49 protein-coding genes and 1 pseudogene (1 of these 50 cut by a window edge) are annotated in these 56,506 nt (G+C 72.0%); 18 read left to right on the forward strand and 32 right to left on the reverse strand.

Going from position 1 to position 56,506, the window contains the following annotated elements; genetic code table 11:
* A partial coding sequence (locus FRCN3DRAFT_RS48880; protein WP_007515631.1) for a type I polyketide synthase occupies positions 1-6,782 on the reverse strand: 6,782 nt, incomplete at its 3' end.
* 972 nt (positions 6,783-7,754) lie between these two features.
* On the opposite strand from FRCN3DRAFT_RS48880, the gene FRCN3DRAFT_RS0241085 reads away from it, so the two are divergent.
* Positions 7,755-10,496 (forward strand): helix-turn-helix transcriptional regulator, encoded by a 2,742-nt coding sequence (locus tag FRCN3DRAFT_RS0241085; RefSeq protein WP_007515630.1) that lies wholly within the window; start codon positions 7,755-7,757, stop codon positions 10,494-10,496.
* 111 nt (positions 10,497-10,607) lie between these two features.
* Here FRCN3DRAFT_RS0241085 and FRCN3DRAFT_RS0241090 read toward each other — a convergent pair whose 3' ends face one another.
* Positions 10,608-11,252, reverse strand: coding sequence for an NADPH-dependent F420 reductase (locus FRCN3DRAFT_RS0241090; protein ID WP_007515629.1), 645 nt, complete (start codon positions 11,250-11,252; stop codon positions 10,608-10,610).
* Positions 11,253-11,474: 222 nt separating this feature from the next.
* Here FRCN3DRAFT_RS0241090 and ccrA point away from each other — a divergent pair, with 222 nt between their 5' ends.
* The 3 genes from ccrA to FRCN3DRAFT_RS0241105 all read left to right on the forward strand — a co-directional run bounded on the left by ccrA (position 11,475) and on the right by FRCN3DRAFT_RS0241105 (position 15,059).
* On the forward strand, positions 11,475-12,833 hold the full coding sequence (ccrA, locus tag FRCN3DRAFT_RS0241095; protein ID WP_007515628.1) for a crotonyl-CoA carboxylase/reductase: 1,359 nt from the start codon (positions 11,475-11,477) through the stop codon (positions 12,831-12,833).
* A 135-nt stretch (positions 12,834-12,968) separates the two neighbouring features.
* Entirely contained in the window at positions 12,969-14,444 is a 1,476-nt protein-coding gene (locus FRCN3DRAFT_RS0241100; RefSeq protein WP_007515627.1) for an acyl-CoA carboxylase subunit beta, read from the forward strand.
* 126 nt (positions 14,445-14,570) lie between these two features.
* Positions 14,571-15,059 (forward strand): GNAT family N-acetyltransferase, encoded by a 489-nt coding sequence (locus FRCN3DRAFT_RS0241105; protein ID WP_007515626.1) that lies wholly within the window; start codon positions 14,571-14,573, stop codon positions 15,057-15,059.
* A 79-nt stretch (positions 15,060-15,138) separates the two neighbouring features.
* On the opposite strand, the gene FRCN3DRAFT_RS0241110 is transcribed toward FRCN3DRAFT_RS0241105, so the two are convergent.
* Complete coding sequence (locus FRCN3DRAFT_RS0241110) at positions 15,139-15,897, reverse strand: SDR family NAD(P)-dependent oxidoreductase (RefSeq protein ID WP_007515625.1); 759 nt, start codon at positions 15,895-15,897, stop codon at positions 15,139-15,141.
* A 280-nt stretch (positions 15,898-16,177) separates the two neighbouring features.
* Between FRCN3DRAFT_RS0241110 and FRCN3DRAFT_RS48885 the strand changes: the two genes are divergently transcribed.
* Complete coding sequence (locus FRCN3DRAFT_RS48885) at positions 16,178-17,071, forward strand: helix-turn-helix transcriptional regulator (RefSeq protein WP_007515624.1); 894 nt, start codon at positions 16,178-16,180, stop codon at positions 17,069-17,071.
* A gap of 21 nt (positions 17,072-17,092) precedes the next feature.
* Here the strand turns inward: FRCN3DRAFT_RS48885 and FRCN3DRAFT_RS0241125 are convergent, their stop codons facing one another.
* A complete protein-coding gene (locus tag FRCN3DRAFT_RS0241125; protein WP_007515622.1) occupies positions 17,093-18,397 on the reverse strand; it encodes an MFS transporter in 1,305 nt (434 codons plus the stop codon).
* Positions 18,398-18,438: 41 nt separating this feature from the next.
* Complete coding sequence (locus tag FRCN3DRAFT_RS0241130; RefSeq protein WP_007515621.1) at positions 18,439-19,233, reverse strand: alpha/beta fold hydrolase; 795 nt, start codon at positions 19,231-19,233, stop codon at positions 18,439-18,441.
* A gap of 156 nt (positions 19,234-19,389) precedes the next feature.
* Between FRCN3DRAFT_RS0241130 and FRCN3DRAFT_RS0241135 the strand changes: the two genes are divergently transcribed.
* A complete protein-coding gene (locus FRCN3DRAFT_RS0241135; RefSeq protein ID WP_007515620.1) occupies positions 19,390-19,605 on the forward strand; it encodes a 2TM domain-containing protein in 216 nt (71 codons plus the stop codon).
* A 43-nt stretch (positions 19,606-19,648) separates the two neighbouring features.
* On the opposite strand, the gene FRCN3DRAFT_RS0241140 is transcribed toward FRCN3DRAFT_RS0241135, so the two are convergent.
* The 4 genes and pseudogenes from FRCN3DRAFT_RS0241140 to FRCN3DRAFT_RS0241155 form a co-directional block, all read right to left on the reverse strand.
* A complete protein-coding gene (locus FRCN3DRAFT_RS0241140; protein ID WP_007515619.1) occupies positions 19,649-20,359 on the reverse strand; it encodes a response regulator transcription factor in 711 nt (236 codons plus the stop codon).
* Between the two features lie 35 nt (positions 20,360-20,394).
* Positions 20,395-20,706 (reverse strand): annotated as a pseudogene (locus FRCN3DRAFT_RS57520) (sensor histidine kinase); the annotation flags it as partial.
* A 16-nt stretch (positions 20,707-20,722) separates the two neighbouring features.
* Positions 20,723-21,739, reverse strand: a complete 1,017-nt coding sequence (locus tag FRCN3DRAFT_RS0241150; RefSeq protein WP_007515617.1) for a 1-acyl-sn-glycerol-3-phosphate acyltransferase — start codon at positions 21,737-21,739, stop codon at positions 20,723-20,725.
* Positions 21,736-22,662 carry a patatin-like phospholipase family protein gene (locus tag FRCN3DRAFT_RS0241155; RefSeq protein WP_007515616.1) on the reverse strand — a complete coding sequence of 309 codons (927 nt, stop codon included), beginning with the start codon at positions 22,660-22,662 and terminating at the stop codon, positions 21,736-21,738. The genes FRCN3DRAFT_RS0241150 and FRCN3DRAFT_RS0241155 overlap by 4 nt, the downstream gene beginning before the upstream one ends.
* A gap of 267 nt (positions 22,663-22,929) precedes the next feature.
* On the opposite strand from FRCN3DRAFT_RS0241155, the gene FRCN3DRAFT_RS0241160 reads away from it, so the two are divergent.
* A complete protein-coding gene (locus tag FRCN3DRAFT_RS0241160; RefSeq protein ID WP_007515615.1) occupies positions 22,930-23,535 on the forward strand; it encodes an FMN-binding negative transcriptional regulator in 606 nt (201 codons plus the stop codon).
* A 70-nt stretch (positions 23,536-23,605) separates the two neighbouring features.
* On the opposite strand, the gene FRCN3DRAFT_RS0241165 is transcribed toward FRCN3DRAFT_RS0241160, so the two are convergent.
* A complete protein-coding gene (locus FRCN3DRAFT_RS0241165; protein WP_007515614.1) occupies positions 23,606-23,974 on the reverse strand; it encodes an FKBP-type peptidyl-prolyl cis-trans isomerase in 369 nt (122 codons plus the stop codon).
* Positions 23,975-24,185: 211 nt separating this feature from the next.
* Positions 24,186-24,845 carry an HAD family hydrolase gene (locus FRCN3DRAFT_RS0241170; protein ID WP_007515613.1) on the reverse strand — a complete coding sequence of 220 codons (660 nt, stop codon included), beginning with the start codon at positions 24,843-24,845 and terminating at the stop codon, positions 24,186-24,188.
* A gap of 442 nt (positions 24,846-25,287) precedes the next feature.
* Between FRCN3DRAFT_RS0241170 and FRCN3DRAFT_RS50435 the strand changes: the two genes are divergently transcribed.
* Positions 25,288-25,944, forward strand: coding sequence for a MerR family transcriptional regulator (locus tag FRCN3DRAFT_RS50435; protein WP_007515612.1), 657 nt, complete (start codon positions 25,288-25,290; stop codon positions 25,942-25,944).
* Positions 25,945-26,127: 183 nt separating this feature from the next.
* Here the strand turns inward: FRCN3DRAFT_RS50435 and FRCN3DRAFT_RS0241180 are convergent, their stop codons facing one another.
* From FRCN3DRAFT_RS0241180 to FRCN3DRAFT_RS0241215, 8 genes are all read right to left on the reverse strand, one after another.
* Positions 26,128-26,955, reverse strand: a complete 828-nt coding sequence (locus tag FRCN3DRAFT_RS0241180) for a hypothetical protein (protein ID WP_007515610.1) — start codon at positions 26,953-26,955, stop codon at positions 26,128-26,130.
* Positions 26,956-27,028: 73 nt separating this feature from the next.
* Entirely contained in the window at positions 27,029-27,403 is a 375-nt protein-coding gene (locus tag FRCN3DRAFT_RS54650) for a hypothetical protein (protein WP_131803435.1), read from the reverse strand.
* Between the two features lie 49 nt (positions 27,404-27,452).
* Positions 27,453-28,115 carry an SDR family NAD(P)-dependent oxidoreductase gene (locus tag FRCN3DRAFT_RS0241190; RefSeq protein WP_007515608.1) on the reverse strand — a complete coding sequence of 221 codons (663 nt, stop codon included), beginning with the start codon at positions 28,113-28,115 and terminating at the stop codon, positions 27,453-27,455.
* Positions 28,116-28,199: 84 nt separating this feature from the next.
* A complete protein-coding gene (locus tag FRCN3DRAFT_RS58045; RefSeq protein ID WP_007515607.1) occupies positions 28,200-28,511 on the reverse strand; it encodes a hypothetical protein in 312 nt (103 codons plus the stop codon).
* A gap of 262 nt (positions 28,512-28,773) precedes the next feature.
* Complete coding sequence (locus tag FRCN3DRAFT_RS0241200) at positions 28,774-30,921, reverse strand: DHA2 family efflux MFS transporter permease subunit (RefSeq protein WP_007515606.1); 2,148 nt, start codon at positions 30,919-30,921, stop codon at positions 28,774-28,776.
* 38 nt (positions 30,922-30,959) lie between these two features.
* The gene (locus FRCN3DRAFT_RS0241205; RefSeq protein WP_007515605.1) at positions 30,960-31,151 is read right to left on the reverse strand and encodes an SDR family NAD(P)-dependent oxidoreductase; all 192 of its coding nucleotides are present in this window, start codon (positions 31,149-31,151) and stop codon (positions 30,960-30,962) included.
* Positions 31,152-31,233: 82 nt separating this feature from the next.
* Positions 31,234-31,386, reverse strand: coding sequence for a hypothetical protein (locus FRCN3DRAFT_RS54655; RefSeq protein ID WP_007515604.1), 153 nt, complete (start codon positions 31,384-31,386; stop codon positions 31,234-31,236).
* Positions 31,379-32,050, reverse strand: a complete 672-nt coding sequence (locus FRCN3DRAFT_RS0241215) for a DsbA family oxidoreductase (protein ID WP_007515603.1) — start codon at positions 32,048-32,050, stop codon at positions 31,379-31,381. Before FRCN3DRAFT_RS0241215 ends, FRCN3DRAFT_RS54655 begins: the two co-directional genes overlap by 8 nt.
* An 84-nt stretch (positions 32,051-32,134) precedes the next feature.
* Here FRCN3DRAFT_RS0241215 and FRCN3DRAFT_RS56965 point away from each other — a divergent pair, with 84 nt between their 5' ends.
* Both FRCN3DRAFT_RS56965 and FRCN3DRAFT_RS0241225 read left to right on the forward strand, forming a co-directional pair.
* Positions 32,135-32,722, forward strand: a complete 588-nt coding sequence (locus FRCN3DRAFT_RS56965) for a TetR/AcrR family transcriptional regulator (RefSeq protein ID WP_007515602.1) — start codon at positions 32,135-32,137, stop codon at positions 32,720-32,722.
* Complete coding sequence (locus FRCN3DRAFT_RS0241225) at positions 32,634-33,335, forward strand: NAD(P)-dependent oxidoreductase (protein ID WP_083401375.1); 702 nt, start codon at positions 32,634-32,636, stop codon at positions 33,333-33,335. Before FRCN3DRAFT_RS56965 ends, FRCN3DRAFT_RS0241225 begins: the two co-directional genes overlap by 89 nt.
* A gap of 247 nt (positions 33,336-33,582) precedes the next feature.
* Here the strand turns inward: FRCN3DRAFT_RS0241225 and FRCN3DRAFT_RS53760 are convergent, their stop codons facing one another.
* Positions 33,583-33,768, reverse strand: coding sequence for a transposase (locus FRCN3DRAFT_RS53760; protein WP_007515600.1), 186 nt, complete (start codon positions 33,766-33,768; stop codon positions 33,583-33,585).
* Positions 33,769-33,838: 70 nt separating this feature from the next.
* Here FRCN3DRAFT_RS53760 and FRCN3DRAFT_RS0241230 point away from each other — a divergent pair, with 70 nt between their 5' ends.
* Together FRCN3DRAFT_RS0241230 and FRCN3DRAFT_RS0241235 are read left to right on the forward strand one after the other, a co-directional pair.
* Positions 33,839-34,084: a hypothetical protein gene (locus FRCN3DRAFT_RS0241230; RefSeq protein ID WP_007515599.1), complete on the forward strand. Its 246-nt coding sequence runs from the start codon at positions 33,839-33,841 to the stop codon at positions 34,082-34,084.
* A 126-nt stretch (positions 34,085-34,210) separates the two neighbouring features.
* Entirely contained in the window at positions 34,211-35,113 is a 903-nt protein-coding gene (locus FRCN3DRAFT_RS0241235; RefSeq protein WP_007515598.1) for an aminoglycoside phosphotransferase family protein, read from the forward strand.
* A gap of 33 nt (positions 35,114-35,146) precedes the next feature.
* On the opposite strand, the gene FRCN3DRAFT_RS0241240 is transcribed toward FRCN3DRAFT_RS0241235, so the two are convergent.
* Entirely contained in the window at positions 35,147-35,365 is a 219-nt protein-coding gene (locus tag FRCN3DRAFT_RS0241240; RefSeq protein ID WP_007515596.1) for a hypothetical protein, read from the reverse strand.
* Between the two features lie 342 nt (positions 35,366-35,707).
* Between FRCN3DRAFT_RS0241240 and FRCN3DRAFT_RS48900 the strand changes: the two genes are divergently transcribed.
* The 4 genes from FRCN3DRAFT_RS48900 (at position 35,708) to FRCN3DRAFT_RS0241260 (ending at position 40,157) form a co-directional block, all read left to right on the forward strand.
* Entirely contained in the window at positions 35,708-36,538 is an 831-nt protein-coding gene (locus FRCN3DRAFT_RS48900) for an enoyl-CoA hydratase family protein (protein ID WP_007515595.1), read from the forward strand.
* Complete coding sequence (locus tag FRCN3DRAFT_RS0241250) at positions 36,538-37,677, forward strand: acyl-CoA dehydrogenase family protein (RefSeq protein ID WP_007515593.1); 1,140 nt, start codon at positions 36,538-36,540, stop codon at positions 37,675-37,677. Before FRCN3DRAFT_RS48900 ends, FRCN3DRAFT_RS0241250 begins: the two co-directional genes overlap by 1 nt.
* A 94-nt stretch (positions 37,678-37,771) precedes the next feature.
* Positions 37,772-38,929 (forward strand): acyl-CoA dehydrogenase family protein, encoded by a 1,158-nt coding sequence (locus FRCN3DRAFT_RS0241255; protein ID WP_007515592.1) that lies wholly within the window; start codon positions 37,772-37,774, stop codon positions 38,927-38,929.
* Positions 38,930-39,053: 124 nt separating this feature from the next.
* The gene (locus FRCN3DRAFT_RS0241260; RefSeq protein ID WP_007515591.1) at positions 39,054-40,157 is read left to right on the forward strand and encodes an enoyl-CoA hydratase; all 1,104 of its coding nucleotides are present in this window, start codon (positions 39,054-39,056) and stop codon (positions 40,155-40,157) included.
* A gap of 36 nt (positions 40,158-40,193) precedes the next feature.
* Here the strand turns inward: FRCN3DRAFT_RS0241260 and FRCN3DRAFT_RS0241265 are convergent, their stop codons facing one another.
* The 9 genes from FRCN3DRAFT_RS0241265 to FRCN3DRAFT_RS0241305 all read right to left on the reverse strand — a co-directional run bounded on the left by FRCN3DRAFT_RS0241265 (position 40,194) and on the right by FRCN3DRAFT_RS0241305 (position 50,719).
* Positions 40,194-41,024, reverse strand: a complete 831-nt coding sequence (locus tag FRCN3DRAFT_RS0241265) for a hypothetical protein (protein ID WP_232794415.1) — start codon at positions 41,022-41,024, stop codon at positions 40,194-40,196.
* Positions 41,025-41,171: 147 nt separating this feature from the next.
* The gene (locus FRCN3DRAFT_RS48905; protein ID WP_051467522.1) at positions 41,172-41,675 is read right to left on the reverse strand and encodes an AAA family ATPase; all 504 of its coding nucleotides are present in this window, start codon (positions 41,673-41,675) and stop codon (positions 41,172-41,174) included.
* 127 nt (positions 41,676-41,802) lie between these two features.
* Positions 41,803-42,714: an ABC transporter permease gene (locus FRCN3DRAFT_RS0241275; RefSeq protein ID WP_007515588.1), complete on the reverse strand. Its 912-nt coding sequence runs from the start codon at positions 42,712-42,714 to the stop codon at positions 41,803-41,805.
* A 112-nt stretch (positions 42,715-42,826) separates the two neighbouring features.
* Complete coding sequence (locus FRCN3DRAFT_RS48910) at positions 42,827-44,080, reverse strand: ABC transporter permease (RefSeq protein WP_007515587.1); 1,254 nt, start codon at positions 44,078-44,080, stop codon at positions 42,827-42,829.
* Positions 44,077-45,948 (reverse strand): ABC transporter ATP-binding protein, encoded by a 1,872-nt coding sequence (locus tag FRCN3DRAFT_RS0241285; RefSeq protein WP_007515586.1) that lies wholly within the window; start codon positions 45,946-45,948, stop codon positions 44,077-44,079. The genes FRCN3DRAFT_RS48910 and FRCN3DRAFT_RS0241285 overlap by 4 nt, the downstream gene beginning before the upstream one ends.
* Before the next feature lie 112 nt (positions 45,949-46,060).
* A complete protein-coding gene (locus tag FRCN3DRAFT_RS0241290) occupies positions 46,061-47,146 on the reverse strand; it encodes a BMP family ABC transporter substrate-binding protein (protein ID WP_007515585.1) in 1,086 nt (361 codons plus the stop codon).
* Between the two features lie 254 nt (positions 47,147-47,400).
* Entirely contained in the window at positions 47,401-48,102 is a 702-nt protein-coding gene (locus tag FRCN3DRAFT_RS48915; protein ID WP_007515584.1) for a flavin reductase family protein, read from the reverse strand.
* Positions 48,103-48,156: 54 nt separating this feature from the next.
* Positions 48,157-49,242, reverse strand: a complete 1,086-nt coding sequence (locus tag FRCN3DRAFT_RS0241300) for a TauD/TfdA family dioxygenase (protein ID WP_007515583.1) — start codon at positions 49,240-49,242, stop codon at positions 48,157-48,159.
* Positions 49,243-49,285: 43 nt separating this feature from the next.
* Positions 49,286-50,719: an amidohydrolase family protein gene (locus FRCN3DRAFT_RS0241305; RefSeq protein WP_007515581.1), complete on the reverse strand. Its 1,434-nt coding sequence runs from the start codon at positions 50,717-50,719 to the stop codon at positions 49,286-49,288.
* A 280-nt stretch (positions 50,720-50,999) separates the two neighbouring features.
* Between FRCN3DRAFT_RS0241305 and FRCN3DRAFT_RS0241310 the strand changes: the two genes are divergently transcribed.
* Positions 51,000-54,089, forward strand: coding sequence for an AfsR/SARP family transcriptional regulator (locus FRCN3DRAFT_RS0241310; protein WP_007515580.1), 3,090 nt, complete (start codon positions 51,000-51,002; stop codon positions 54,087-54,089).
* A 52-nt stretch (positions 54,090-54,141) separates the two neighbouring features.
* On the forward strand, positions 54,142-55,302 hold the full coding sequence (locus FRCN3DRAFT_RS0241315) for an FAD-dependent monooxygenase (protein ID WP_027141400.1): 1,161 nt from the start codon (positions 54,142-54,144) through the stop codon (positions 55,300-55,302).
* A 75-nt stretch (positions 55,303-55,377) separates the two neighbouring features.
* Here the strand turns inward: FRCN3DRAFT_RS0241315 and FRCN3DRAFT_RS55715 are convergent, their stop codons facing one another.
* Together FRCN3DRAFT_RS55715 and FRCN3DRAFT_RS0241325 are read right to left on the reverse strand one after the other, a co-directional pair.
* The gene (locus tag FRCN3DRAFT_RS55715) at positions 55,378-55,518 is read right to left on the reverse strand and encodes a hypothetical protein (protein ID WP_198536224.1); all 141 of its coding nucleotides are present in this window, start codon (positions 55,516-55,518) and stop codon (positions 55,378-55,380) included.
* Between the two features lie 28 nt (positions 55,519-55,546).
* Positions 55,547-56,506, reverse strand: partial view of a hypothetical protein gene (locus tag FRCN3DRAFT_RS0241325; protein ID WP_007515577.1) — the 3' portion only. It continues 393 nt past the right edge of the window; 960 of the gene's 1,353 nt are visible here — the last part of the coding sequence; its start codon lies beyond the right edge, outside the window — the gene reads right to left on this strand; it ends in the stop codon at positions 55,547-55,549.

The following is a 56,506-nucleotide window of genomic DNA, read 5'->3' on the forward strand; positions in this document are numbered from 1 at the left end:
GGTTCCGGTGGGGTCGGTGAGGTGGATGGTGGCGGTGGTGGGGGTGGTGGGGGTGATGGTGGCGTGGGCGGTGGGGGTGGCGGTGGTGTGGGTTTGGGTGGTGGTGAAGGGTGAAGGGGGAGGTTGGGGGTGGTGGGGTTGGGGGTGTGGGTGGGGGTGGTGAGGGTGAGGGTGTGGAGGGCGGCGTCGAGGAGGGCGGGGTGGATGGTGTAGCGGTGGGTGTCGGGGAGGGTGTCGGGGAGGGTGAGGGTGGCGTAGAGGGTGGTGTCGTCGTGCCAGGCGGCGGTGAGGTTTTGGAAGGTGGGGCCGTAGTCGAGGCCTTGGGTGGTGAGGGTGTTGTAGTGGTGGGTGAGGTCGATGGGGTGGGTGTGGGGTGGTGGCCAGGGGGTGGGGTCGGGGTCGGGTGTGGGTTGGTGGTTTTGGGGTGGGGGGATGGTGCCGGTGGCGTGGTGGGTCCAGGGGTGGTCGGGGGTGGTGTGGTGGGGGCGGGTGTGGATGGTGAGGGTGCGGTGGCCGGTGGTGTCGGGGGGTGTGAGGGTGAGTTGGAGGTGGTGGGTGTCGGTGGGTGTGAGGGTGAGGGGGGTGTGGAGGGTGAGTTCGTCGACGGTGTTGGTGCCGGTGTGCAGGGCGGCGTGGAGGGCGAGTTCGAGCAGGCCGGTGCCGGGGAAGAGGGTGGTGCCGTGGATGGTGTGGTCGGCGAGCCAGGGCTGCGCCGCCAACGACACACTGCCGACGAACAGGATCTCGTCGCGATCGGCGATCGGCACGACGGCCCTGATCAGCGGATGATCCGTCGCGACGAGCCCGAGCCCGGTGACGTTCTCCGGCGCGGCCGGACGATGCCAGTAGTGCTTGTGCTGGAAGGGGTAGGTCGGTAGTTCGTAGGGGGGTAGGTCGGTGGTAGGGGTGGGCTGGGGGTAGAGGGCGGGCCAGTGTGGGCTGGTGCCGGTGGTGTGCAGGGCGGCGACCGCGCGCAGCAGGACGGCCGGCTCCGGGCCGCCGCGCCGCTGCGCCGCGACCAGCCGTGCCCCGGTCGCGCCGTCGGGGCCGTGGTCGGTAAGGGTGCGGCTGGCGAGGGTGGTCAGGGAGTTGTCGGGGCCGAGTTCGAGGTAGCTGCGTGTGCCCTGGTCGTGCAGGGTGGTGACGGCGTGGGTGAAGCGGACGGCGTCGCGGGCGTGGCGTGTCCAGTACTCGGGTGTGGTGAGGTCCTCGTCGGTGGCGGTCGTGCCGGTGAGGGTGGAGACGATCGGGATGCGTGGGGCCTGGTAGGTCAGGCCGGTGAGGACCGTGCGGAACTCGTCGAGCATCGGGTCCATCAGCGGGGAGTGGAACGCGTGGCTCACCCGCAGTCGCCGGGTCTTGATCCCCTGGCGTTCGAGAGCCTCGGCGGCGGCCTCGACGGCGGTGTGCTCGCCGGAGACGACCACGGAGTCCGGGGCGTTGACGGCGGCGATCGCCACCACGCCGCCGATCTCCGCCAGCACCGACGTGACCTGCGCTTCCGAGGCCTGGACCGAGGTCATGGCGCCGCCGTCGGGCAGTGTGTTCATCAGCCGACCCCGCGCGGCCACGAGCGCGGCCGCGTCCGGCAGTGACAGCACCTCCGCGGCGTATGCGGCGGTGATCTCGCCGACCGAGTGCCCGGCGAGGTGGTCCGGCTGGATCCCCCAGGCGGTGACCTGCCGGTACAGCGCGGACTCGAACGCGAACAGCGCCGCCTGCGTGAACACCGTCCGCCCCAACACCCCCGCGAACGCGCTGCTCTCCGCCGCGAACATCACCTCCCGCACCGAGGCCGCGCCGACCCGGGCGAGTTCCTCTCCCAGATGCGGGTCCAACGCCGCGCAGGCGTCGTCCAGGGCGTCACGGAAGACGGGGAACGCCTGGTAGAGGTCTCGACCCATCCCGGGACGCTGGCTGCCCTGCCCAGCGAACAGGAACGCCACTTCACCTGCCGGACCGGTGGCCTCGCCGGTGACGACCCGTGGATGTTCCCGCCCCTCGGCGAGGGCCGCCAGCCCCGCCAGCAGCTCCTCCCGGTCCGCCGCGAGCACCACGGCACGATGCGACATCACCGCCCGCGTCGTCGCCAACGCGAGCCCCACCCCCACCACACCCACCTCGGCACGCCCCCCGACGAACCGACCCAGCCGTCCCGCGACCGCCCGCAACGCCACCGCACTACGCGCCGACACCGGCACCAGCACCCCGACACCCACGCCCGCCCCCGTGTCGGCACCCACGTCGGCGGCGTCGGACCGCGGTGCCGGTCCGGTGCTCCCAGTGGTCTGCCGCGCCGGCTCGACGGGCCCACCGACACCGACGCCCGCGTCATTGCCGGTGTCGGCGTTCGTGCCGGGGCTGGCGGTTTCTGGGGCCTGTTCGAGCACGACGTGCGCGTTGGTGCCGCTGATCCCGAACGACGACACCCCCGCCCGACGCACCCGCCCCACCGCCGGCCACGCCCGCGCCGCCGACAGCAACCGCACCCCACCCGCCTCCCAGTCCACCAACGGCGACGGATCACCCGCATGCAACGACGCCGGCAACACCCCATGCCGCAACGCCATCACCATCTTGATCACCCCACCCACCCCCGCCGCCGCCTGCGCATGCCCCACATTCGACTTCAACGACCCCAACCACACCGGCTCACCACCCGACCGCCCCCGCCCATACGTCGCCATCAACGCGTCGACCTCAATCGGATCGCCAAGACGAGTACCCGTCCCATGCCCCTCGACGACATCCACATCAGCCGCCGTCAAACCCGCCGAATCAAGAGCACGACGAATCACACGTTCCTGCGACCGGCCGTTCGGCGCCGTCAGACCATTCGACGCACCATCCTGATTCACCGCACTACCCCGCACCACCGCCAAAACCCGACGCCCCTCCCGCACCGCATCCGAAAGCCGCTGCAACACCAGAACCCCCGCACCCTCCGCCCACCCCGTACCATCCGCACCCGCCGCAAACGACCGACACCGACCATCCCCCGACAACCCACCCTGCCGAGAAAACTCCACAAACGTCCCCGGCGACGACATCACCGTCACCCCACCCGCCAACGCCACCCCACACTCACCCCGCCGCAACGCCCCCACCGCCACATGCAACGCCACCAACGACGACGAACACGCCGTATCCACCGTCACCGCCGCCCCCTCCAGACCAAACACATACGCCACCCGCCCCGACAGAACACTGCTGGCTCCGCCGGTCATGTGCTGGCCCTCGAGGGGGTCGGGACCGCCGCCGGGGACGGTGTGGTCGTGGAACGCGAAAGCGCCGACGTAAACGCCCGTGTCACTGCCCCGCAGGGTGGTCGGGTCGATACCGGCGCGCTCGAACGCCTCCCAGCACACCTCCAACAAGACCCGCTGCTGCGGATCCATCGCCAACGCCTCACGCGGCGAAATCCCAAAGAACTCCGCGTCAAAACCCCCAGCACCCCCCAGAAAACCACCCCGCCGCGCAAACGACGACCCAGGAACATCCCCACCCCCACCAAAAAGACGCCCCAGATCCCACCCACGGTCACCCGGAAACTCCGACGTCCCGTCACGACCCTCCACAACCAGATCCCACAGATCCTCAGGAGAACCCACCCCACCCGGAAAACGGCACGCCATGCCCACGATGACGACGGGATCCTCCGCGTCGTCCTGGAAAGGGCGGCGCGCGGCCGGGGCGGGCAGCACGTCACCGCGCAGGTGGCGGATCAGGGCTTCGGGAGTGGGATGGTCGAAGACCAGGGTGGGGGCCAGGGTGACGTCGAGGGACCGGCCCAGCAGGTCGCGCAGTTCGACGGCGGCCAGCGAGTCGAAGCCGAGGTCCTTGAACGTGCGCTCCCGGTCGACGCGCTCAGGTGAGCCGTGGCCGAGAACGGCGGCCACCTGCGCGAGGACGAGTTCGGCCAGCGAGCGCTCGCGGTCGGCCTCGGGCAGCGCGGCGAGGCGATCCCGGGTCGTGCCGTCGGCGACCGGCCCGAGCGCGCCCGCGGTCGGTGCCGGTTCGGCCGCCTCCACCACCTCCGCGAGCGGCCCCGCGACCGCCCGGGCCGGTACCGACCGCGTACCCGTCCCGGCGGCCAACCAGTAGCTCTCCCGCTGGAAGGCATACGTGGGCAGCGAGACGCGGCGCCCACCCGCGCCTTCCAGGATCCGGTCCCAGGCGACGGGCACGCCGCGTACATGCAGACCGGCCACAGCCGCGGCGAGCGTGTCCTGCTCCGGGCGGCCGGCCCGGGCCGCGGGCAGGAGGGCCGCGTCGGCGGTGACGCAGTCCCGGCCCATGGTCGCGAGCACGGCGTCCGGTCCGACTTCGAGGTGGACCGTCACGCCCAGCGCTTCGAGCGCGCGCATGCCGTCGAGGAACCGGACACCCCGACGGGCGTGGCGCACCCAGTGGTCGGCGTCGAGCAGTTCCCCGGGCGCGACCGCGCGGCCGGTGAGGTTGGAGACGACCGGAAGCGTGGCCTGACGGTAGGTCAGGTTCTCGGCGACCCGGCGGAACTCTCCCAGCATGCTGTCCATGTGCGGCGAGTGGAAGGCATGGCTGACCCGCAGCCGCCGGGTCCTGCGCCCACGGGACCGCCAGGCGTCGGCGATGGTGCTGACGGCATCGGCGTCCCCGGCTATCACCGTGGCGGATGGACCGTTGAGCGCGGCGATCTCCACGCGGCCGGCGAAGTCGGCGAGCCGCGGGACGAGCTCGGCCTCCGAAGCCTGGATGGAGACCATCGCTCCGCCTTCCGGCAGGGCCTGCATCAGGCGACCGCGCGCGGCGACGAGGGTGGCGGCGTCGGCCAGGGAGAACACGCCGGCGGAATATGCGGCGCTCAGCTCGCCGATGGAGTGGCCGAGCAGAGCCGCAGGGACGATCCCCCAGTGCCGCAGGAGCCTGAACAGGGCGGTCTCGTACGCGAACAGCGCCGCCTGGGTGTAGACCGTCTGATCGAGCAGGGCGGCGGCGGGCGCGTCCGCGGGGCCGAGGACCAGGTCGCGGACCGAACGGTCGAGGTGCTTGTCCAGCTCGCGGCAGGCGGCGTCGAAGGCATCGGCGAACGCGGGCTGGGCGACGTGCAGAGCCGCGCCCATGCCGGGCCGCTGACTACCCTGACCGGTGAAGAGGAACGCGAGGCCGCGTTCGGCCGGCTCGGCGGCGGCGCGGACGACGCGGGGCGAGGGACGGCCGCCGGCGAGGTCGCCGAGGGCCGCGGCGAGGCCGTCGCGGCTGTCGGCCAGCAGTGCGGCCCGGTGTGTGAGATGGCTGCGCGTCAGGGCGGTGGTGCGCGCGAGGTCGGGCAGGGTGAGGTCGGCATGGGCCGCCAGGTGTTCGCGCAGCCGCTGGGCCTGGGTGCGCAGCGCGGCGTCCACATGTCCGGACAGCAGGACGGTTACCGGCCCGGGTTCGCTGCCGGTGCTGCCGGCGCCGTTGCCAGCGGCCGGCGCGGACAGCCCGGTGGCGTCGGACAGCACGAGGTGGCAGTTGGTGCCGGCCATTCCGAAGGAGCTGACGCCCGCGAACACCGGACCGTCGGCGTCGTCCGCGGTGAGGTCGACGCGGGTGACGGCGACCTCGAGGCCCAGGGCGTCGAGCGGGATCGCCGGGTTCGGACGCTCGTAGTTGAGGCTGGGTGGCAGGGTGCGCTCGCGCAGGCTTAGCGCGGCCTTGAGGAAGCCGGCGATGCCCGCGGCGCCTTCGAGGTGTCCGATGTTGGTCTTGACCGAGCCGACCAGGAGAGGAGACGCGGCGGGCCGGCCCCGGCCGACGACCGCGCCAAGCGCGGCGGCCTCGACGGGGTCGCCGGCGGGTGTTCCGGTGCCGTGCAGTTCGACGAAGCGCACGCGGGCCGGATCCACCCCCGCGTCGGCATAGGCCCTGCGCAGGACGTCACGCTGCGCGCTCTCGCTGGGCGCGGTGAGCGTGTCGCCGCCGCCGTCGTTGTTGACCGCTCCGCCGCGGACGAGGCAGTACACCGTGTCGCCGTCCGCGAGGGCCTGGCTGAGGGTCTTGAGCACGACGACGCCGCCGCCCTCCCCCCTTACGTAGCCGTCGGCGCGGGCGTCGAACGTGTGGGCGCGGCCGGTCGGCGAGAGAGCGCCGAAGCGCTCGGCCACGGTGAAGCCCTCGGGCAGCAGGTTGAGGCTGACTCCGCCCGCCAGGGCCAGGTCGGTCTCGCCGCGGCGCAGGCTCTCGCAGGCCAGGTGGACGGCGACCAGCGAGGACGACTGCGCGGTGTCGACGACGAGGCTGGGGCCCTGGAACCCGAGTGCGTACGAGACGCGGTTCGCGATGACGCCGCGGCTCAGGCCGGTGATGGTACGGCCGTTGACGGCCCCGGGTCCGAGCCGGTCGGCGAGCTTGGCGTAGTCATCCCAGATAGCGCCGAGGTAGACGCCGGTCCGGGTGCCCCGGCGGGTGGCGGGGACGATGCCGGCGTCTTCCAGGGCCTCCCAGGCGAGCTCGAGGGCGAGCCGCTGCTGAGGGTCCATGTCGACGGCCTCGCGCGGGGAGATGCCAAAGAACTCCGGATCGAAACGATCGACCCCGTCGACGAAGCCGGCGCGCGGCGGCCGCGCGCCCGCGGACCGCGCGCCGAACCCGGGCCGGCCCGGCGGCACGTCCGTGACCGCCTCGGCGCCGGCGCGCAGCAGTTCCCAGAACGCGGCCGGGTCGGGGGCGCCGGGCAGCCGGCAGGCCAGACCGACGACCGCGACGGGCTCCGCCGGGGCCAGCCGTCGCGCAGCGCTGTAGGAACGCGGTTCGTCGGTCATGGGGGCGCACCCTCGCCTTTCCATCCAGGCTTTTCTCAAGGCCGCTTCGCGCCCGGTCTTCCGGGCGGTCTTCGTTCTCCGCTCCGGCGGCGCCCGTCCCACCGCGAGCCCGACTCATCGGGTTTTCGAAACGGCGAGGACCTGTGTCCCGAAGTTTTACCGACCGCCCGAGACCAGCTGCGCCGGGCCGGCGGGACGCAAAGACGGCGACAGCGCGACGGACGGGCCGTGGCGCGATTTACCGATGAATTCGAACGAGCAAAACGCTACTTGCGGCCCGGGCGGCGGCCAACCCTTAGTCTCGCTCCCCTATCAGGGTTTCCCGTCTTTGCCAGCTAGGGGTGGCCTTATGGCCGACGTCGGCTCTCGGCGGGGCACGGCCACCGCGGCGGGCGTCGTTCGGACCGATACCCCTATGCGGCGCCAGAGAGTAGGGGTTGACCGATAGGGGTGTCTCGAAGGCGCGCTCGCGTTCCTGCCACACACGAATGCGTGACCGCGCGTCGGGTCGTAGAAAGCAACATCACAGTCGTCTTGCCGACACCGTGTATCTGGCGTCACGGCCGCCGTCCGGTGCGCGTGCCAGGACTCGTATGACATGCTGTCCATGACTAATGACATGCCGTCACGGCCGGACGAAGGCGTCCGGCCGCCACATTCGATCACGCTCACGCTTGGATGCGCCGTGCCGTTCCCGCCGCTCCTGGGGTGTTGGAAATGGGCGGAGGCCGGGGACGGCCGTCTGCCGGATTCGATTCCGGCCGCGCGCGGGTCGGGAGCCTCGACGATCGCGGCCATCAGGCACATGCGATCTCTCCGACCGCATCGCGGGCACCGCCCTCTGGCGGAATACGTAATACGCGCCACGTGGGCACGGGAAACAGCCGCGAAGAAGCAGAGGTTACCAGAGGAATCCAGCCGGCCGCCGAGCCGGAGAACCGTATAGCGAGGGTACGAACGGGGAGGCATTATATGCTACTCGTCGAACGCGCGGAAGAGCTACTCCTGCTAAGGCGCAGCCTCGATGAGGCACGGGGCGGCGCGGGGCAGGTCGTCTCCATCAGCGGCTCAGTCGGCTCGGGCAAGACCGAGCTCACCCGCCGGCTCGCCGACTGGGCCGCGGACCGCGGCGTACGGGTCGTGCAGACCTACGCGGCCCCGGCAGGGCGGGGAGCCAGTCCGGGAATCTTCGGCCAGCTCCTCGAGGCGTGCACGTCCGCGGCCGAGTTGCGGCACGCGGTGACCGCGGCCCCGGCCGCGGACACCCTGCCGCCCCAGCTGATGCTGCTTGTCTGCCACGATCTGCTGCGCTCGGCCGCCGAGGCTCCACTACTACTGATCGTCGACGACGTCCACCAGAGCGATCCGGAGTCCCTGCGAGGACTGCTCTACCTCGTCCGGCACTGCCGCACCGCGCCGGTCATGCTGGTGCTGATCACCGGCGAATGCCTGCAGCAGAGCCTCCCGCTCTTCCATGCGGAGCTGTCCCGCGAGCCGAACTACCGGCAGATCCAGCTGCCGCTGCTGTCGGTGGAGGGCGTCGCCGAAGTACTCGCCGAGCGGCTCGACGCCGACGCCGCGCACCGGCTCGCCCCGGCCGCCCACGCGGCCAGCGGCGGCAACCCCCTGGTGGTTCGGGCGCTGCTGACGGAGCACCTGCACATCCATCCGACCGACGGCCCGCGGTCCCTGGCGCCGGGCGACGGCTCCGCGACGGCGGTTCTCGCCTGCCTGCACCGCATCGGACGGGCCGGACTGGAGGTGGCCCGAGCCATCGCGCTGCTCGGCGAGCACGCCGTCCCCGAGCTGATCTCCCGGCTGATCTCCCGGCCCCGCAATCTGGTCGACCGGGCCCTCGCCAAACTGTCGGCGGCGGGCCTGCTCGGCCCCGACCGGCTGCTGTGCCACCCAGCGGCACGGTCGGTCGTGCTCAGCGACCCGAACTTCGACGACGCGGCCGAACTGCAATACGGCGCCGCCGAGTTGTTGCACGCCGAGGGCGAGGCCGCGCTGCGGGTCGCCGAGCACCTGATCGCCGCCGACCGGATCGGCAGAAGTTGGCATATCGCGGTCCTGCGCCAGGCGGCCGAGGACGCGCTGGCCGACGGCCGGGCCGACCTGGCCCTGCAGTGCCTGGACCTGGCGCTGCGGGAGTGCTCCGACGGCGAGGAGCGCGCACTGATCACCGCCGCCCGGGTCCGGGTCGAGTGGCGGATGAACCCGGCCCGGGCCATGTCCCACTTCGCCGGGCTGCTGGACGCCTTCGAACACGGGTGCCTTCCGGACCTGGAGGCCGTCATGCTGGGCCGCGCGCTGATGTGGCACGGGCGAGAAGAGGAGGCGGCCAGGATTCTGGACGCGATCCGCTCGCGCGCGCATGCGCCGGAGGTCGGTGAGGCGCTGCTCAGCACCGACCACTCGCTGCGCAGCACGCACCCCGGGTCCGCGGCGGTCCCGCGAGAAAGACCCGCGGCGGCCGGGCCGCCCGACCGGGATCCCGCGGCCAGACCGCTGCCCGACGCGGCGATGTGGCACTACCTGCGGGCCGGCGACCACGCGACCGCCGCGCGGTTCGCCGAGGACGTGCTGCGCGACGACAGGTCGCCGGACTACTGGCGCGGGCCGCATTGCAACGCGCTGTACGTGCTGATCTACGTACATGAGCTCGAACGCGCCGAGTACTGGGCCGCGCGAATCTACCGGGATGCCACGCCACAGGGCTACCGGACCTGGCAGGCCATGAAGTCCGCCGTACTCGCCGAGATCGCGCGCCGGCGCGGCGACCTGCCGGCGGCCGAGCGACTGGCCCGCGGCGCGCTGCAGCTCATGGGACCACGGGCCTGGGGGCCGCAGATCGATCTGCCGCTCTCGACCCTGATCTACGTGCTCACGGCGATGGGTAGGCACGGCGCCGCGGCCGAGTGGCTGGCATATCCGCGTCCCACTGGCGCGACGACGACCCGTTACGGCCTGCACTACCTGGACGCCCGCGCGCAGCATCATCTGGCGATGGGCCGCCATCTGCCGGCCCTGCAGGATTTCCTCGCCTGCGGGCAGCTGATGGCGAGCTGGGACATGGACATCGTCGGCATAGCGCCCTGGCGGCTGGGGGTCGCTGAGGCGCTGCTGCAGCTCGGCCGCACCGAGCGGGCGGCCCGGACGCTGGACGAGCTGGCGGAGCAGCCCGGCGCCGCGCACCCCCTGGTGCGCGGCGGCCTGCTCAGGCTGCGCGCGGCCACGGTGAAACCCCGTCAGGCGGTGGTGCTGCTACGCGAGGGCGCGGACATGCTCGAAAGCAGCGGGTCGCCCGCGGAGCTGCTGGCGGCGCTGCTCGACCTGCACCGGGTGCACGTGGAGCTGGGCGACTCGCACCTGGCGCATTTCACCGCCCGGCAGATCTGGCGGACGGCGGCGCAGTGCGGTGCCGAGGCCCGCGCCCGCCGGACGCTCGGCCCCGAGTTCGCCGCGCCGTGCCCGGACGACGGGACGCCGTCGGCGACGCCGGACACCACGTATACGGTGCTCAGTGACGCCGAGCTGCGGGTGGCGGCACTGGCCGTGCGCGGACACACCAACCGGGAGATCGCCAGCCGCCTGTACATCACGGTCAGCACGGTCGAGCAGCATCTCACCCGCGTATACCGCAAACTGCAGGTCGGTGGCCGGATCGACCTGCAGACCCGGCTGAACCCGAAGGTGCTGGGCACCGCGTGACGCGGGTTCCCGTGCCCCGGCGCCAGGCGCCGGGGCACGGGAACCCGCGTCGGCTTTCACCCTCCGGGTTGTTTGCACAGTGCTAGGTCGGTAATGCTGCGCGGATCCGGGTCAGGCCTTTGCGACCGACAGATTGAACTCTGCGGTCTGGAAGGTGTTGAACAGCCGGATGAACAGCAGCAGCGCGGCCTCGGTGGCGCGCGCGCCGACCACGTCACCGAGATCGATGATCTGATCCTCAGCCCAGCCAAAGGCCTTCAGCAGCTCGGCGACCTCGGCCTTGGCCGTCGCGTCGTCACCGTTGAGGAACACCGTGTGGTGACCCGGAATGCGGCCGGGGTCGACCATGACCTGTGCCGCCATGGTGTTCAGCGTCTTCACGATCCGGGCCCGCGGGAAGGCCTTCTGAAGCTGCTCGGCCACGCTGCCGCCGCCGGGGGTGGCGACCGCGACCACACCGTCCCTGGATTCGATGCCGTTCGAGACGTCCACCACGATCTTGCCGCGCAGGTTGTCGGCGCCGGCCGCGGTGAGCACGTCGAGGGAGGCGAGCCCCGGCGCGGTGTTCACCACGAGTTCGGCGACCGCGGCGGTCTGCGCGAGCGTGGAAATCTCGACGTCGTGCCGCGCGGCCCACTCCTTGGCCGGAGAGTTCTCGGGGTCGCGCGATCCCAGCGTGACCTCGTGCCCGAGTGAACGCAGTTTCGCGCCCACGACCTTTGCGACGTTGCCGGTGCCCAGGAGGCCGATGTTCATCGTATCGGTCTACTTCCGTGTATGTGCGGGCACTGTTGCCCGCGGAGTCTGGCCAGCGCCGGAATCGACCGCGATATTCCCGCCGGCCGCCAGGCGCCCCTAGTGACCCCTAGCCGGCCCAATGAAGGCCCCTGACGTGTGCCCCAAACGGTTCACCAGGCCCATACCGGCCGAATAATTCCGTATCAGACCACTCGTCCAGAATCACCGTGGAGGACTGCCGTGGAAGACATCCTCGACGCCCTTCTCGACACCGCGGCCTCCGATTCCTTCGCCCGGCTGAAGATCCCGAAAACCTACCGCGCGGTCATCGTCCGACGAGACGAGGCCGGCATGTTCGAGGGGGTACCGGCCGCGGAGCGGGATCCCCGCAAGTCGCTGCACGTCGACGACGTGCCCACACCCGAGCCAGGCCCTGGCGAGGCCTTGGTCGCGGTCATGGCCAGCTCCGTGAACTACAACTCGGTGTGGTCCGCGGTCTTCGAGCCCGTATCCACCTTCGCCTTCCTGAGGCGTTACGGCCGACGCTCCGAGCAGGCCCGGCGGCACGACCTGCCCTATCACGCGATCGGCTCCGACCTGGCTGGCGTCGTGCTGCGCACCGGTCCCGGAGTGCACGCCTGGAAGCCGGGCGACGAGGTGGTCGCGCACTGCCTGTCCGTCGAGTTGGAAAGCCCCGACGGGCACTCCGACACGCTGCTCGACCCCGAGCAGCGCATCTGGGGCTACGAGACCAACTTCGGGGGCCTGGCCGAACTGGCCCTGGTCAAGTCCAACCAGCTGATGCCCAAGCCGCGGCATCTGACCTGGGAGGAGGCGGCGAGCCTCGGACTGGTCAACTCCACCGCGTACCGGCAGCTGGTCTCCCGCAACGGCGCCCAGATGAAGCAGGGCGACGTCGTCCTTGTCTGGGGGGCCTCCGGCGGGATCGGCGCGTTCGCCACGCAGTACGCGCTGGCCGGCGGCGCAATTCCGGTGTGCGTGGTCTCCAGCCCGGACAAGGCGCGCATCTGCCGGGAGCTGGGCGCCGAGGCGGTGATCGACCGGCGGGCCGAGGGCTATGCCTTCTGGCGGCCGGATGGCGGGGGGCAGGATCCGGCCGAATGGCGGCGCTTCGGGGCCCGCATCCGGGAGCTGACCGGGGGCGAGGACCCGGACATCGTCTTCGAGCACCCGGGCCGGGAGACCTTCGGCGCCTCGGTCTACGTCGCGCGCCGCGGCGGGACCATCGTCACCTGCGCCTCCACCAGCGGCTACCTGCACGAATACGACAACCGGTACCTGTGGATGAGCGTCAAGCGGATCATCGGCTCGCACTTCGCCAACTACCGCGAGGCCTGGGAGGCCAACCGGCTCGTGCAGAAAGGCCGCATCCACCCTACGGTCCACCGCGCCTTCCCGCTGGAGGAGACCGGCCAGGCGGTATACGAGGTGCACCGCAACCAGCACCAGGGCAAGGTCGCCGTGCTCTGCCTCGCCCCCGACGAGGGGCTGGGAGTACGCGACGCCGAGCTGCGCGCCCGGCACCTGCCGGCCATCAACCGCTTCCGCAGGCGCGCCGACGGCACCGACCTGACGTGACGCGTCGGCCGCACGGCCGCACGCGACGACTCGACGACGGCGCCGGGAAACGGCTCATCGCCGGATCCGGCTGATGAACGCCGTTGGCTGCTGCGACGGAGGATCTGAGAAAATCATGGTTGGGACTCTGCACCGATGACGGAACTCACCGCGCGCGCCACCGTCACCGTGGCCGAACAGCGCCGAGCGCTGAACGACCCACGTGAAAGGCTGGCCCGTCTGCTCGATCCGGGAACACTGAACGTCACCTCCAATCTGCCCGGCAGCCGGGTCGCCGTCGCCCGCGGCCGCATCAATGGCGTCGCTGTCGTCGCCTACTGCACGGATGCCAGATCGCTGGGGGGCGCGATCGGTTCCCTGGGCGCACGCCAGATAGTGGACGCCATCAACGGCGCGGTCGCCGACCGTGCTCCCGTCGTCGGGCTCTGGCACTCCGGCGGAGCGAGCCTCGGCGACGGCGTAGACGCCCTGGATGGCATCGGGCAGATGTTCACCGCGATGATCGCGGCATCGGGCCGAGTACCGCAGGTGTCCGTGGTGCTGGGCCCGGCCGCCGGCGGGGCCGCCTACGGACCGGCGCTCACGGACGTGATCGTCATGGCGCCCGAGGGCAAGGTTTTCGTAACCGGGCCCGACGTCGTTCGCCAGGTGACGGGCGAGCAGATCGACATGGCGGGGCTGGGTGGATCGGACGCACACGGCCGGCGGTCCGGCGTCGTGCACGTGAACGCCCAGTCGGAGGCGGACGCGTATGCGCGGGCGCGGCGGATCACCACGCTGCTGGCAAGACCGGGCGCCTTCGACACCACCGCCGCGGACGGTGATGCGCGCGACGCTGGCTCCCTGCTGCCAGACCGTCCCCGTCGGGCCTATGACATCCGTCCGGTCGTGCGCGCCATCCTCGACGATCCAGCCCAACGCCGCGGCGCGACGGATGCGACCGGCGCGGCCGAGGACGACTACGAGGAACTCCAACCGCGGTGGGCACCCAATGTCGTCGTGGCACTCGGACGGATGACCGGGCGGACCGTGGGTGTCATCGCCAACAATCCGCTGCGCAAGGGCGGTTGCCTCGACTCCCTGGCCGCCGAGAAGGCCGCCCGCTTCGTCCGGATGTGCGACTCGTTCGGCATCCCGCTCGTCGTCCTCGTGGATGTCCCTGGATACCTGCCGGGCGTGAGCCAGGAGTGGGGCGGCGTCGTGCGGCGAGGCGCCAAGCTTCTCTATGCGTTCTCGGAGGCGGTCGTGCCACGGGTGACGGTGGTTCTGCGGAAATCCTATGGGGGCGCGTACATCGCGATGAACTCCCGCTCTCTGGGCGCGACCAGCGTCCTGGCCTGGCCCCAGGCGGAGGTCGCGGTCATGGGCGCCGAGGCCGCCGTGGGAATCCTGCACCGACGGACCCTTGCGGCGGCCGCGGCCGATGAACGAGACGCCCTGCGCGCCCAGCTCGTCGACGAGCACGTCCGCGAGGCCGGCGGGCTGCAGCGCGGTGTCTCGCTCGGTGTGATCGACAAAATCATCGACCCGGTCGACACGCGACGCGAGGTCGTTCGTGTCCTGGCGGCGGCACCTGGCCGCCAAGGCGCCCACGGGAACATTCCCTTGTGACAGGAGGCAATCAGGCCAAACCCGTCGCGGCGCCCGAGGTTCGGCGCGGACGGTCTGGCAGCCACCGCGCTGGCCCACGAAACGCGGTGGCAGCGGTGGACGGGATCTGCTTTGATCCTGCGCACCATGGGCAATTCGCCGGCCAGGACCATCGATCTGCTGCCGCTCACCAAGGACGAGGCCGCCGTGGTCGCCGCCGGGAAGCCGGGTGACGGCGAGCGGTGGGCCGAGGGTTTCCCACGTGAGGACGACTCAGAGCCGTGCGCCGGACTCGCCGGCAGTGCCGAGGAGCGGGGCCCGTTCGGGGTCTACCGCATCGTGCCGCTCGCGCACGGGCTGACGATCGGCACGGCCGGCTTCTACGGCCTCCCGGACGCCTCTGGCGAGGTGACCATCGGGTACGGCATGGTCGAACCGGAATGGGGCAAGGGCTACGGCACCGAGGCCGTGGCCGGGCTGATCGAGATCTGCCGCGCGCACGGCGGGGTGAGGGCGGTCAACGCCGACACCGATCTGGACAACATCGGCTCTCAGCGGGTGCTGGAGAAGAACGGCTTCCAGCGGGTCCGCGCGACGGAAGAACTCTGCTATTTCGTGCTGCGCCTGGGCGGGTAGAACCCAGGCCGTCGGCGTGGCCGACGAGATCGACGGAGTACGGACGCACGGCGCCTTCTCCTTCCGCGCGGACCCCGCCTCAGAGGCTCTGGCCGCCGGAGAGCTCGATACGCGCGCCGTTCGCCCAGCCGAAACCGTCGGCGAGGATCAGCGGCACGGCGGCGCCGATGTCGTCGGGCTTCCCGGCCCGGCCGAGCGGGATCGCGGCGGCGACGGTCGCGTTGACCCGCTCGTTGTCGCGGACCAGGCCGCCGCCGAAGTCGGTGGCGATGGCCCCGGGCACCAGCACGTTCACCCGGATCTGCCGCTCGCCCAGCTCGGCGGCCTGATACCGCGTCAGGACCTCGACCGCACCCTTCGCGGCGGCGTAGGCGGAGTTGCCCGGATAGGTGAACCGGGCCAGGCCGCTCGAGACGTTGAGGACGCGCCCCCCGTCGGCCAGGAGCGGCAGCAGCGTCTGGGTGAGGAAGAACGGGGCCTTCACGTGGACGCGAAAGATCTCGTCGAACTGGTCCGGAGTCGTCCCGTCGAACGGCGCGTGCAGCCCGATGCCGGCGTTGTTGACCAGATAGTCGAGATGGTCGGCACCGAGCCCCGCCAGGGTCGCGCGTACGTCCGCCGCGAACGCCGCGAAGCTCGTGCTGTCGCCGACGTCGAGCCGCAACGCCGCGGCCGGTGCGCCGTGGTCGGCGACCTGCGCGACCATCGCGTCGGCCTCCTCCTTGTTGCCACGGTAGGTGCCGATGACGCCGACTCCGGCGGCGGCCAGGTGCACGGCCATGCTCCGGCCAAGACCACGGCTGGCGCCCGTCACCAGCGCGATTTTCCTGTCCATCATGATTCCTCCCAGGCTGCGTTTCCCGTGGGTCTCACCGACGCTGGCCGTCCTCGACCACTGTCACTTCGCCCCTCGACCACTGTCACTTCGGCGCCGTGGCTCATGGGCGCTCAGCCTTTCCCCGGATCGCCAGTACGGGGATCGGGCGCGGCCGCGCCGGCATGATGAGGAGGGCGGCCCGGTGCGTGGCCGAGGTGGCCGCCCACCGCGAGGCCCGGAATCGCCTCGCGTCCTGAAGGCGGACACCGGGCCCGGCCCGCGGCGGGAGGAGCGAGCGGTCGTGGAACACGCGGAGCTGGGAGTCTTCCTCCGGCACCGTCGGGAGCAGTTGCGGCCGGCGGATGTCGGGCTCATCGCCGGCGGTCGGCGCCGGGCGGTCGGCCTTCGCCGCGACGAGGTCGCCCTCCTCGCCGACATGTCGACGGACTACTACGAGCGGATCGAGCAGGGCAGGGGGCCGCGGCCGTCCCCGGCGATGCTCGGCGCGATCGCCCGGGCGCTGCGCCTGACCCTGGACGAGCGCGACCACGTCTACCGGCTGGCCGGCCAGGCACCGCCGCCCCGGCACCGGTCGCTCGGCTACGCCGACGCCGGCCTGATGTGCGTACTGGATGCCCTCGCTCCGTCGGTGCCCGCGCTCATCTCGGACGACCTGTCGACCGTCGTCGCGCAGAACGCGCTCAACGTCGCGTTGCTCGGCCCGATCGCCCAGGCGGACGGCCGGCGACGCAACTTCCTCTGGCGCTGGTTCGCCGATGGCGACCTGCGGGCCCGCTATCTGCCCGACCAGCACGAGCGGCTGTCCCGCGAGTACGTCGCCGACCTGCGGGTCACCCTGGGACAGCGCCCCCAGGATGACGACATCCGGTCACTCGTCGAAGAGCTGTCCCGGGCCAGCGCCGAGTTCCGCGAGGTCTGGGAGCGCCAGGAGGTCGCCGTCCGTCAGGTCACCCGCAAGGTGCTCGTCCATCCCGAGGTGGGCCGGCTCGACCTGGAATGCGACATCGTACTCAGCCCACCATCCGGCCAGCGGCTGGTCCTCTTTCGCCCCCAGCCCGGCTCCGGGTCCGGCGCGCGGCTGGAAATGCTCGCGGTGCTGGGCACTCAGACGTTCACCGCGCACTCCAGCTCGACGGGGCTGTCGTCGACACCGTGGCCCACTCCGCGGACATGATCATGCGTGCGGTCGGCGGTCTCAGGGAGTGCCACCGGTCCCCAACCGGCCCTCGCGGAGTTGGCCGCCGGGCTGCTCGAGCGCGGTGCCGAGCCGGGGAACCGGGAACGGCTTCACCCGGGCGACGGTCGCGACGTACAGGAGGAGGCCGGCGGCGGTGAGCACGAAGCCGGCCCAGACCGTCGACAGAGTCCCCCACCCGGCGTCGAGGGCGACCGCGCCGCCGATCGCGCCGAGCGAGTTGGCCAGGTTGAGGGCTGCCAGGTTGAGCGCGCCCATCAGGGTCGGGGCGCGCGGCGCGAGACCGGTCAGCCGGACCTGGATGGTGGGGATCGCCGCCATCATGGTCGCGCCGACGCCGAACAGGCAGGGCAGCAGAATCGCCAGATTGCCGCCGGCCACGCCGATCAGCACCAGGAGCGCCAGCACACCGCCGTAGCCCCAGACCAGTCCGCGGTGCTCGTACCGGTCGGCGGCCCGGCCGCCCAGATAGTTGCCGACCGCCATGCCGAGGCCGAAGACGGCGAGCGCGATCGGGATGAGCGAGGCGTCCCGCCGCGCCGCGTCGGTGACGAACGGGCCGATGAACGTGTAGACGGCGAAGATGCTTGAAATGCCGAGCGCGGCGACGATGAACATCAACCAGACGTTGAGCTGGCGGAGGCTGCCCAACTCGTTCGTGATGGAGGTGCCGCGCAGGTCGTCGGTGTGTGGCAGCCAGGCCAGCAGGGCGACGCCGGCGAGCAGGCCGACGGCGACCACGGTCCAGTACATGGCGCGCCAGCCGGCGTTCTGACCGATGAAGGTGCCGAGTGGCGACCCGACGATGGTGGCGGCGGTGAGTCCTCCCATCACGGTGGCGAACGCCTTGCCACCCCTGCCCGGGCCGTACACATACGCGGCGACGACGGCACCGGCACCGAAATACGCACCCTGGACGCTGCCGGTGACGAACCGGAAGACGACGAGCGGCACGATGTCCGGCGCGACCGCGGAGAGCCCGTTGCCGACGAGGAAGAGCACGATCAGGCCGAGCAGCAGAGTGCGCCGGTTGACCCGGGCGGCGAGCAGGGTGATCGCCGGCGAGCCGATCACCACACCGAAGGCGTACGCAGTCACCGCGTATGTCGCGACCGGAATCGACACGTCCAGGTCGGCCGCGAACAACTGGATGATGCCGTTGCTGCCGAACTCGCCGGTGCCGATCGCGAAGGTGCCCAACGCCAGCGCGAACAGCGTCAGCCTCGGATGGCCGATGGGTGACCTGGCGGAGGCATGCCGATTTTCTTCGGCGGCGCACTGACCTTCGTATGCACGCTGATGCATCGTCCCCATCCTCCGTTCCGTGGCTGCGTCAGCCCGCGACGTCAGCCCGCGGCACGCTTGATGAGGTCGGCCGTCGCCCCGGGTTGCGCGATCATCGCGACGTGCGAGGCGTCGACCTCGACGGCGCGCGCGCCGGCTCGCTTCGCCATGAACCGCTGCGCCTCGGCGGGCAGCACGTTGTCCTTGCGGGCGACGAGATACCAGGAGGGAATGCTCTTCCAGGCCGGGGCGCCGGACGGCTCCTGCAAGGTGCGCAGGTCGCTCGGCCGCTGGCCGGCCCACATCAGGTCGGTGGTCGCCTTCGGCAGGTCACCGGCGAACACCTGCCGGAAGACCTCCTTCTTGATGTATCCGTCGACGCCCGCACCGTACGGGCGGACGTCCAACGCCGTCTCGGTGAGCTTGCTTCCCGGATACTTCGCCTGCAGGCCCAGCAGCGTCTCTCCCTGATCGGGCGCGAAGGCGGCCGCGTAGACGAGGGCCTTCACGTTCGGGTTGCCGGACGCGGCGTTCGTGACGACGATCCCGCCGTAGGAGTGCGCGGCGAGGACGAGCGGTCCGCTGAGGGTGGCGAGGATGCTGGCCAGGTAGGACGAGTCCGCGGCCACGCCCCGCAGCGGGTTCGCGGGGGCGATGACCGGGTAGCCGGCCCGGATGAGCCGGGCGGCGACGTCGTTCCAGCCGGAGGCGTCGGCGAACGCGCCGTGCACCAGTACCACGGTGGGTTTCCGCCTGGTGTCGGGCTGGGTGGCTGCCTGCGCGGCGGGCGCTCCGACGACGGCGCCGGCCGCGACAGCGGCGGATCCAGCGAGCACCATACGGCGAGTTGTCGTCATCAATGTAAACCCTTCAGTACGCGTTGCGGTCATCCTCGATCCGGGGTCAGCGTAAAACCGGGCAGTTGACGTCCACTGGATGAAGCCGGACGCGCACCGGCCACAGGTCAACAGGCGGTCCACTCGTCGTCAAGTGCGTCTACCTAACCTGCGGCCATGAGATCAGCGAAAAGCGAAACCGCCAGGAAGTTGGGCCTGAGGGCCCATGTTCTCTCCTATGTCCTGGCCAATCTGGCCCAGGTCGTGCTGTGGGCTTCTCTCACCCCGGACCATTTCTTCTGGCCGCTGTGGTCGATCCTGGCCTGGGGCATCGGACTGGCGTTCCACATCCGCGCCGACCACGCGCCGTCCAAAGTGCGCTCCGCGCACTGAGGAACAGCATTCCTCGCGGGAACGGCGCCGCGACGGCCACCGCCTAGGTAGCGGAGCCGCGGAGGTAGGCGAGGACGGCGGAGACGCGGCGGTCGGAGTCGGGGCCGAGCGGGAGCTTGGCGAAGATGTTGCCGACGTGCTTGCGGACCGCGGCCTCGCTGACCACCAGCACGTCGGCGATCGACGCGTTGGTGCGGCCCTCGGCCATGAGCGCGAGCACCTCGCGTTCGCGGTCGGTGAGCGCGGCCAACGGCCCGTCGCGCCGCCGCCGGCGCAGCAGGTGGCGGACCACCTCCGGGTCGACGACGGTCCCGCCGGACGCGACCCGGTCGAGGCTGTCGAGGAACTCGCGGACATGGCCGACGCGGTCCTTGAGCAGGTAGCCGATGCCGCCCCCCGGCGCGGAGTCGAGCAGGTCGGCGACGTAGGCGTCGGCGACGTAGGCCGACAGCACCATGATCGCGATCTGCGGGCGGGTGGAGCGGAGCTCGACGGCGGCGCGCAGGCCCTCGTCCGAGTGGCCCGGCGGCATCCGGATGTCGGTGATGACGGCGTCCGGCTGGGTGTTCGCGGCGAATGTCAGCAGCGCGTGGGCGTCGCCCACCGCCGCCACCACCTCGTGGCCGGCCCGTTCGAGGATGCCGACCAGGCCCTCGCGCTGCAACACCGCGTCCTCCGCGAGCACCAGGCGCAGCGGCCGCCGGACCAGCGGAGGGCGGCCCGACAGGCCCCTGGCACGCGGGTTCTCGTCCACCGGCCCTCCCAGCTCGCCTCGGCCCGGGTCCTCGGTCACGGGTCGGTACCGATCGGGCATTCCATTCTGACCTCGATCGGCCCGCCGGCCGGGCTCGCGACGGTCAGGGTTCCGTCGAGCGCCTCGACGCGCAGCGCGAGCCCGGCGAGCCCCGAGCCGGCCGCCGGATCGGCGCCGCCAGCGCCGTCGTCGACCACCGTGAGGACGAGCCGGCCACCGAACGTCCAGGCATGGATCCGCGCCGACCGCGCGTGGGCATGCCGGGCGATGTTGGTCAGGGCCTCGCTGACGACGAAGTAGGCGGCCGCCTCGACCGGCGCCGGCAGCCGGGCGGGCCACGCTGTCCAAGCCTTTTCCGCGAGGTCAGGCCTGAGCCGATCGAGGGTCGGCCGGGTGGTGTGCGTCGATCCAGGCGTCGACCACCGCCCAGTGCATGGTCAGCCAGTCCGCGCGCTCCCGGCCCACCGCGGGCAGCTCGTCGGCCGGGAACCACCACCAGCGCACCTCCATCGGCATCTCCAGCGGCAGGGCGCGCCAGATCTGGCCCGGGGTGGTCAGGCGGTCCAGGCCCGTGTGGGCGACCACGACCGTCCCGACGATGGTGCCCGCGTCGAGGGCGGCGAGCACCCCGGCGGGCCGCGGCGGAAGCACGTGGGTGAGGTCCTCGGCCACCCTCGCCCTGCTGTTCTGCCCCCGGCGGCGCAGGCCGACGATGACGCGGCGGCGGCGCCTGGCGGTGAAGTTCGCGCCCTCCGGGAAGATGACCAGGGCATCCCGGTCGGTCAGCCGGGCCGCGAGCGCGTTGACCCGAGTCACCGCCGTCGGGTCGGCGCCCTCGGTCCGCAGGAAACAGGCCCCGAGCCGGCCCAGCAGGATGTCGATCGCCGGGTCGAGCTGGAGACTCGCCAGCAGCACGACCCGAGGGGTGCGCCGGTAGCGGTTGAGCACCAGGTGGACGAGCGCGAACGAGTCACCGGCGCCGGCATGCCGGCTGGCCACCAGCACGGGGCGACCGGCGCACTCGAACGTCCCCGCGGGCGGCTCACGCACGATCAGCCGGAACCCCATCAGCCGGCCCGCCGCCGCCACGAGCGACCCCAGCATGCCGCGCAGCAGCACCAGATGGGCCCGCTCCCACCGCGACCGCAGCAGCGGCCGGACCAGCCACAGCCCGAATCCGGCGACGACGGCCACGGCCTCGGCGAGCAGGTAGGCCGCGGCGAGAGCGGACACCCGGCTCAGGCGCAGCCGCCGGTCGAGTGGCGCGACGGCCAGCCCCAGCACCGTCGACACGACGCCGAGGACCGCCCCCGCGACCGCGACCGGGACGAACAGCGGGTCGATGAGCAGGCGGCGAACGGCGCGGGGTGGCACCCTCACCTGGCGCCGCCAGAACCGCCGGACCTGCCCGATCCGACGGATCCGGCGGAATCGGCGGTGTTGGCGGTGTTGGCGGTGTTGGCGTCCTCCTTGGTGAGGTACTCGGCGGTGGCGTGGCGGGCCTGCTCGATCCGGCGGCGCACCCCGGCCGCGGAGCGGTAGCGCAGGCCGAGCAGCGGCGTCCCGACGGTGTCGCCGACCGGCAGGACGTGCACCGTCACCCCGCTGGGCAGGCTCGCCATCGCGTCGGCGAAGCCGCGGCGCCGGGCGATCTCGAAGGCGACCAGCCCCGCCTCCCACGGCCAGCGGCCGGGGCGCAGCGGCCGCTCGATCCGGCCGACGTGCAGCACGTACACCGTCCGCGCGCCGAGGGCCACCGCCCTGCCGACCGGGGTGCTGTCGATGAGACCGCCGTCCACGTAGTGCTCATCGCCGATCTTCACCGGGGGGAGCAGCGCGGGCACGGCGCAGGACGCGAGCACCGCGTCGACCAACGGTCCCTGGTCGAACCAGTGCGCCGACGCACGCTCGATGCTGGCGGCCACGCACTGAAACCGCACCGGCAGCTCCTCGAACGTGGCCGCCAGATGCGCGTGCAGCAACTTGCGCAGCGGGGCATTCGAGTGCAGGTAGCCGTGCTGAACGACCGTCGCCAGCTGTTTCGCTGGGCCTCCCGCGAACACGTCGGATCTACCCAGGTCGGACCACAGCTCGGTCAGCATCTCGATGGCCTCGGCGGTGGGATCGGCGGCGACGGCCGCGCCGTTGATGGCCCCGACTGACGTCCCGACGACCAGATCCGGCCGGCAACCGGCCTCCAGCAGAGCGCTGAGCATGCCGACCTCGGCCGCGCCGAGCACCCCGCCGCCGCCGAGCACGAACGCGGTCGGGCCCAGCGGTGAGGCAGCCGAAATCGTCGTCACCGGACGCTGCTACCCCCACCGTCGCTGCGCGAATCCGACGACATCCGGAAGGCTCACATCCCTGTTCCGCATGACTCCCTGGCAGCCACGTCGCACGTTACGCCGCGAGCCGGCCGCGCCCGCCCAGGCAGTCCTGGCCGGGCGGAGCGGTCACGGCCGGGAGCGCTCGCGCTGTCGGCGGAGCAGTCACGGTCGGCAGAGCACTCATGGTCGGCGGGAGAACTCTCGGTTGGCAGAGCACTCGCGGTCACGCCATAGGCTGGAAGGGTGTATGTGCCCGCGGCCAACCGTGTCGATGACGAGACGCTCATCCGCGAGTTCGTCGCGGAACGCGGATCGGGAACGCTGGTGACCGTCGGGCCGGACGGGGTCGCGGACGCGACGCTCCTGCCGGTCCTGTGGGAGGCCGACCTGGTCGTCGCGCACTTCGCCCGGGTGAACGACCACTCGCGGCGGATGCGGGACGGCGCGGCCGGGCTGCTCGTCGTCCAGGGCCCGGAGGCGTACGTGTCGCCGTCGTGGTATCCGGCGAAAGCCGAGCACGGCCGGGTCGTGCCGACGTGGAACTACTCCGCCGTCCACCTGCGTGGCCCGGTCACCGTGCACGACGACCCGGAATGGCTGCGCGCGGTCGTCACCGGGCTGACGGAGCGGCACGAGGCCGGCCGGGACCACCCCTGGGCGGTCACCGACGCGCCCGAGCGGTATATCGAGGGAATGCTGCGCGCCATCGTCGGCGTCTCCCTGCGCGTCGAGTCCGTCGAGGCGAAGGCCAAGTGGAGCCAGAACAGGTCCGAGGCGGACCGCGCGGGCGTGCTCGCGCAGCTGTCGGACCCGGCGGCACGGGCGCGATTGGCGTCCGGGTCCCTGTGACACCCGCCGGCGCCGACCGGCCAGCGGCACCTCGCCGGTGCCGTGGCTGGTCGGTCCGGGCGGGCGGCTGTCAGCTGACGCCGAGCAGGTCGACGACGAAGATCAGGGTCTCGTTGGGCTTGATGACGCCGCCGGCGCCACGGGTGCCGTAACCGAGGTGCGGGGGAATGACGAGCTGGCGCCGGCCGCCGACCTTCATGCCCTGCACGCCCTGGTCCCAGCCGGCGATGACCTGTCCGGCGCCAAGACGGAACTGGAACGGCTCGCCGCGGTTGTACGAGGCGTCGAACTCCTTGCCGGAGCTGTGGGCGACGCCGACGTAGTGAACCGACACGGTCCGTCCGGCGACCGCAGGCGCGCCGTCTCCCTCGACGACGTCCTGGATGACCAGGCCGGTGGGCGGGGTGGGATCCACGAAATTGATCTCGGGCTTCTCCATGACCTCACCCTATGGGCGCCGCACCGCGCCGACCGCGTGTGACGACCCGCGATCGCGCTCACCCACGGACGACCACGGCCACGGCCACGACCAGCGACCGACGACCGCGTCCAGCGGCGAGCAGTCCCTACCAGCAGTCCCGACCGGCAGTCCCGACCGGCGACAGGTGGTCGCGGCCAGAGAACCCGACCGCGTTCGTTCGCCCACACGGTCAGAACATGAGCTCGTCGAGGTTGCTGACTCTTGGGACGTCGGCTGTCGGGTGGGTGCCATAGCGGTCGACGAGGACCGCGTTGATGCCGGCCCCGACGGCGCCGAATATGTCCTTTTCCAGGGAGTCGCCGACCATCAGGGCTTCGTCGGCCTTTACACCGATGATGTCGAGGGCGCTCCTGAAGGCGCGCGGGTCGGGTTTTCCCGCGGGCAGCACGGACGAGGCGATGAGGAGATCGATCTCGTCGATCAGGCCGAGGCGGGTGAGCTTGAGCCGCTGCTGTTCCTCGTACCCGTTCGTGAAGACGGCCACGGTCAGTCCGGCCGCGCGGGCGCGGCGGAGAGCGGGAACGGCGTCGTCGAAGGCCGCCCAGCCGGCCTCGTAACGGACGAGGTATCCAGCGAAGATGGTGTCGGCCTCGTCGTCCGCCACCTGGAGTGAGAGAAATTCCCGTACCCGGGCCCGCCGCTGTTCGGTGAAGGAGATCTCCCGGCGCTGGTAGCGGGCGTAATGGGTCTCGGAGATGCTCGCCCAACGCTCACTGACCAGGTCGTCGGTGACGCCGTGTCCGGCCGCCCATTCGACGACAGCCGCGCTCGCCGCCGACTGCTGGTCGACAAGCGTGTCGTCAAGATCAAAAAATATCCCCCGAAGCACGACCAGGATTCTGTCATGGCCAGCCCGGCAAAGACAGGTTTCCTGTCGAACGCGCGGGAGCGACGGCCGATTGCCATGGATGATGTCGACGGAACGCGACCGATTTTTCCTCGAGGTTGCCTTCGAGGTCACCCTCGCCGCGGCTCTAGATGTCCCGTTCGAGATCGCCTTCGTCGCTATGCCACGCGCCGCTTTCCATCGACGGGGGGCCAGCGTTGGAAAACATCGGGAGCTATCCCTCCGGCGCGGGCTCCGCGCGGGCTCCGCGCCCCCTTCCACTCGCGCCGGAGAGCATCGCCTGGCTTCTCCCCGGCTCATCGGACATGGCGAACGGCTCTCGGCTCGGCGAGCCGAGACCGGCCGGCTCCGCCGCCCGATCGCCGACGCCAGGCGCGACGCCGGGCCGGCCGGGCCGCACACCGGACGGGCGTAGATTCATCCCATGACGGGCGGGCATGCGCTCCCACCCTTCGGCGAGCCGCTCGCCGACGCCAGCTCCTGGGCGTCCGCGGCCGCGGCCGACACCGACACCACGGGCCGGGGGCGACAGTCGGCGAGGATGGGACGGCCGGGCCTCACGACCGAACGCCAGATCGCCTACTGGCGCAGGTCGGGGCTGCTTCGGCCCGGGGCCACGGAGATGGCGCAGGCCCGCACGATCGCGGCGCTGCGGCGGGCGGGTGTCAGCATTACCCGGATCCGCGCCGCGGCCACCCGGCTGGAGTCCAGTTGGGCGAGCTGGGCGAGCTTTCACGATCACGAGCCGCTTTTCGAGCCCTTCGCTGGCGGCTCGCCGTTGCCGGACCCGCCGGAGTCCGCGACGGCCGGCCTCCCCCGTTTCGCCGTGCTGGCCGGAGAGCTCTTCATCCGCCACCCCGACGGAACCTGGGAGGGCGACAGCCAGCCCGGCCAGCTCATCATCGACGGCGTGCTTCCACTCCCCGGCTCGGTACCGGCCGCGACGACGCGGGCCGAACCGGGTTCGAGCGACATGTCCCACCGACGTCGCGCGCCGGGCCCCGACCGCGAGGCGATCCTCCGCTTCGTCGCCCGCGAGAACGCCCACCCGGCGCAGCGGGCACAGCCGCCGCCCTCCTGACCGCGGTGTCCCACCCCGACCCACGCGAAGCAGCCCTCACGAAGCAGCCCTTGGGCGACGAGGCAGTCCTTGGGCGCTGACCGCGGATGGCCGGGCCTGGGAACAGATGACCGGCCTGGGAACGCGCGGGCCGGCCACCGCCGCCGCCGACTACTCTCCGCTACGACCGACGACTACTCACCGTCACCCACGACGGCGGGTGAGCAGGGCCGTCGCCGGAATGCCGGCCAGGCCGACGCCCGCCAGCAGAACCGCGAGGACGTCGAGGGCGACGATCGCGGAGCTGTCGGACGAGGAGAGCAGACTGCCGTGGGCGACCACGAGGTCGGCGTCGCCCCCGGCCGGGTCGGCGGCGACCGCCGAGACGGCCGCGGACGAGGCGTCAGTCGAGGCAGCGGAGGCGGGCGCGCTGTCCGCGGTGGACGCCGACGCGACCGGAGTCGCCTGGCCGTCCCCGTCGAGGGCAGCCGCCGGGCCGCCGTCCGCCGGAGCGGGATTGGCATCCGCCGGAGCGCCCGGTGCCGGGCCAGCCTTTCCGGCGGAGCCTCCGGAGGTGCCGGTACCTCCGCCCGTCGCTACACCCGAGCCCGCGGTGCCCGAGCCCGATGTGGTGCCCGAACCGGACCCCGTTCCCGACGCGGGCATCAGGTCGCTCACGGCGTCCTTGGCCGCCTGGCCGAGCCTGTCCAGGTCGAACGCCGGCGGCCGACCAACCGAGTCGTCGATGTCGATCCGCACGTCCAGTGGACGGTCGAACAAGGAGGTGTCGGCACTGTCGGCCCGGGCAGGCAATGCCGTAAGGACCGCGAGCGGTCCGGCCACCAGTGCGCCGACCATGAGTCCGCGGACGGCCCGGGTTGCGCCTCGACCGGCCCTGCCGGTGAGGCTGTCGGTGGAATGGCTGGCGGCACGGCCGGCGGCGGAACGAGCCTGGCCGTGCCGGCCGGGCGTGCCGGCCGGCGAGCGGTGACCGCCGACGTGGCCGCTGTCGGCGCTGTGGTGCTTGGCCATGACCCGGGTCCCCTCCCGTTGGTGACGGACCAATTGTGCGGACGTTTTGATCCGATCACCACGTTTCGCGCCGTCAGTCCGGCGACAGAGCGTGTCGGCCGACGACCAGTCCAATTCCGGACATCAGCACGTAGTAATCAGCCGAAAGCCATCCGGCGCCCAGCTCGTCGCCGGATCTGTAGGTTCCCTCGTCGATCTTCCGATCGGCGACTTGCTGCCAGGGGTTTCCCGGGCTGGGCGTCACTAGGCGCAGTGCTGACTTACCAGCTTCCGATGGCCGTTCTGCGAGGACGCCTTCAAGGAGGTCTGGCTGCTGTTCGACAACGGCCAAGGCCGTCCACGCCGTCACCAGCCTGCCCACCCACCTGGCAAGCCCCGCCCTGCTCGCCGACCTCGCCCGCGGCCACTGGGCCATCGAGACCAAGCTCCACTGGATCCGCGACGTCACCTACGAGTGAAGGAACCGGTCGCGGCGGGTGGCTGATGTACCTCGTCGGTCAGTCGAGGGCGATGTAGTGGAGTTCGGGCTCGGCGCGGGTCTGGTAGAGGTCGACGTAGCGGGCGGCGATGACGTTGGCCTCGGCGTCGGGGCGGCCGCCGCCGATCCACGCGCTGATGGCGACGTGCGCGACGTAGATGCCGTGCTGCTGGAGTTCGGTGTGCAGGTTCAGGGTCCAGTTGCGCAGACCTGCCGCGGCCATGTTGATGTTCGCCATGAAGGGAGCCGGGGCGACGGAGCCGCCGCCGGTGGTGATGATGATCGTGCCGGCCTTGGCGGCGATCATGTCGTGGACTACCTGCCGCACGGCGTGGATCGCGCCGGTGAGGTAGAGGTCCAGCTGCGGCTGGAGGGTCTCCGGGGTGACGTCGAGGACCCCGACCGGGGCGAGCGCCCGGTCGGCGGGCGAGAACTCGAACACGTCGACCGCGCCGTACCGCTCCTTGAGGGCCGCGAACGCCTTGGTGACGGTCTCGGGCTCGCTGAGGTCCGCCGGGAACCCGGCGGCCTCGATGCCCTCGCCGGTGAGCGTGGAGACGAGCGCGTCGAGGTTGGTGGCGGTGCGGGCTATCAGGGCGACGGTGAAGCCCTTCTTGCCGAAGGCGCGGGCGATCTCGAGCCCCATGCCGGGGCCGGCTCCGACGATGGCGATGACAGGCATGTCGCTCTCTTCTGGTTGATGGGTGGGCTGAAACCGTGGGTGACGTACGAGGGCTGCCGGCGGCCGCCGTCATTCCTGGGCGGCTCAGCAGCCGGTGGATCGGCGGTCTCGTCCACCGATCCACCGGCTGCAGCCGGCCTCAGACTTGGCGGTGGCGACGGAAGGGCCGGCCCCTGGATCTTCACCGGGTGCGGGCGCTTCCGGTCGGAATGTCGCGCGGACGTGGTAGCCGTCCTGGTCGCGGATGCGGGCGATGTGCCTCCGCACGTCGTCTGCGGTGGCGAGAGGCTCGTCGCCCGCGATCGTGCCGCCGAGGTCGTTGACGACGACCTTGGCGCCGCGCGCGGCGAGGTCGAGGGCGTGGGTGCGACCCAGACCGCCGCCGGCGCCGGTCACGATGGCGACCCTGCCCTCGAACGAGATGGCTCGATCATGGTGAGGAAGAGCCAGGCCTCACTCTCATGTGCCGCCTGGGATTGGGTCAGGCCAGGCGGACGCCGTCCACGGTGATCCGCAGGGCCTACGGGCCACGCAGGTCGGCCGTCGGGCGCCAACCGGTGACGGACGATCCGCAGACTTCCGCCCGTGACCAGCACCAGCAAACCCATGGAGCGTCACGCCAGCACCTCCGACCAGCACGTTCGAAGATGGCGAAGGCTCAAAGGACGAGCACGGGGGCCCCTTCCTCGGCGGGCCGGGTGCCGGGGCGTAGGAGCGCGCCGATGACCACCGCGGCGGCGGCGAAGATCGTCGCGGTCCACCAGAAGGCGGTCGTGTAGCCGCTGAGGGTCGCGTGGGCGGCGGCGGTGCCGCTGGCGGGGTGGCTGGTGAGGTAGTCGCTGGCGGCGCTGGCGGCGATGGTGGACAGCAGCGCTGTGCCGATGGAGCCGCCGACCTGTTGGGCGGTGTTGACGGCGGCGGAGGCGACGCCGGAGTCCTCGGCCCCGACGCCGAGGGTCGCGCCGGCTATGGTGGAGGCGAAGATCAGGCCGCTCCCGGCGCCGACCACGATCAGGGGCGGCAGGATCTGGGTGGCGTAGGTGGCGTGCAGGGTGAGCTGCGCGAGCCAGGCCATGCCGCCGGCGGCGATGATGAAGCCCGCGGCGACGAGTCGTCGGGAACCGAGGCGGGGCTCCAGCGTGCTGGTGGCGAGCGTGGCGCCGACCGCCGTCGCGCCGACCAACGGGAGGAACGCGAACCCGGTCCTGATCGCGGAGTAGCCCAGGGTGTTGCGCAGGTAGTAGGTGAGGAACAGGAACACCGCGAACATGCCGACGCTGACGGTGAGCATGGCGAGCAGGGAGCCGCCGCGGTCGCGGTCGCGCAGCACCCGCAGCGGCAGCAGCGGGTGGGCGACCCGGGCCTGCAGCATGGTGAACACGGCGAGTCCGGCGGCGCCGGCGGCGAGGAACGCGAGGGTGGTGGTGTCGCGCCAGCCGTCCGTGTCGGCGTGGGACAGGCCGTAGACGAGGGCGAACAGTGCGCCGGAGACGGTCACGGCGCCGGGAATGTCGAGGTGGGGCCGGTCGGCGGACCGCTCGTGATGCAGGAGGATGAGCGCGCCGACGGCGGCGGCGGCGGCGAAGCCGACGTTGACGTAGAGGGACCAGCGCCAGGACAGGTATTCGGTGAGGACCCCGCCGAGCAGGAGACCGATGGCGCCGCCGGCGCCGGCGATCGCGCTGTAGATCCCGAACGCCTTGCCGCGTTCGTCGGGGTCGGTGAACGTGGTGGCCAGCAGCGACAGCCCGGCCGGAGCGACGAGGGCGCCAAACAGCCCCTGTAGGGCGCGGGCGACGACGAGCACCTCGAAGCTGGATGCGGCACCGCCGAGCGCGGATGCCGCGGCGAACCCGACGAGCCCGATCAGGAAGATCCGCTTGCGGCCGAACAGGTCGCCGATCCGGCCTCCGAGCAGCAGCAGGCTGCCGAACGCGAGCGCGTAGGCAGTGATCACCCACTGTCGCGAAGAGTCGGAGAAGTGCAGCGCACTCTGCGCGGACGGCAGCGCGATGTTCACGATGGTGGCGTCCAGGACGACCATGAGCTGGGCGATCCCGAGGACGCCCAGGATCAGCCACCGGCGCGCATGGTGCGGGTTGGGGGGGTGGCCCCTGTCGGCGGGTGCGGTGTCGGCGGGTGTGGTGTCGAGGGTCACGGGAGTCTCCTTCGCGTGCTGGGTGTGGGAGAACGAGCGGACGGCCGCGGCGGCGAGGGCCACGACGACGCCGCCGGCGATGGCATCGAGGAGGTAGTGGTTGGCGGTGCCCATGACCACGAGCGCGGTCAGCGGCGGGTAGACGACGCCCAGGGCTCGGATCACGGGCCTGCGGGCGTGACGGGCGATGAGCCAGCCCGACCACAGCGCCCACCCCACGTGCAGGGACGGCATGGCCGCGAGCTGGTTGGTGAGGCTGCCGAAACCGCGGGGTGCGCTGCCCTCTCCGGCCCACCAGCCCCAGCGGTGGGTGTCGGCGAGCGTGTCGTGGAAGGCGCCGCCGGGCAGCAGTCGCGGCGGTGTCGTGGGGAAGAGCCAGAAGCCCAGGAGAGCGACGAGGGTCGCGACGGCGAGCGTCGTGCGGGCCGCGCGGTAGCTGTCGGGATGGCGGCGGTACAGCCAGATCAGGACCGCCGGCGTGACGACGAAATGCAGGGCGGCGTAGAAGTAGCTGGCGATCACGGCAAGCGGCGGCACATGCCAGAGGAACTGGTTGAGCGCATGCTCCGGAGCCAGGTGCCACGCGCGTTCCCAACCGCTCAGTGTTCGGCCGTGGCGGTCGGCGGCGGCCGGGTCCCCGTTCCGCACCTCCTTCCGATGGATCGGGGCTCGAGGAGCCGCCGCGATCAGGCGGCGGCGGCCATCGCGGTGGTGAACCCGGCGGCCTCGATGCCCTCGCCGGTGAGCGTGGAGACGAGCGCGTCGAGGTTGGCGGCGGTGCGGGCTACCAGGGCGACGGTGAAGCCCTTCTCGCCGAAGGCGCGGGCGATCTCGAGCCCCATGCCGGGGCCGGCTCCGACGATGGCGATGACAGGCATATCGCTCTCTTCTGGTTGATGGGTGGCTGAAACGGTGGGTGACGTACGAGGGCTGCCGGCGGCCGCCGCCGGGGCCGGAGTGTCAACGCTCCGGCGAGCCGCTCTCGGGGCCAGTGGTGGACACGACTTCCGCGGCCGGGGCGCAGATCCCGGTCTCGGCGTCGCAGTAGCCGATCGGCTCGTCCTGGACCAGGAACTCCAGCGGCGCCTCGGGCGTGGGTCTCTCGTCAGCCATGGATCTGCTCCCAGGCCCGGTCGATGGCGCTGGCGTACTGGCTGACGCTGACCGCCCCGGGGATGCCGAGCCGCTCGCCGAGGACGGTGACCGGCACGCCGCGCGCGCCCAGCCGCACGGCGGCGTCGTGGTCGGCGCGCACGGCCTGGGCGTAGCGGTCGGTCGCGAGCACGTCGCGGATCTCGTCGGCCGGGATGCCGAGGTTCTCGCCGACCCGAACGAGGGTGTCGGGCGCGAACGCCTCCTGGTTGCCGGTGAACACCTCGGCCTGCAGGCCGCGCAGGTACTCCCAGGCGACGCCGTGCTCCGCGCCGAGGTGCACGAGGCGCAGCATGTCGAATGTGCCGCTATAGGGGCGGTCGACCGCGTAGGGCAGGCCGTCGCGCACGGCCTCCGCGGCCATGCCCTCCTCGATCGCGCGGGCCTGCGCGGCGGGCACGCCGAACTTGCTGGCCAGGTGGTCGACGGTCGGCGAGACGGCCGTCGTGGCCGTCGGGTCGAGCTGGAAGGTACGGGTCCGCAGGTCGATGTCCGCCGCGTGCCGGGACCGCTCGATGGCCAGGCTCAGGCGGTGCTCGCCGATGTAGCACCAGGGGCAGAGCACGTCCGCCCACATGTCGATCGTCAGTCGGGTGGATGTCGGGGCATCCGCGGACGGCGTCATCGGAGGACCACCTTCCAGTAAGTTGAGGGTCTCTCAGGATCGGAGGCTACCAGCTAACTTGAGTAGCCCTCAAAATGAGTCGGGATGGACATGACGGAAGCGAAGGCGGAACCGAAGGCCGTACGGCGTGACGCGCGGGACAACGCCGCGAAACTGCGCGCCGCCGCGCTCGAGATCTTCCTGACCACGGGGCTCGACGCGTCGCTCGGCGAGATCGCCCGGGCCGCGGGCGTCAGCATCGGCACCCTCTACCACCGCTTCGGCTCCCGCGAGGGCCTCATCGACGCGGTCATGCCCGACATCGCCGCCCGGAAGCTGCAGACCCTGGGAACCAGCGTTCAGGCGAAGGAGACGGCGCGGGAGCGCCTGGAGACGTTCGTCCACGCGATGATCGACATCCAGGTCGCCGATCCCGCCCTGAACGACGCGTTCCTGCGCCGGTACCCGGACGCGCTGGCGTTGCAGGGCGAATGTGACCGCGCGGCCGCGCTCGGACGGGACCTCGTGCGCGCGGCGCATGACGAGGGATCACTCTCGTCGAGCTTCACAGAGGACGATCTGTTCTGCCTGCTGTGGCTGGCGGGTGCGGCCAGCCGGGCCCCCGCCGCCCCGGAGGGTTGGCGCCAGGTCCTCGACCGCGCCCTGGAGTCGGCCTGGACCGCCCCCCGCTGACGAGGACCGCCATCAGGCCCGCGGCCACCGCGTCCGGGCGCTTGTGCGCAATCCTGCCGCCGTCCAGGCCCCAGCTGGGGTCGAGCTGATCCAAGGCACGCCCGCGAACATCGACGACATCCGCAAGGCCGCCCAGGGAACCGACGCGGTGATCAGCGCACTCAACAACGCCCGCGCCTCCGACAATCCCTGGGCCAAGCCCATCAGCCCGCCCGCCTTCATGACCGACGCTGCCCGCGACACCCTGGCCGTGATGGGCGAGGAGGGAATTCGACGGATCGTCCTGGTCTCCACCCAGGGCGCCGGGGATGACTGGGCACGGCTCAACCCCGTGGCCAAGGCCGCCATTAAGCTGTCCAACGTCAAGTTCTCCTTTGACGATCACACCGGCGTCGACAGTGTCGTTCGCGCCTCCGGCACCGACTGGACCCTGGCCAGGGCCGTCGTGCTCAGCGACAAACCAGGTGCGGGCCATGTGCGAGCGGCCGAGGCCGGCACCGCCAAGCCCGGTCGTCGGATCAACCGCGCCGACCTCGCCGGATTCCTCCTTGACGCCGTGGAGCAAGACACCTGGATCCAGCAGGCGCCACTGGTGTGGAACTCGCCAGGCTGACCGCCCCGTGCCGGGCAACGCAACGCCAGAGCTTCCCCTGGGGCAGGACCGTGCAGACCGCCGCGAAGGTCTGAAAGGCGGACCTGCGCCGCGATCTATGCCTTGCGTGTGCCGTCGAGAAACATCGTCACGGTTGTCTGACGATCCGGGCGATCGCCCGGTCCACCGGCAGCTCGTCCAGGTTCGCGGCGGCGTAGGCGTCGGCCAGCTCAGTCGTCCCTGCGACGGCTAGGCCGTTTCTCGTGGATCATCTGAGCCAGATGAAGATCGACGCAATGATGATCTCGTTGTAGAAGTAGTGGGCGCGCTTGGTGTAGCGGGTCGCCAGCGCGCGCCACTGCTTGAGCCGGTTGAAGAACCGCTCCGACGACGTTGCGGTTCTTGTAGCGCTTCTTGTCGAACTTCGGTGGCCGGCCGAACTATCTTGATCCACGAGAAACGGCCTAGTAAGGAAGATCGACTACCGCGCCCTCGGCGGACCCCAGAGCCCGCTACCGACGGACGTGCGCACCGCTTACCTCCGCGAACCCGCCGGCATCAACCCCGTCCATGGCCGTGCTCCCGTCCGCGCCGCGGTGGCTGCGGCGAGCACGACCACCGCGCTGCGGATACTCGAACTCCCCGACCCGGGGCCGGCCGTCGACGACCTGCGTCCTCTGCTCAGAAAACCCCGCTCGCAGGACCGGAAGCAACTGGCCAGGAACACCAGCCCGACCCTGATGGACATCATGCGACTCCTCTGGCCATAGCCCCCAAGCCGCCGCACCGGAGCGCCCGCCGCGCGGGACTGCCAGCAGTGGCCGACGCCATGACCAGACCGCCCGGCAGCCGCCCGCCCGCAACGCCGACGTCCGGTTGAGTGTTGAGTTCAGGGCGTGATCCGCATACCGCCAGCCTTCACAGCGCTGACGGCAGCCCGTGAGGGCGACGCCGGCCGCCGCTGGCTCGAACAACTTCCCGCCCTCATCGCCGACGTGCTCACCGTCTGGGGCCTGGAAGAGGCCGGCGATCCAAGGCACGGCCAGGTCGCACTCGTGCTGCCCGTCCGGCGGCACACCAGCGAGGACTGCATGCTGAAGGTCTCCTGGCCCGACGAGGAAACCCGCCACGAGCCAGCCGCGCTGCAGGCCTGGTCAGGCCACGGCGCGGTCCTGCTCCTAGCTGTCGATCAGCGGCGAGGCGCGATGCTCCTCGAACGCCTCGACGCCTCCACCACCCTGGAGCACCAGCCGATTGCCCACGCCCTCCGTGTCGCTGCGTCGGTCCTACACGAGTTGCACATCCCTGCTCCGGCCGGCCTGCCGACGACCGCGGCGACCGCCGAGCGGTGGCAACAGACGCTGTCCTACGAATGGCGCCGACTCGGCGAACCGGGACCCGCCCGCCTCATCGACGCAGCGACCGAGACCTGCGGCCACCTCGCGCGCGACACCGCGCCTCAGGTCCTGCTGCACGGCGACTTTCACTTCGCCAACGTCCTCGCCGGCGCCCGCCAGCCCTGGAACGCCATCGACCCCAAACCACTCGCCGGCGCTCCCGAATACGACCTGCTACCACTGCTGCGGAACCGCTGGGACGACATCACCGCCAGCCGCCAGCCCACCCACGCAGTCCGCTGGCGGATCGACACCCTCGCGGAAGCCAACGGACTCGACCGGACGAAAGTCCACGCCTGGAGCTTCGTCCGCAGCGTCGATGACGCGCTCTGGGGCCATGCCCAGCACGACAGCCAGTTCGAAGCGATCGCCTGGGAGATCGCACACGCCCTGGCTAGCTGATCGGGGCTGGTGCCCGAGCTCACGGGACGACCTTCAAGATCCCAGTGCTATCGCTCCGAGCAGGGGCCGCAGCTCGTCGATCAGCGCATCGACGCTGGCCCCGCGCTCGACAGCACGCGAGATCGCCAAGGCGACAGACGGCTCCGCCGCAGCCGCGACGAGGTCGGGTCGTTCCTCACGCCAGGCAACGGCCGCCGCCCCGCGCCCGGGAGGGCGATAGAAGTAGTGGCAGGTCACCAGGAGCCCGGTCACCGCTTCCACCACCTCGTCGACGGGTCCGACGACGGTGAAGCTGCGGCGGCTGATCTGGGGATACGCACGACCATGGACGTCGCCGCTCCGGCATAGGGATCCCGCCAGCCGTAGTGGAGCACGCCGACTCCGGTCTGGAGAGTGTAGGTTCCCCCGTTGATCAACGGGGGAACCTACACCGGCCATAGGCCCGGCCGGCCGCAACCGGTGGTTTGCCAACCAAGCGCTTGTTAGAGTCCACACGGTGCGGAAGCCTCCGGGGGTTCGGGGCGCGTCACGGACGGCGAGGGCCCGGGCGCGCCGACGATCGACGGGCATGGCGACCTGGGTGCTGGAGGCAAAATGATCACGACGGTGGTGGACGGCGCGGGAATCGCCGAGATCGTCGTCGACTACCCGCCGGTGAACGCGCTGCCGGTGGCCGGGTGGTACGCCCTCGCGGATGAGTTGCGCGCGGCCGGCGCCAACCCGGCGGTACGGGTGGTGGTGCTGCGAGCTGAGGGCCGCGGGTTCAACGCGGGCGTGGATATCAAGGAGATCCAGCGCGATCCGGGCCATGGCGCGCTCATCGGCGCGAACCGCGGCTGCTTCGCCGCGTTCGCCGCGGTCTACGACTGCCCGGTGCCGGTGGTCGTCGCCGTGCACGGTTTCTGCCTCGGCGGCGGGATCGGGCTGGTGGGCAACGCGGACGTGATCGTCGCGAGCGAGGACGCCACCTTCGGGCTCCCCGAGGTCGACCGGGGCGCGCTCGGCGCCGCGACCCATCTCTCCCGGCTCGTCCCGCAGCTCAAGGCCCGGGCGATGATGTACACCTCCGCCACGGCGACCGCGGCCGAACTGCACGCCTTCGGCTCCGTCCACACCGTCGTCCCCCGCGCGCGGCTGCGCGACGCCGCGCACGCGCTCGCCGCCGAGATCGCCGCGAAGGACCCACGGGTGATCCGGATGGCGAAGGAGGCGTTCAACGGCATCGACCCCTGGGACGTCAAGCGCAGCTACCGCTACGAGCAGGGCTTCACCTTCGAGCTCAACCTCGCCGGCGTCGCCGACGAGGTGCGCGCCGGCTTCGGCTCCTCCCCCGGGCCCGCCAGGCCGCAGGAGCCGGTCGACGCGAAGGCCGACACCGCGGCCGGCGACGAGCCGGCCGGCGACGGCGACGGCGGCCGCGCCTGATGGACCTGACCTGGTCGGACGAGGATGAGGCATTCCGCGTCGAGGCACGGGCCTGGCTGAGCGCGAACGTGCCGGCGGCACCGTTGCCGTCCGGCGACACCCGCGCGGGCTTCGCCGCCCATCTGGAGTGGGAGGCGAAGCTCTTCGCTGCCCGCTGGGCGGTCGTCTCCTGGCCGGAGCGCTACGGCGGCCGCGAGGCAAGCCTGTGGCAATGGCTGGTCTTCGAGGAGGAGTACGCCCGCGCCAGCGCGCCGCAGCGGGTCACCCAGAACGGGATCTTCCTGCTCGCCCCGACCGTGTTCGAGTTCGGCACCCCGGAGCAGCAGGATCGCGTCCTGCCCCGGATGGCGGCCGGGCTGGACACCTGGGCGCAGGGCTGGTCGGAGCCGGGCGCCGGCAGCGACCTCGCCGGGCTGCGCTCCGCTGGCGTGCGAGACGACGAGCGCGGCGGCTGGCGGCTGTCCGGTCAGAAGACATGGACGACCCGCGGCGCGTTCTGCACCCACCTGTTCGGCCTGTTCCGCACCGACCCGACGGCCGGCCGGCATCGCGGCCTGACCTATTTCCTGGTGCCGCTGGACGCGCCGGGGGTGACGGTCCGCGGCTTCGACCGGCTCGACGGCGACGAGGGCTTCGCCGAGGTGTTCCTCGACGACGTGTTCGTCCCGGACGAGAACGTGCTCGGCGGCGTTGGCAAGGGCTGGCAGGTCGCCATGGCGACCACCGGCTCCGAGCGGGGCCTGACCCTGCGCCCGCCTGGCCGGTTCCTGGCCACGGCGAACCGGCTGGTCGAGCTCGCCCGCTCCGTCCCCGGCGGCGCCTCGCCCGCCCTGCGCGACCGGGTCGTGCAGGCCCACATCGACGCGCGGGCATACCAGCTGTTCACGCTCCACCAGGTCAGCGGCATGCTGCGCGGCCGCCAGCCGGGGCCCGCGTCCAGCCTGAACAAGCTGTTCTGGTCGGAGATGGACGTCCGCATCCACGAGACCGCGCTGGACCTGCTCGGCGAGGGCGCCGAGGTGGACGGGCCGTGGAGCCGAGGCTTCCTGTTCTCGCTGTCTGGCCCGATCTACGCCGGGACGAACGAGATCCAGCGCAACGTCGTCGCGGAACGCCTGCTCGGCCTGCCCCGCGCCTGACCCGCCCCGGCCGAAAGCAAGACCGACCAAAGAAGCACGACAGGACCGAAAGCACGACCAGACGGACCAGACCAGACCGGAGAAAGGGGGCCGGATGGACTTCGAGCTCGACCAGGAGGCGGTGGCGCTGCTCGCGGCGGCGGGCGCGGTCCTCGACGCCGAGGCGACGCCCGACCTGATCCGCGCCGCCTGGCCCGACGCCGGCCGAGGCTTCCGCCCGGCCGGGCCGGAGCAGATGCGCAAGGTGTGGACGACGCTCGCCGACCAGGGAGTGGTCGGCGCGCTCGTCGGCGAGGACGCCGGTGGGCTGGGGCTCGACCTCGGGCACGTCGTCCCGCTGCTGGAGCGCGTCGGCTACGTCGGCCTGCCGGTGCCCGCCGTCGAGACGATCATCTACGCGGCCCCGCTGCTGGCCGCCGCCGACCATCCCGCGCTGCCCGACGTCCTCGCCGGCCGGGCCCTCGTCGCAGTCGGCGCCACCACGGTCGGCACCACCACGGCGGCCGGCGAGACGCTGGTTCCGCATGGCCAGCAGGCCGATCTGGTCATCCTTCCCGTAGGCCGCTCCAGCTCGCCCGGGGGCGGCTTACGGCTGTTCGCCGCCGGTGAGCTGGCGTTGGAGCCGGTGACGACCGTCGACGGCGCCCGGGCGCTGGCCCGGCTCATGGCCGCGCCGGCCGACGACGCCGGCACTGTGCTGGTGCGCGACCCCGAGGCCGCCCGGTCCGCCGCCGACGCGGCATGGTGGCGGACGGCGCTCGGAACGTCCGCGGTGCTGGTGGGTCTGGCCGCCCGGATGCTGTCGATCACGGTCGCGTACGTGAAGCAGCGCCAGCAGTTCGGCGTCCCGATCGGCAGCTTCCAGGCGATCAAGCACGCACTCGCGTCGGCGCACCTCGCGGTCGAGTTCGCCCGCCCGGCCGTGCTCGCCGCCGGCTGGGAACAGGCCGACGCCCACTCCCCCACCCGCGGTCTCGCCGCCGGTCCGCCACCGGAGGCGCGGGACGGGCGGGACGGGCGGGACGGGACCAGCGTCGCGAAGGTGCTGGCCGCGGACGCCGCCCGGCTGGCGGCCCGGGCGTCGATCCAGTGCCACGGCGCGATCGCCTACACCACCGAGTACGACCTGCACCTGTTCGCCAAGCGCGCCTGGGCGCTCATCCCCGCCTTTGGCGACCCGGCCTGGCATCGCGCCTACCTGGCCCGCGGCCTCGGCCTGCGGGACGCGGCCGCGGCTGCTGAGGCGCCATAACGAGCGTGGCGGCGGCATGGAACCTGTCCCGTTTCCCCGATGGCGGGCGACGCGGTGAACCACACTCATCACCAAGGTGGCGCGGCCCCGGGCACGGCGAGCCGCGCGAGCGAAGGAGATCGCGATGACCGAGCGGACCTTCCGGCCGGCGGCGCCGGATCTCCCCCCTGTGGCCACGGTCGCCGACACGACGGCGCTGGCGCAGGCCGCGGACGCCACCCGGGTCGCGGGCATCGGCGCGCAGAGCCAGCCGGCGCGCACCGAGCAGGCCACGGCCCCCGCCCTCGACCCCGCCGCGCCCACGCCAGCTGCCGGGGCCGATGCCGGGGCGAGGAGCGAGCCGGAGCCCGACGCGGCCGTCGTCACTGCCACCGAGGTACCGGTGGTGCTCTACGAGGTGGACGGCGCGATCGCGCGGGTCACGATGAACCGGCCGGAGTTCCGCAACGCGCAGAACTCGAAGATGACCTACGCGCTCGACGACGCCTTCTACCGGGCGGCGGCCGACCCGGCCGTCAAGGTGATCATCCTGGCGGGCGCGGGCAGGCATTTCAGCGCCGGTCACGACATCGGGACGCCGGGGCGCGACATCGACCGGTCGTTCGACCGACGCGCGGGCCTGTGGTGGGACCACGTCGGTGAGAGCGGTGCCCAGAGCCGGTTCGCCCGGGAGCAGGAGGTCTACCTGGGGATGTGCCGGCGGTGGCGGGAGCTGCCGAAGCCGGTGATCGCCCAGGTCCACGGCGCCTGTATCGCCGGCGGGCTGATGCTCGCCTGGGTCTGCGACCTGATCGTCGCCTCGGACGACGCGTTCTTCGCCGACCCCGTGGTGCGGATGGGCATTCCCGGCGTCGAGTACTTCGCCCACCCATGGGTGATGGGCCCGCGGGCCGCCAAGGAGTTCCTGTTCCTCGGCGAACGGTTCGACGCCCAGCGGGCCCTTGCGCTGGGCATGGTCAACCGGGTGGTCCCACGCGCCGAGCTGGCCGCCGACGTGACGTCGATCGCCGAGCGGATCGCCACCATGCCGCGTCTCGGCCTCGCCCTCACCAAGAAGGCCGTCAACCAGGCCGAGGACCTGATGGGACTGCAGACCGGCATGGACTCCGTCTTCGGCCTGCACCACCTGGCCCACGCCCACAACGCCGAGGTCGGCGCCGACTCCCTCGCCGGCCAGGATGCCCGCTCCATGCGCGACGCCCGCCGCGCCAGCGAATCCGGCACCTGACCGTCCCGCCCCCGCCATCCGCGGAGACGCGCCGGATCATTCGCCCCGGACGACGTCCTCCGCGGTCGCCGCGGTGAACGCGCGGTCGAACCACAGGTCGGCTTGCTCCGTGTCGGTGCAGGCCAAGATACGGTCCTGGATCTCCGCGGGCACCGCAACGCCACGCTTCTCAAGCAGCGCCAGCGTCGCCCGCGCCACACCCTCGACCCGACCCTCGACCCGACCTCGAGCCTCGGCCGTCGCGTCGATCTCGTTGTAGACGCGGGTCCGGTACCTCCGACCGATGGCGGTGGTCATGAGGAAGGTCTCCCATCGCTTCTGGGCAGCCTCAGAGAGGCGGCCCTTGATCTCATCATCGTAGAAAAGCCACTTGGCGGGGTCCAGCTGGGCGAGCGCCGCCAGCATGGCGGGGAACATCTCGTCGACGTTCTTGGCGTCCACATCGAGGTTGCACAGGTCCGCGAACAGCGTCCTCGCGGGGTGGGCCACCGCAGCCTCCTCTCTCACGACTCGCGGCAGGTCGGCCGGCGTGAAGAACCGCGGAACCGGCAGGGCGCCGCTGCTCGTCTGACCAGCAATCTTGTCCCCGTACCAGGCGGCGGTAGCGCGGTCAGGTACGAGGACCAGCAACGGGGCCTGGACCTTGAACCTGGCCTCCAGCTGGCCGACGTAGATCTTCCAAGTGGCCAGCTTGACAACGTCCCGACCGCGTTGGATCTCGTAGACGAGAGCGTGCACAGCCTTGTTGCTCTTGTCGCGGAAGACCACCATCGCGTCGCTCTGGTAGGTGCTCGGACGGACGTTCGGGTCGACGAGCTCCGCGTGGTCGAAGGCGGGCGCGACGTCGCCGAACACCTCGGTCTGCACCCAGGCAGGCAGGGACGGATCGAGACGGACCAGGTCCAGTGGCGTCTCGTGCTCGTTCGTGGGCATACCGCGACAATACCTGTCGGGTCAGACAGTCCCCCTGTCGGGTTCGACAGCCCCCACGCCACCGCCTCGGCCCGGCCGGGGCTACCCAGCGAACCCGTCACGGCCACCGCGGCCACCGCGTGGCCCCGGCCGGGCCGAGGGCGCTCGCGTCATGAGGAGTTCGATGGCGTCGGCGAGTTCGGCCGCGGGCCGTTGCCCGTCCAGCTCCAGGGTCGATCCCTTCCGCAGCCGCGGTTCGACCGTACGGGCGTAGTAGATGATCTCGTCCTGCTGTTCGACGGTCTTGCCATAGGGGTTGTTCGTTCGCAGCCGCACCCTGTCGATGAGTACGTGAACCGGAGCGCTGAGGAGAACGACGTGCTCGAAGCGGTCGTAGAACCGTCCCTGGTTCTCCACGCAGCCCGAGACGACAAGATCCAAATGCTCGGCCAGCAGCCTGGCCAGACGTCGTTCATCCCACTTGCCGTCGGGTAGCTCCCAGCCGCCGTAGTCGGTGTCCACCGTCAGGTGTCCGCGGCGATGAAGCTCGCGCAAAACCGTGCTCTTCCCCACGCCCGACATTCCCGTCACCAACACCCTTGCCACGGCAAGAACTGTAGGGACCTGAAATACCAGTAGGCGCGCGGTGGCCGCCCCCACATGGTGGGGGCGGGCCGCGCGGCAGGGCCCGTCCTTCAAGCGGAAGACCAGCAAAGATTGAGCTGCCGCCGTGTCAGACGATGCCGCGGGTGAAGGGTTTGCCGAGGGCGGCGGGCTGGCGGGTGCGGCGGACGACCAGGACCATCGCGGCGAGCGCCAGCAGGTAGGGCGCGGCGATCAGCAGCTGGCTGTTCAGCTTCAGGCCGACGGCGGGCAGGGCGAGGCGCATCGCGTCGGCGAGTCCGAACAGGACGACGCCGAGGATCGTGCCGCGCAGCCGCCAGGCGCCGAAGATGACCGCGGCGATCACCAGGTAGCCGCGGCCCGCCGTCATGTTGTCGTTGAACGAGCCGACCGCGCCAACGGCCAGGTGCGCCCCGCCGAGCCCGGAGAACAGGCCGCACCAGAGCAGCGCCTGCCGGCGCCGGATGTTGACCCGGATGCCGGTGACGTCGGCGCCCTGCGGGTTCTCGCCGACGGCGCGCAGCTCCAGGCCCCATCTGGTCCGCTCGACGAGGTACCAGGTCAGCGGGACGAGCCCGAGCAGCAGGTACACCGGCCAGCGCTGGACGAACAGCGGCTCGCCGATGAGCGGGATGTCGCGCAGGACCGGGATGCTGACCTGGGCGACCTGGTGGCCGGTGAGGTCCATGCTCTCGTTGAAGAAGCTGGTCGCGCCGAGCGCCAGCACGTTGAGGGTCAGCCCGACGACGAAGGTGTTCACCGCGAGCCGGTGCGACGCGGTGCCGTGGATCGCGCCGAGGACGAGGCCGGCGATGGCCCCGGCCAGCAGCCCGAGCGTCGCCGAGCCGGTCGCCGACGCGGTCGCCACCGCGGTGAACGCGCCGGTGATCATCATCCCTTCGATGGAGATGTTCATCGTCCCGGCCCGCTCGGCCAGGTACTCGCCGCAGGCCGCGAACCCCAGCGGCGCGGCCAGCCGGATCGCGCTCGACAGGATCGTCGCGCCGTCATCCAGGATCATCGCCGCTGCTCCTCTCCCCCGTCGCCCCCGTCGCCCCCGTCGCTTCGTTCGCCGTGGATCGCGCCACAGGCGTCGCGCACGCCGCATGCGCCGGGCGAGCCGCGCTCGCCGTTCACGCGGCGACCCCGGACGGCGCGGCCTGGGCGGAGGTGGCGGCGGCATGGCGGCGGCGGTCGGTGGCCGACCGCCACAGGGCCAGCAGCGCCGGCGGCAGTACGAAGGCGAACACCAGCAGCGCCTGGGTGATGTCGATCAGGTATGCCGGCACGCCGGTGGAGGCGAGCACGCCGCCGCCGGAGCGCAGCGCGCCGAACACCAGCGCGGTGACGACCGCGGCGATCGGGTTGTCCCTGGCGACCAGCGCGACCAGCAGGCCGTCCCAGCCGTAGTTGTCCGACATCCCCGGCTGCAGCCGGTAGACCTCGCCGGTGAGCACCACCCCGCCGGCCAGCCCGGAGAACGCGCCGGAGAGCACGAGAGCCAGCCCGCCGAAGGTGGCCTCGCGCACGCCGGCGTGGCGGGCGGCGAGGGGGTTGTGGCCGAGCATCCGCAGCCTGAAGCCCCAGCGGCCGCGGGCGAGCAGCACCGCCACGACGATCGCGAGACCTAGCGCGAGGAAGGCGCCGAGACTGATCGTCAGGCCCGGGTAGTCCCCGATGGCGGGCAGCCGGAACGACGGGGCGAGCGCGTTGGACTGCGGCGCGACCACCTGCCCGGCGACGCGGGTCTCCTGCAGCAGCCAGGGCTTGCTGACGACGAAACTGACCAGCTGCTCCGCGAGGAAGATCATGAGCAGGGTGCTGACGACGACGTCGACGCCGCGCCGGTAGCGCATCACCGCGGGGATCGCGGCCCACAGCGCGCCGCCGAGCGCCGAGCAGACGAGCGTCAGGGTCAGCACCAGCGCCGGCGGCCCCTGGGTGCGCAGGCCGACGTAGGCGCCGAGCGAGGCGCCGATCAGTAGCTGACCCTCCTGGCCGATGTTGAACACGCCCGCGCGGCTGCTGATGCAGGAACCGACGGCGACGAGCAGCAGCGGCGTGGCCTCCAGCAGTGTCTGGCTGAACGCGCCCGGGCTGCCGACACTGCCGTCGAGCATCGAGGAGAACACCTCACCGGGCGTCCCACCGACGATCGCGACCAGACCGGCGGTGATGCCGAGCGCGGCGGCGACGGTGAGGACGGTGACCACCGCGACGGCGAGTGGCGGGCTGCCGGACCGGGTTGGCGCGAGCAGCGCCCTGGCCGCGCGGTCGACGGAGCCCAGCGGGCCGCCGGAGCGGGCGAGGCCGGCCGGCCTGGTCGACCCGGTCGACCCGGCCGATCCGGCCGAGTCCTTGGTGTGGGACGGCGTCTGGGTGCTCACCGCTCACCACCTCTCGTCGTCGCGCCGGCTGAGGCGAGGCCGGGCGAAGGGGCGGGACCGGCCGCGCCGCCGACGAGCAGGCCGAGTCGTTCGGCGTCGGCCTCCTCGGGGGCAAGCTCGCCGATCACCCGGCCGGCCGAGATCACCGCGATCCGGTGCGACAAGGCCATGACCTCCTCAAGTTCGGTCGACACGAGCAGCACCGCCACCCCGCGGGCCGCCGCGGCCCGCAGCTCGGCGTACATCCCCTCGATCGCGCCGACGTCCAGGCCGCGGGTCGGCTGGGCGGCGACCAGCACCGCCGGCCGGCCCGCGAGCTCGCGGGCGAGCACCACCCGCTGCTGGTTGCCGCCGGACAGGGTGCGCAGCGGCGCGTCCAGCGACGGGCAGGAGATCTCGAACCGTTCGGCGAGCTGGGCGGCGTGCCGCAGCTGTCGGCGCCGGCTGATCAGCAACCTGCCACTGACGGGCCCGAGGTCGGTCATCACCAGGTTCTCGGCGACGCTCATGTCCAGCACGACGCCGGAGCGGTGCCTGTCCTCGGAGATCACGCCGACGCCGGCGGCGTGCAGCGCGCCGGGCCTGCGCAGGTCGACGGTCCTGCCGGCGACCCGCACCTCGCCACGGTCGGGCACGACCAGGCCGGCGAGCACGTCGCCGAGCGCGAACTGCCCGTTGCCCTCGACGCCGTACAGCCCGACGATCTCCCCGGCACGCACGCCGAGGGTGAAGCCGTCCAGCGGCGGCGCCCCGGTGGGCGCGCTCACGGTGACGGTGTCCAGCTCGAGCACCGCCGCCCCGTCCCGAGCCAGGTCAGCCCTACCGGCTACGGCGGCGACGACCTCGGCAGCCGTGTTCTCTCCAGCGGGGACCTCGGCACCGGTCACGCCGGGCACGCCCGTTCCCGGCGTGACCGGAGTCAGGCCAAGGGCGGCGGCCTCCTCGCCGAGCGAGACCTCCCGGCCGACCATCTCGCGGGCCAGCGTGGCCGCGTCCGTGCCGGCGGTCGCCCGGCGGGCGACGACCCTGCCGCGGCGCAGCACGGTGACCCGGTCGGTGGCGCCGAGGATCTCCGCCAGTTTGTGGCTGATCAGCACGACCCCCTTCGCCGGGGCGTCGTCGTCGGTACCGTCCCGCGTCGCGCCGTCGCCGGTGACGGCACGGCGCAGGACGGCGAACAGGTCGCGGGACTCGGCCAGCGAGAGCACCGACGTCGGTTCGTCGAGCACGATCACGTCCGGGTCCCGGCGAAGGCACTTGATGATCTCGACACGCTGGCGCTGCCCGGCGGACAGCGAGTCGACCCGGGCCAGCGGGTCGACGGTGATGCCGTAGCGCTCGCCGACGCGGACGACGTCCGCGCAGGCCTCGTCACGGCGCAGCCGGCCGCGCCGCCCGCGCAGGCCGGCGAGCCAACCGGCGCCGCGCGGCTCGTTCGCCCCGGCGGCGGCGGGGCCGCCGTCGCGGCCGTCGCCGAGGACGACGTTCTCCCAGACGGTGAGCGCGCCGACCAGGCTGAAGTGCTGGTGGACCATGCCGACACCGATCCCGGCGGCGACGTGCGGGTCGGCCACGTCCACCGGCACGCCGTCGCGCAGGATCACCCCGCTGTCCGGGCGGACCAGCCCGGACAGCACCTTCATCAGGGTGGACTTGCCGGCGCCGTTCTCGCCGAGCAGCCCGTGGATCTCCCCGCGCCGGACGGCCAGGTCGACGCCGTCGCAGGCGATGACCTGGCCGTACCGCTTGGTGATGCCCCGCAGCTCGATGGCCGGGACGGTGGCCGCGGCCGGCGAGGCTCCCGAGGAGCCTCCCCGGTCGGGTCCGCCGATCGAGAAGGCCAGGGGGGCCCGCGGGGTCTGTGTCATCGTCGGTTCCGCTCCGTTCTCAGCGAGCGCGGCTCGGCCTTCTCAGCGAGCGCTCCTCGGCCGTCCCAGCCAGCACGGCTCGGCAGTCCCAGCGAGCGCTCCTCGGCGGTCCTCAGCTGGCGAGCTTGGCAACCTCGTCAGCCGGGACGATCTCACCCGAGCCGACCTTGGCGATGAAGTCCGCGACGGCCTTGTTCTGCGCGTCGGTGCCCTTGCAGAGCTTCACGGTCGGCACGGCGTCCTTGCCCATGCGCCATTTGCGGGTCTCACCCATCTTCAGGTCGCCCGCGGCGAAGGACTGGAGGGCGGCCGTGAAGTAGTCACCCGGGCTGAAGATCACCGATACGGCGAAGTCGGCCGTGGTGTCGCCGCACCGGTCGGTGCCCGGGGTGAGCGAGGGCACGCCATGCTCGGTCGCGACCTTGGCGGCCGCGTCGGTCGCCCCGCCGAGGTACGGGTAGAGCATCTGCACGCCCTGGTTGATCTGAGCGAGCGCGGCCTCCTGGCCCTTCGCGGAGTCGTCGAAGTCGCCGGTGTAGGTGGCGACGACGTCCGCGTTCGGGATGACCATCCGGACGCCGGCCTTGAAGGCCTTGTAGGCGACGACGGAGAAGTCCAGCTCGGGGCCGGTGACGTAGCCGGCCTTGGTCGCGCCCTTGTCCTTCATCAGCAGGCCCGCGGCGTAGCCGGCGGCGAGCAGGCTCTCGTTGGCGTCGTCCGACGAGGTCGAGATGTACTGGGTCTGCTCGACGCCCTGACCGGCGGCCACGTACCAGTTGGTCTTGGCGCAGGCCGGCTCGGCGGCGACCGGGATCGCGTCCTTCAGCTCGCTCGCGCCGACGGCGACCAGGTCGACGTTCTGCCGGCACATGTTGCGGGCCGCGCTCACCGCGTCCGCCGGGTTGAGCTTGTCCTGGGTGATGACCTTCCAGCCCTTGTCGTCGGCGAAGGTCTTGGCGGAGGCGACGAAGCTCTCGTAGTAGCCGTTGTCGTTGGTGTCGCCGGGGCTGAGGATGCCGATGACGACCTTGCCGTCGCCGTTCACGTCGGGCTGCTTCGCCGCGGCCGGGGTACCGCTGGCCGTGGTCGTGGTGGTGTCGGCCGAGTTGTCGCCACAGGCGGAGACCAGGAGCATCGACAGGGCGGCGGCCCCGGCGGCGAGAGCGGCGGCGCGTGGGCGCAGAGACCTAACAGTCACGTCGTAGTCGTACCTTCCGCGAAAGAGCTGGTGAAAGATCGTTATGTCGCGGCCTACGACGTTGTAAGGCCGTCTCCGCCGGCCAGTGGACGAACCGGCCAGCAGGCGCGACCCGCCCTGAGGGTCCGGGGCGGGCCCCCTTACTGACCTGAAGGCTAGACGAGCGCGCGTCGCGCTCCCATGTGCCTTCGGCACCAACCGTTCCGGGCGGTCCCGGCCGCCCCCCGGTTCGTTACACGGACCTGTCCCGACCGCTACATGCCGGCAATCTCCGAGCGAGCCGCCGGCACCCGCGCCGCGGGCGGGATCTGCTCGGACGGGTCGTAGGGGATCCGGTCAAGCTCAATCATGGTCTCGGGCTGGGCGACCACGAACCAGGGAAAGCCCATCCGGCCGACGGCGGAGATTTTCGCCGGATCGATCCGGTTCGGCTCGGTGAGCAGTTCATCGTCGACGACGACGCAGATCACCTCGGCGAGCACGATGTGGATGCCGGCGAACGGCTCATCGGGGTCGCCCCGGTCGATGATCTCGCGGACCCGGCACTCCAGCTGCGCCGGGCTGTCCGCGAGCGACGGCGGCGCGACCCGCTGCGACGGCTTGAGCCTCCAGCCGACGAGGGCGGCCTCGTTCACCCCGGCCGGGTACTCGCGGGCGATCGTCTCGAGGTGCTCGGCGAGCGGCGCGGTGGCGACGTTGATGACGAACTCGCCACTGGCGACGAGATTCGTGAACGTGTCCTTCGGCTCCGGCGTCGCCTCCCGGCGGGTGCCCATGGTGATCGCGACCGTCGGCGGCAGGCCGCAGACCGGCATGTAGTAGCTGTAGGGCGCGACGTTGACGGCGCCGTCCGCCGACATCGTCGAGATCACCGCGATCGGCCGCGGCACCACCAGCTGCGACAGGATCCCCTGCCGCTGCGCCGGACTCCGATCAGCAAGGTCGATGACAGGCATGCGTCTCCTTTCCCTCCGGTGTGCCCGCGGCTCCCTCTGGTGTGCCCTGCGACCTCAGTCGCCCCAGCGCTCGCGGATGGTGGCGGCGGCGGCGATGCGGAAGCGGCCGGTGTCGTCGCCCGGGCCGACCTGGCGGGCGTCCGGCGCGGCGACGACGACGTGCTTGCCGAACCGGGGTACCAGCGGCCGGTCGACGTTGCGGCGCAGCCAGATCCGCAGCAGGTGACGTTGGCGCGCCCGGTCGGGGCCGTTGACGAACTCGGTCCGCGAGTGCAGCGCGGCGTAGTTCAGCAGCCACTGGATGTCGCCGGGCTGGAAGTCCATGTCCAGGGCGATCCCGGGCTCGTAGGTGATCTCGTCGACGAGCGCCAGCAGTTCCTTCCGCGCCCCGGTGAGCGGCGGAACGCCCGGGTAACGGTGCGCCGACTCGATCATGTCGGCGCCGGCGTACATGCTGAACGTGCCGCGGGTCCAGCTGACGATCGGCGAGGTGTAGGTGTCGGCCGGGGCGTTCGGGTCCTGGCGGCGCCAGTCGTAGTGCCACGGCTCGAGCAGCAGCGGCGCGAGGTCGGGGCGGCGGGCGAGCACCTCGTTGAAGACCGTCGCACCGCTGACCAGGCTGGACAGGCCGCCGGCGGCCGGCGGGCGCAGGCACATCAGCGCGACGGCGTCCGAGCTGTCGGAGTGGAACGGCAGCTTGTCCCGGGTACGCGACGGCAGGCCGCCCTCGGTGTACTTCTTGTCCGAGACGCCGACGATGTGGTCGAGGACGTCGCCGAGCAGGTTCTGCCGCATCGGCTCGCCTAGGTGCAGCGCGACGAGGTAGAAGATCGCGGCGGCCAGGGTGTCGTCGTACTCCTCCATCCGCAGGCCGCGGATCAGCACGAAGCCACGGCCGGAGTCCAGATCGGCGCCGAACGCGCGGATCGCCTCGGCGCAGACCGGCAGCGGGTACTCCGTGGCGGTGACGAACCGCAGGTCCGGGTCGTCGGCGACGAACCGGCGCCCGGCCTCCTCCAGTTCGGCGACCTGCTCGTCGCCCAGGTGGAAGATCCACTCGTCGGTCCCGGACAGCTCGTCGCCGCGCCAGACGAACGGCCCCCTGACCGGTTCCAACGTCGGCGAGGTCGTGGTGTTCATGGGCCGGCCATCCCTTCTACGGGCGAGGGTCTGGGCACAACGGCTACTCGCCGGCGGCGAGCGGCCAGGAGCGGGGGATCTCGATGCCGGCGCGGGAGAGCAGGGACGCGGAGCGCTCACGCGCCCACGCCCACAGCTCACCCTCGTCGACGGTGGTCACATGGCCGTCGCGGACGACCGGTCGGCCGGCGACGAGCACGTCCCGAACGGTGTGGGTCGGCGCGTTCCAGACGAGCTGGCGGGCATGGTCGCCGAGCGGTACCCAGGCCGGGTCGTCGGTGCGGAAGACCACGAGATCGGCCTGCCTGCCCTCGACGAGGGCGCCGGTCACCTCGCCGAGCCCGATCGCCTCCGCGCCGCCGACGGTCGCCACCTCGAACGCCTCATGCGCGCGCAGCGACGGCACGCCCTCGACCGGCGCGTCCTGGGACAGGCCGGCGAGCAGCCGGGCGGCGCCCAGCACGTCGACCCTGTCGCCCGCGTTGTGCGCGTCGCAGCCGAGCGCGAGCCGCCCGCCGGACCGCAGGAACGGCACGTGCCGCCCGGCCCTGGTCAGGCCCTGGCCGAGGCGCAGGTAGGCCCACGGGCAGCAGGCGACGGCCGTGCCCGTCTCGGCGAGCGTCGCGATCTCGCGTTCGGACATCCAGACGGCGTGGCCGAGCAACAGCCGCGGCCCGAGGACGCCGAGCTCGGCCAGGTGCTCGGCCGGCCCGCGCCTACTGCGCTCGGCGTAGGCGTGCCGGTCGTCGACGCTGGGCGCCAGGTGCATCGTGAAGCCGGTGTCCAACTCCTCGGCGAGCTGGGCGGCCCCGACGAGCAGCTCGTCGCTGGCCAGGTAGTGCCCGACGAGCGTCACCCAACCGGTGACCAGCCCATCCCCGCCCGCACCGGCGGGCGGGAACGCACGGATCACGTCGGCCTGGCGGGCGAGCGCCTCGCCCGTCGGCAGCGAGAACGGCACGTCCGGGACGTCCCAGCCCCAGGTGCCGAGCGTCGCTCGGATCCCCGCCCGCCGCAGCGCCGCGCCGACCGTCAGCGGATGCGCGACGGTGCCCGGCTCGACGATCGTCGTCACCCCTGCCCGCAGCGCCTCGACCGCGGTCAGCAGCGCCGAGACCTCGTCGTCCTCGGCCTCGTGCGCGGCGTGCAGCGGCACCGCCCACTGGAAGATCGACGCCCGGGAGTCGATGTCGTCCGGGATCGCGCTGCGCGCCAGCGGGTCCCCGGTGGTGTGCTGGTGCGCGTCCACCATTCCCGGGGTGACGACGCACCCCGTGGCGTCCAGCTCCGGCGTCCCGGGGAACGCCGCCCTGACCGCGGCGGCCGGCCCCACCATCGCGATCGTGGTCCCGCGCACCGCGACCGCCCCGCCCGCGACGACCCGCCGCCCCGCGTCCATCGTCACGACGTCCCCGCCCACGACGAGCAGGTCAGCGCCCCGGGTCCGCGCACTCGGCCTGGTCGGCTCGGCTGTCATAGGCCGGATGCTAGAAACCACTCGCGCGAGCCCCTATGTGCTCGCGCCACAAGGCCGCGCCAGCACGCTCGCAACCGGCCGGACACCCGGGGTGGCGATGCTCATAGCCGGCGCGGCACTGCGCTCAGGAACGGTCCATGGCGTTCACGGCCGATGGCCGATTGCTCGCCGCCGGTGGCACGTGCGGGGCCAGGTGGCCCAACGCACCGCCGCAGTGCGTTCGGCTTGTGCGGCCACTGGGGCGACGTCGTGGTTGCCCGCACGCTGGGAGAATCGACCCATGCAGTTCGGAATCCTCGGGCCGTTGGAGGTACGGTCCGCCACCGGGGAGACGATTCACGTCGGTGGGCCCAGGCCGCGCGCGCTGCTGGTGATTCTGCTGCTGAACGCGGGGCGCGTGGTCGGCGTGGAGCAGATCATCGCCGGCCAGTATGGCGATGGCCCGCCCGATGGAGCCGTGGGCGCGGTGCAGGCGCACGTGTCGCGGCTGCGCCGGAGCCTGCCCGCGGACCTGATCGCCTTCCAGGGTGCGGGGTACCGGCTCACGGTCGACCCCGAGGACGTGGACGTCCATCGGTTCGATCGGCTGTCTCGGGAGGGGCGGCGGCTGCTCACCGCGGGGGACAACGCCGGCGCCGTCGCCGCGCTGAGGGCGGCGTTGGAGCTGTGGCGCGGGCCCGCTCTCGCCGACCTGCCCTACGGTCAGGCGCAGGCCGCCCGGCTGGAGGAGCTGCGGCTCGCCGCGTCCGAGGATCTTGTCGAGGCTGAGCTCGCTCTGCCGGAGGGCAGCCCGGTCGCCGAGCTACGGGCACTGGTGTCTGCCCACCCGCTGCGGGAGCGGCCGCGAGGGCAGCTCATGCGTGCCCTGCACGCGTCTGGGCGACAGGCCGAGGCGCTGGCGGAGTTCGAGGAGGCTCGGCGGCTACTCGCGGACGAGTTCGGCGCCGATCCTTCGCCTGAGCTGGCTGATACTCACTTGGCGATCCTGCGCGCGCGGCAAGCCGCCCCGCCCTCCCGACGGCAAGGCCTGGCCGCGCAGCTCACGAGCTTCGTCGGCAGAGAACGGGAGCTCGCGCGGCTCGACGAGCTGCGCGACGCCCGGCTGGTCACGATCATCGGGCCGGGTGGGAGCGGCAAAACCCGGCTGGTCATCGAGTCCGCCGGACGGGCGCGTCCGGAGGTGTGCTTCGCGGACCTTTCCCCGCTCGACAGCGGGGACCAAGTGCCCCAGGCGGTGCTGGGTGCGGTCGGGCTGCGCGAGTCGGGTTTCCGGTCTCCCGCTACGGACCCGACCCGCCGCCTGGTGGCCGCGCTCGACCGGGAGCTGCTCCTCGTCCTGGACAACTGTGAGCATGTCATCGCCTCGGTTGCCGCGCTGGCTCGCACGTTGCTGGCGGAGTGTCCCGGGCTCGCGATCCTCGCGACCAGCCGGGAGCCGCTCGGGCTGACCGGCGAGACGCTGCTGCCGCTGGCTCCGCTGGACACGCCACCGCCGAATACGGCGGCGGGGGACGCCCTGGCCTACCCCGCGGTTCGGCTGTTCGCCGACCGGGCGGCCGCCGTGCGGCCGGGCTTCACCGTGCGGCAGGACAACGTCCAGACCGTGGTCGAGATATGTGCCGCGCTCGACGGGCTGCCCCTTGCGGTCGAGCTGGCGGCGGCTCGGCTGCGGCAGTTCACCGTCGTCGAGATCGCGAACCGGCTCGCCGCGCACGGCCACTTCCAGTTGCTGTCCCGCGGCGACCGCACGGCGGCGGTCCGCCAGCAGACGCTGCGTGCCGCGGTGGAGTGGAGCTGGGACCTGCTCGGCCCCGCCGAGCAGGTGCTCGCCAGGCGATTCGCGGTGTTCTCCGGCGGCGCCTCGCTGGCCGCGGTCGAGGCGGTCTGCGAGGTGGCCGACGCCGACGAGGTGCTGGCCGACCTGTTGGACAGGTCGCTGGTGGAGACTGACGGCGAGCGCTACCGGATGTTGGACACGATCCGGCTGTTCTGCGCGGAGCGGCTGGCGCAGGCCGGCGAGCAGGAGCCGTTGCGGCGCGCGCACGCCCGCTACCACCTTGAGCTCGCCCAGCGCGCCGATCCGCACCTGCGCAGGTCCGAACAGCTCGACTGGCTGGCCCGGCTGTCGGCGGAGCACGACAACCTGATGGCCGCGCTGCACTGGGCGGTCCGCGACGACCGGGAGACCGCCTTGCGGATGGTCGCCGCGCTTGCCGCGTACTGGTGGCTCAGCGGGCGGCGCGGCGAGGCCGGCCAGGCCGCCGCGGAACTGCTCACCAAGCTCCCTGATGAGGACAAGGTTCCCGACGGGCTGGAGGAGGAGTACGTCAGCTGCGTCGTGCACGCCGTGCCGAAGGCGAAGCCCGAGCACTGGGTGCGGGCGGGCCGGATCATGCGGACCCGTGACCGGGCGCTGCTGCACCCCTTCGGTGCGGCGCTGTGGGGCATGGCTGCTGGGCCGCCGGTCTCGCCGGTCTCCGGGGCCGACCGGCTGCTTGGCTCGGATCCGTGGAATGTGGCCCTGGGCCGGCTGAGCCATGGCCTGTTGAAGGTGCTCGGCGGGCGGCCGGCCGACGGCGAGCGTGAGTTGCTGGATGTCCTCGCTCTGTTCCGCGCTCTGGGCGAGCGGTGGGGCACCGCGCAGGCGCTCGACTGGCTGGCGCAGGTGGCGAGCTGGCGGGGCGAGTGGAAACGTGCGCACGAGCTGTGGTCCCAGGCGCTGGAGCTGCTGGAGCAGCTCGGCGCGCTGGAGGAACACGCGGACCTGCTGTGCGGACGGGCCGGGTGCCGGGTACGCCAAGGCGACCTCGACGGAGCGAGCGCCGACTACCGGCGGGCCGTCGGGCTGAGCGCCCAGGCGGGCCAGCCGGGCACACCGCCGGCAGTCCAGCTCGGGCTGGGCGAGATCGCCCGGCTGCGCGGTGATACGCGTGCGGCCGGGACCTGGCTCAGCCAGGCGCTGGAATCCGCGCAGTCAGGCGACTTCGGCACGGAGTCGACCGTGGCTCGTGCCCTGACCGCGCTCGGCCGCCTGGCCGGGTCCGCCGGCGAACCGGCTCAGGCGCTACGTCGGCACGACGAGGCGTTGGCCGCGGCACGGACCTCCCCGTTGGCCTCCGTCCTCGCTGACACCGCCGAGGGACAGGCAGGCGCGGCCCTGCTGAGTGGCTCTGATGAGCGGGCCGCGCTGCTACTCGGGGCCGCGGTGGCGCTGCGCGGAACGGCGGTCGCGGGCGATGTGGACGTGACGGGGATCGCCCGGGAAGCGAGCGAGCGCCTGGGTGCCGCGGCGTTCGCCGAGGCGTTTGCGCGGGGCGCGGCGATGACTCCCGAGCAGGCGCTGACAGCCCTTGACGGTGCGGGCGGGTAACCGTCAGCCGACCATCGGTGGGCTGTCAGCGCCCGCCGCGATGCTGCCGGACATGAAGAACACGACGGTCCTCGTCTCCGGCGCGAGCATCGCTGGCCCTGCCCTCGCTTACTGGCTGAACCGCTACGGCGCCACTGTCACCATCGTGGAGAAGGCGGCCGCGCTGCGTGCCGGCGGCCAGGCCGTCGACTTCAAGGGCGCTACCCACCGCGAGGTCCTCGAACGGATGGGCCTCCTGGAGGAGGTCCGGCTGCGCCAGACCGGCGGCCGCGACCAGACCATCATCGACGCGAGCGGCAAGCCGCTGGCCGTCATCCCCGGCGAGTTCACCGGCGGCGAGATCGAGATCCGCCGCGGCGACCTGGCCCAGCTGCTGTACGAGCGGACGGCGGGCAGCTGCGAGTACGTCTTCGGCGACTCCATCACCTCACTGACCGAGACTGCCGGCAGCGTGCACGCCACCTTCGAACGCGCCGCGCCGCGCACCTTCGACCTCGTCGTCGGCGCCGACGGCATCCACTCCAATGTCCGGCGGCTCGCCTTTGGGGCCGAGGCCGACCACGTGCGTTTCCTCGGCCACTACTACGCCCTAGCGGACCTCGGCGTCGACGGCGAGGCCGTCATGTACAACGAGCCCGGTCGGATGGCCGCGCTCGGCGGCCCCAAGGCCCCCGCGTTCTTCGTCTTCGCTTCGGAACAACTTGAGTACGACCGCTTCGACACCGAGCGGCAGAAGGAGATACTCGTCTCCGCCTACCGTGGCGGCAAGTGGCGTATTCCCGAGCTGATGTCCAGGGTGCCGCAGTCGGGCGACTTCTACCTCGACTCGATCAGCCGGGTGGAGACCGAGCACTACGCGAGGGGCAGGGTTGTCCTGCTCGGCGATGCCGGGTACGGGAACACCCTGGGCGGCTTCGGTACCGGCCTGGCCATCGTGGGCGCCCACGTCCTGGCCGGCGAACTGCTGGCGGCGGGCGGGGATCACCGGGTCGCCTTCCAGCGGTACGAGGAGGAGTTCCGCGACTACGCGAAGATCGCCAAAAAGGGCAACGCGGGCCCGTTCCTCGCGCCCGGGAGCAAGGCGAGAATCCGAATGCGCAACTGGACGTTCGCGTCGAAGTTCCTGCTGCGGGCCATGCTCAAGGCGACGGACAAGTTCGCCGCCGGCATCGACCTCAAGGACTACCCGTCGCTCAGTGGCCCGCCCGCGTGACGCCGCGCGGCACCTTGTCTGGTCGCGAACACCCGCCAAGGCGTGACATCGCCACCGCCCGTCACAACGGAGTGATCACCCGGCGACGACTCGTTCCCACGCGCGGCGGATCGGCGCTGGCAGGACCAGCTCCGGCCAGGCGTCGACCAGCAGTGCTCCGTCGACGTAGGCGAGGATGTCCTCGGGCTGGCCCTCGCGCAGCACGATCTCGTACACCCGGTGACGTTGCTGCCGATCGGCGAGATCATAGATCCGCTCCGGGTCGGACCAACCCAGGTGGATCGGCAGGCGCACACGCGCGAGCGCCTGGCGCAGTGGAAGCCTGGGCAGCTTGTCCGGCACCGCGAACGGTCGTGCGCGCCCGTCCGTCACGATCTCGAAGGACGGTGGCGGCCGTGGTCAGGTGATGGGCGAGGGCGGCGGCGTGCAGAGTGGTGAGGCGGCCCGTCGTCGGGTGGGCGCCGGTGAGCTCGTCGAGGAGCGTGGGCAGGCGGCGGCGCAGCTTCGCCGGCTGGGTATCGAGGCGGGCGGCCACCGCGTCGAGGGTGCCGTCGGTCTCCAGGTAGGCCGACAGCAGGTCGACGCCGCTCGGGTCGAGGCCGGCGAGGGCGCGTTCGGCGAACGCGCGCAGCTTGGCGACGGGGACGCCCAGCAGCAGGCGCTCCAGGCCCAGCTCGTCGAACAGCAGCGTGGTCCTGTCCTGGTCCGGGTCGCGTTCGTGGCTGGTGCGCAGCAGGGCGAGGACGGCGTCCGCCGAGCGGAACGAGGCCGCGGTCTCGGCCGGCTCGGCCGGGTCACCGGGGGCCTCCGGCCCGGCGGCCGCCAGCACCGCGCGCGGCGAGCCGAGCTGGTAGGCGAGGTGGCTGCACAGACGGGCGAGCTCGGCGGGCACGTCACCGGACAGCAGCGTCCAGGCCCGCGCCGCCTCGCGCAGCACCGGAAAGCCGATCGGCCCCCAGGCCGCCGCCCACGCGTCGAGATCCTTCCCCACGTACTGCAGCGCGACGCCGGCATGTGGGATGCAGACGTCCAGGCCGAAGCTCTCGGCGACCCGGACGAACTCGGCCGCCGGCCGGACCGCGCCGTGCCGGATGTCGTCGATCACGACGTCCACCCGCCGCGCGAGCGCCGCCGCGTGCGCCTCCCGCCGGACCGCGGCGATCGCCAGCGCCGTCGAGGCGGCCGCGACCAGCTGGCCGGCGCG

This window comes from Pseudofrankia saprophytica (assembly GCF_000235425.2).
GTDB classification, from domain to species: domain Bacteria; phylum Actinomycetota; class Actinomycetes; order Frankiales; family Frankiaceae; genus Pseudofrankia; species Pseudofrankia saprophytica.

Bases quoted from the DNA above. Each gene is read 5' to 3' on its own strand.
- FRCN3DRAFT_RS0241085 (WP_007515630.1), top strand. From the start codon at position 7,755: ATGCTACTCGTCGAACGCGCGGAAGAGCTACTCCTGCTAAGGCGCAGC.
- FRCN3DRAFT_RS0241090 (WP_007515629.1), bottom strand. From the start codon at position 11,252: ATGAACATCGGCCTCCTGGGCACCGGCAACGTCGCAAAGGTCGTGGGC.
- FRCN3DRAFT_RS0241100 (WP_007515627.1), top strand. From the start codon at position 12,969: ATGACGGAACTCACCGCGCGCGCCACCGTCACCGTGGCCGAACAGCGC.
- FRCN3DRAFT_RS0241105 (WP_007515626.1), top strand. From the start codon at position 14,571: ATGGGCAATTCGCCGGCCAGGACCATCGATCTGCTGCCGCTCACCAAG.
- FRCN3DRAFT_RS0241110 (WP_007515625.1), bottom strand. From the start codon at position 15,897: ATGATGGACAGGAAAATCGCGCTGGTGACGGGCGCCAGCCGTGGTCTT.
- FRCN3DRAFT_RS0241125 (WP_007515622.1), bottom strand. From the start codon at position 18,397: ATGCATCAGCGTGCATACGAAGGTCAGTGCGCCGCCGAAGAAAATCGG.
- FRCN3DRAFT_RS0241130 (WP_007515621.1), bottom strand. From the start codon at position 19,233: ATGACGACAACTCGCCGTATGGTGCTCGCTGGATCCGCCGCTGTCGCG.
- FRCN3DRAFT_RS0241135 (WP_007515620.1), top strand. From the start codon at position 19,390: ATGAGATCAGCGAAAAGCGAAACCGCCAGGAAGTTGGGCCTGAGGGCC.
- FRCN3DRAFT_RS0241165 (WP_007515614.1), bottom strand. From the start codon at position 23,974: ATGGAGAAGCCCGAGATCAATTTCGTGGATCCCACCCCGCCCACCGGC.
- FRCN3DRAFT_RS50435 (WP_007515612.1), top strand. From the start codon at position 25,288: ATGACGGGCGGGCATGCGCTCCCACCCTTCGGCGAGCCGCTCGCCGAC.
- FRCN3DRAFT_RS0241180 (WP_007515610.1), bottom strand. From the start codon at position 26,955: ATGGCCAAGCACCACAGCGCCGACAGCGGCCACGTCGGCGGTCACCGC.
- FRCN3DRAFT_RS0241190 (WP_007515608.1), bottom strand. From the start codon at position 28,115: ATGCCTGTCATCGCCATCGTCGGAGCCGGCCCCGGCATGGGGCTCGAG.
- FRCN3DRAFT_RS0241205 (WP_007515605.1), bottom strand. From the start codon at position 31,151: ATGCCTGTCATCGCCATCGTCGGAGCCGGCCCCGGCATGGGGCTCGAG.
- FRCN3DRAFT_RS54655 (WP_007515604.1), bottom strand. From the start codon at position 31,386: ATGGCTGACGAGAGACCCACGCCCGAGGCGCCGCTGGAGTTCCTGGTC.
- FRCN3DRAFT_RS0241215 (WP_007515603.1), bottom strand. From the start codon at position 32,050: ATGACGCCGTCCGCGGATGCCCCGACATCCACCCGACTGACGATCGAC.
- FRCN3DRAFT_RS56965 (WP_007515602.1), top strand. From the start codon at position 32,135: ATGGACATGACGGAAGCGAAGGCGGAACCGAAGGCCGTACGGCGTGAC.
- FRCN3DRAFT_RS48900 (WP_007515595.1), top strand. From the start codon at position 35,708: ATGATCACGACGGTGGTGGACGGCGCGGGAATCGCCGAGATCGTCGTC.
- FRCN3DRAFT_RS0241250 (WP_007515593.1), top strand. From the start codon at position 36,538: ATGGACCTGACCTGGTCGGACGAGGATGAGGCATTCCGCGTCGAGGCA.
- FRCN3DRAFT_RS0241255 (WP_007515592.1), top strand. From the start codon at position 37,772: ATGGACTTCGAGCTCGACCAGGAGGCGGTGGCGCTGCTCGCGGCGGCG.
- FRCN3DRAFT_RS0241260 (WP_007515591.1), top strand. From the start codon at position 39,054: ATGACCGAGCGGACCTTCCGGCCGGCGGCGCCGGATCTCCCCCCTGTG.
- FRCN3DRAFT_RS0241275 (WP_007515588.1), bottom strand. From the start codon at position 42,714: ATGATCCTGGATGACGGCGCGACGATCCTGTCGAGCGCGATCCGGCTG.
- FRCN3DRAFT_RS0241285 (WP_007515586.1), bottom strand. From the start codon at position 45,948: ATGACACAGACCCCGCGGGCCCCCCTGGCCTTCTCGATCGGCGGACCC.
- FRCN3DRAFT_RS48915 (WP_007515584.1), bottom strand. From the start codon at position 48,102: ATGCCTGTCATCGACCTTGCTGATCGGAGTCCGGCGCAGCGGCAGGGG.
- FRCN3DRAFT_RS0241300 (WP_007515583.1), bottom strand. From the start codon at position 49,242: ATGAACACCACGACCTCGCCGACGTTGGAACCGGTCAGGGGGCCGTTC.
- FRCN3DRAFT_RS0241305 (WP_007515581.1), bottom strand. From the start codon at position 50,719: ATGACAGCCGAGCCGACCAGGCCGAGTGCGCGGACCCGGGGCGCTGAC.
- FRCN3DRAFT_RS0241310 (WP_007515580.1), top strand. From the start codon at position 51,000: ATGCAGTTCGGAATCCTCGGGCCGTTGGAGGTACGGTCCGCCACCGGG.
- FRCN3DRAFT_RS0241315 (WP_027141400.1), top strand. From the start codon at position 54,142: ATGAAGAACACGACGGTCCTCGTCTCCGGCGCGAGCATCGCTGGCCCT.